The following is a 57671-nucleotide window of genomic DNA, read 5'->3' on the forward strand; positions in this document are numbered from 1 at the left end:
CGCTGGGAGCCCACGCCCTATCAGCACCGCGAGCAGGAGCCGCTGCTCGACCTCCTCCACGGTTCCTTCAGCTGGATGCTCATGCCGATCGCGTGAACCACTACGAACTTTGGGGATGATGTACTAGTATTTCTGGAGAAAGGCCCGGAGGCTCGGTTCGAGCTTCTGCCGCTGCGCCACGCAAAGCGAGATCGACTCCAGCGACTGCGCGAGGGATCGCGGCGCGCCGACGATCTCGGAGACGCGGCCCTCGAAGACGCGCGCGACGGCGGCGCGGTTCGTGTCGTCGCAGGAGCCCTGAAACACGAGGGGGAGGAAGCCCCGCGCCTCGGTCGGCATGCGCGCGACGAGGGTGCTCCAGTTCTTTTCGACGTACCCGAGGGATCGTTCGAGCATTCGCTCGTCCTGGCCGAGGAGCCACACGGCGTCGCGCGGATCGAAGCCGCCGTCGAGGACGAGCGCGAGGGATTCGTCGACGAGGGCGCGATCCCGGAAGCTCGTGAGCGCCTCGAGGAAGGCGCCGCGGCGGCGCTCGTCGCGCTCTTTCTTGGCAGCCTCGCGCAATCGATCGAAGAGCGCGCGATCGCCGCCGTGCCGCGCCGCGAGGGCAAGCGCGGGGCCGGCAATGTCGAGCGGGGCGGCAGCGGGGTCGGCGAGGAAACGCGCGGCGAGGGCGCGGAGCTCGGCAAGCAGGGCCGGATCCTCGCCACGATCGGCGACGAGCGAGACGAGGAGGGGACGGAGGAACGTGATGGATTCGTCCTCGCCGGGCTTCGGGAGGATGCCGAGGGCGCGAGCGCGCTTGCCGAAGGTGCGGGAGACGAAATGGGCGAAGCGCGGGCGGAGGTCGGCAGGGACGTGCGCGTCGCGGACGCGGGCGACAAGCGCGGCCGCGCCGCGCTCGAGGAGAGGATCCGGCTCGGCGACGACGTCGGGGACGAGGGAGAGAATGTCACCGGGGACGAGGGCGCCACTCTCGACGAGGGCCGAGGCGTCGTCGAGGAGCGAGAGGCGCTCGGGCAAACCGAGGAACTTTCCGGGCTTGCCGAGGAGCCGCGCGAAGTCCGCCTTTCCGAGATCGACGTGGTAGTAACCGACGCCTTCGTCCTTCAGGGCAAACGCCGCGGGGCACGATTTTGCCTTTTCGAGCGGGAGCTCGGCCGTCTTCGTGGTGAGGAGCGTGCAGGCGCGCGCTTCGGGGCCGGGACCATAACGGAGGCAAACCGGGATCTGCCAGGTCGATTCGGCGGCGCCGGCGGATCCGGCCGGGAGCCAGCGCGATTGCGAGAGTTTTACGCGCGGGGGTTTGCCCTTCTCACACGAGAGCTCGGCCTTGACGAGCGGGACGCCGGGCTGGTCGAGGAAGGTGGCGAACGCGGGGCCGATCTCGGGGCTGGTCTCGGCGGAGAGCGCGCTCAGGAAATCGGCGGCTTTCGCATTGCCGTGGGCGTGCTCGCCGAGGTAACGGCGGACGCCGCGCTGGAATTTCTCGGGGCCGACGTAGGCCTCGAACATGCGGAGGACGGCCGCGCCTTTCTGGTAGGTGATGCTGTCGAAGGCATTGGCGATGTCGTCCTGGGTGCGGATCTCCTGCCGGATTTTTCGCGCGCTGAGCAGGCCGTCCTCGCCCATGGCATACGAGGCCGAGGCGACGCGGCGGGTGTCCTCGCGCCAGGAGGGGGAGAAGCGATCGACGATTTTGCTGCCCATCCAGGTGGCAAAGGCCTCGTTGAGCCAGAGGTCCTCCCAGAAGTCCATGGTGACGAGGTTGCCGAACCATTGATGGGCGAGCTCGTGGGCCATGGTCGCGGTGAATCCGCGCCGGAACATGGGCGTCTCGTCGGCCGGCGCGGCGAGCGAGCCGCGGGCGCCATACGTGACGAGCCCCGGGTTTTCCATGGCGCCGAACGAGGAGAGGCGAGGAATGGTGACGACGTCGAGCTTTTCGTAGGGATAGGCCGTCCCGAGGTACTCTTCGAGCATTCCGAGCAGCGGCGGCGTGGTCTTCGCCGCGAACGAGGCCTTGCCGGCCGCGCCGCGCGGGACGGCGACACGAACCGGGACCTTGTTTTTCCCGGCCGTACCCGCGTCGACAATCTCGAAGGGCCCCACCGCGAAGGCGACGAGGTAACTCGGCAAAGGCGGCGTGGGCGCGAAGCGGACGAGCTTCATGCCGCCCGGCTCCTTGGTCTCGCCGAGGGCGGGCGTATTCGAGAGGGCGACGTCGGTTTCGCGGACGCGCAGCGAGACTTGCCAGGGGACCTTCACGCCGGGGTCGTCGATGCAAGGAAAGACGCGGCGCGCGGCGGTGGCCTCGAAATGGGAGAAGATGTACGAGGTGCCGTCGGCCTCCTCGCGGAAGGCGCCGTGATCGTCGAGGGACGATATCGCGCCGCGATACTTCACGACGAGGCGCGCCGAACCGGGCGGCGCCGGGGTGTCGAGCGCGAATCCGACGAGGTCGCCTTCCGTGGGCACGACGCGGAGCGGGAGGTGTTTGGCGGCGGCCTCGATGCGGGCCTCCTCGACGGTGAGGCGCTCGGCGTGGAGCCAGAGGACACGCGTGGGCTCGGCGAGGCTGAGGTCGATGGTGATCTCACCGCGGAGGACGTCGTCGCCGGGGACGAGGGTGAGCGTCGCGGCATAACGAAGCGGATGCACGGCGCGCGGGAGGCGCAGGCCGGCGGGAGGCGCGGGGAGGTCGGGCGCGGGCGCGGCGGCCGTGGGTTTGGCGGCGGCGGAGGGAGCCGGGGGCGGCGCGGGCGGCGGCGGCGCGGCGGAGCAAGCGACGGTCGTGGCGAGGAGCGCGAGGAGCGAGCGAGGGGATTTCATGATTCGGCTCGGAGGGCGGGAGGAAAGCGCGCGCATGGTGGCACGAGGCGCGCCCGAGATCACGATGGTTCGGCGCTCCCCGGCGGCCGCCAGCCCCCGCCATGGCGCCGTCCCCCCCCGAGCGGCATTTTCATGCACGAAAGCGGGGCTTTTTCCTGGCACGTCGTTCGCCATGGGGGCGCGGCATGCAGCCCAGGAAGCGGAAGGGCGAGGCGGGGCTCGACGACGATGTCGACCTCGTGCTCCGCCACGTATCCCGGCAATTCGCTCGCGAGGTGGCACGCGCGCTCTGCGACGCGGACCAGACGATCGTCGAGCCCCTCGGATGGGTGGAGACGCAGGTGACGGGGCGCCAGCGGAGGCTCGATCGCGCGCTCTCCGTGAAGGTCGGCGACGAGCGGCGACTTCTCCACGCGGAGTGGACGCTCACGATGACCGAGGAAATCGCGTTCCGGGTGTTCGAATATCACAACCTGACGGCGCTCGCCGCGGCAGACGAGGCGCGCGGGGGCCGAGGCAAGCCGCTGCCGATCGAGAGCGTGGTGATCGTCCTGTCCGTCGGGAAGAACCGTGGCCTGCGCACGCGGCGTACCGGACTTCCCCGGCGAAAGCTCCGTTTTGCGGGGTGCATTTCCGGATCGAGCCCGTCTATCAGCGCACCGTGGCCGAGCTCGAGGCCCGCGGGAGTGCGTTCTGGATGATCTTCACGCCGCTCGCCGCCGACGCGGACGCGCGCAATCTGGAGACGGTGCTGGAGGACCTGCGTGCCCGGACGAACGAGCGCGACTTCGCGGAACTCGGCGCGGCCATGGTCGCGCTGGCGGATGCGGATAAGAGAGAGCGAGGGCTCGCGGATGTGGTACACTCCTGTTTGTCGCGGGAGATCGTCATGCAAAACCGGATCTACAGAGAAGGGAAGGCGATGGGGATCGAGGAGGGCCGCGTGGAGGGGTTTGCCCAGGGCCAGCTCGCGGTGCTCGCACGCCAGGTCGAGCGACGGCTCCGGCGCCCGCTCCGCACGGACGAGCAGGAGCAGCTCGCCGAACACCTGCGGGTGGACGGTCCTGACGTCGTGGCCGATGCCATCTTCGATCCCGAAAGCCGCGAGCGCTGGCGCTCGCTCCTTTCGCCGCGAACGTCGACGCAATGACCGCCCCATTCTCGGGCGCGCCCGTGAAGCAGCCGGGCCGTGGTATACCCAGGCCATGCAAAAACGACGGGTGTTCTCGGGCGCAGAGTGGGAGGCACGCGTAGGGTATTGCCGGGCCGTGGCCGTCGGCCCGCACGTGTACGTGGGCGGGACGGCGCCCGTCGCGGTGGGCGGAGGGACGCACGCCAAGGGAGACGCATATGCTCAGGCGATCCGCTGCTTCGAGATCATCGAGGCGGCGCTTCGGGAGGTGGGCGGGTCCCTCGCGGATGTGGTGCGCACGCGGATGTACGTGACCGACATCGAGCGGTGGCCCGAGATCGGGCGCGCGCACAAGGAGATGGTCGGCGCCCACGCGCCCGCCGCCATGATGGTCGAGGTGCGGCGGCTCATCGCGCCGGACATGCTCGTGGAGATCGAGGTCGACGCTTACGTCGAGGGCGCGGGCTGAACCGGGCGAGCGCGCCGCGGGCTCATTGCTCGAGCACGAGGATCGATTTGTCGTAATAGGACGCGACGACGGCGCGGGAGCTGTCGCGCGTGACATCCACGGCGCAGACGCCAGGTCCCGTGGGGATCGTGGCGACGATGCGAAGCGGTTCGCCAGCGATGACGGCCACGCCGCTGCCCTTGGGGGGTCGCTCGGTGCCGCCGAGCGCGACGAAGAGCGTACGGCCATCCGGCGAGGCCGCGCCCGCGCAAGGCGAGCCGTCGAGCATGAGTGTGCTCGTGACCTTCATTGTGGCGAGGTCGACGACCGTGACCGTGCGCGCCTTGCTGTCGAGCGTGACGCCGAGGCGATCGTCGTTCAGGAGGAACCCCTGCTGCGGGCCCAAGCCAACGGCCGTCGACTTGACCTGCGTGGTCGCGGCGATGTCGAGGAGCACGGCCTTGTTCGAGACGCGGTCCGGGAAGAAGAGCGTGCTGCCGTCCCGGGAGATCGCGCCGGCGCGCGGCTCGCGGCCAACGAAGATGCTGCGGCGGGTGGCGCCGAAAGGCTCCTCGCTCGGGTCGAAGAGGTCGATCCACGCGCCCGCGGCGCGGCCGCCGTGCGAGAGCGCGCCCATCGCCGCGATGTACGGGCGGTTCTCGGCGCGGACGAGGAAGAGCTGGCCCGTCGCGTGCGGCAAGGTGATGTCCGCGAGGCGCACGCCCGTCGGCAGGTCGAACCGCGCGACACGCTTGCCGTCGATGGTCGAGGCCACGACGCTGCGGCCGTCCGGCATCGGGACGATCTCGCCCGGGCTCTTGCCGACGTCGAGCAGCACCGGATCCCGATCCCACGACGACGTGTCCATCACCGGGATGCGCGCCGCGTCCTCGTGCCGGAGGACCGCGACGTACCGGTCGAAGATCATCCGGATCTCGTCGCCCTGCGCGGGCATCGAGGCCTTGTGCACGAGCTCGCCCGTCTTGAGCTTGTACTCGCGCAGCGTGGCGTCGTCGGCGCTGACGTAGACGCTCGTGCCCTTCGGGTGGAAGACGACGTCGAGCGGGTGGGCGTCGCCGAGGCGGATCTCGCGGGTCTTCCAGCGCTTTTGCGGGTCGGCCGGCGTGGGCTCGGGCTCGGCCTCGATCTCGGGGCCGATCGAGCCGGGACGCGGCGCGCCCGCGGCGCTGCTCGAGCCGGAAGGATCGAGGTTCGTCAGCGGCGGCGCCTCGCCCACGGGGGACTCGCGGCCGCCGACGACGACGGCGAAGATCGTCCCGGCGAGCGCGATGCCGCCGAGGATCACGCGCGGCACGCGCGGCTGCGCCTCCGGGACGAGCCACGCCTTGCACGCGCGGCACTTGCGCGCCCCGAAGACGATCGGCGCTTTGCAGGCAGGGCACGGGACGCGCTGCTGGCTCATCGCACCACCCACGCGACCTTGGCCCAATCCGAGAAGACGAGCGCCATGCGGCCGTCCGGCGTCAGCCGCACACGCTTGGGCTCGCCCGAGAGCGGAAGGAGCTTCACCGCGTAGGACTCGAGATCCACGATCGCGAGCGAGCCCGCGCCGTCGCCGGTGAGCGTCACGAGGGCCTGCTCGCCGTCGGGCGTGACCACGAGGTCGGTCGCACGTCCGTTGAACGGGATGTGCCGCGCGAGCTCGCCCTTCGCGAGGTCGAAGACCTCGAGCGCGCGCCCCTCGTGGCAACGCACGAGCGCGCGGCGGCCACGACGCACGAGCTCGATTTGCTCGGGCTCGTCGCAGGTCTGGATCCGCTCGCGGCGGCGCACCGCCCCCGACGGCAGCCATTCGAGCGGCACGAGCGCGTCCTCGGCGCGCAGGACGACGTAACTCGCGCTGCCCTCGGGCGTCATGAGCACGCTGACCGGATTGCCCAGCATCGACGTGCGCACGCGATCCTGCTGCGACGCGAGCCGGCTCGGATCGAAGGCGTACACGGCGCCGCCCGCGGGATCTCGCAGGCCCGGCAGCGGGACCTGTCCCGTCGTGCCGAGCGCGCGCGTGCCCGTGTCGTCGACGCCCATCGGCCCCACGGGGTCGTCGCCGAAATGGATGCGGTCGATCTCGGCGTGGTACTCCGTCGCCAGGATCGCGACCGCGTGCGCCGACGGGAGCGACACGAGCGCGCGCCGCCCGTTCGCCCCGACCGACACCTGCCCGACCATCGCGCCGAGATCGATCGTCTTCTGCAGGCCCATCGAGGCCGCATCGACGACGTAGAGCCTCTGCGGCGAGGTCGCGTAGAGGTGCTCGCCGACGCGGTAGAGGCCCTTGATCTGCGGCGCGTCGCTGACGAGCGTGAGCAGCGCGCCCGTGCGCGCGTCGTGCACCTCGATGCCCGTGAGCAGCGCGAGCGCGAAGCGATCCGCGTCGAGCGGCAAGGCGTCGGAAACGTCCTTCGGCAGGGCGAACGGCCCCGTCACGAGCGGCTGCTCGCCGAGGTGCCCGACGTCGTTCGGCTTTTGCCAGACGCACTGGCCGACCTGGCAGGCCTCGCCGTGCCAGCAGGGCGAGGTGCAGGTCGGCGTGACGACGGTCGGCGAACGCGAAGCGGCCCGCGGCGGGAGGAAGCGGCCCGGGGCGAGGCTGCGCAGAGCGATGCCGGTCGCGAGCACGCCGGCCATCGCGAGGCCCGTGACGAGCGGACGCCAGTGGAGCGACAGCCAGCTCGGCGCCTTGGCCGTGGTCGCGCCGGCCTTGAGGCTCTTGCTGGCCGCGAGGGGCTCGTCACACTCGGGGCAAAGCTCGAGGCCCGGCGTCACGGACTCCAGGCACGTCGGGCACCGCAGCCGCTTCTTGCCGGCGTCGCGGACGGAGATCGGCGCGCTGGTCTTGGCGGGTGTCGGGGGAGGCGGTGCGGCGTCGTGCACGTTCGGCCGGTGAATACCCCGACCGCGGTCCGGCGTCGAGGGGGGCAAAGCCGATCCGCCCGCGGCGGTGTGGGGTTGGGGCGAAGGCCGCCGTGAGGCGAGCCGAAGCCCCATTGTGGACGTAAGATGCGCGGCGTGACTTTCCGAACCCTCTCCCCGCTCCTGCTCGTCTCCGCGCTCCTCGCGAGCGCGTGCGGCGGGAGCCAGCACGCGGACAGCGGCGGCGCCCTCCAGATCCAGCGGCCGCAGGAAATGGACGATCTCGTGCCGCGCGAACGCGAGACCGTCGAACGGCTGCTCGACGAGCAGATCGCCCCCTGCCCCGATCAGGCCGTGCCGATCTCCACCTGCCTCGACGAGAAGCGTTCTTGCAAGGCCTGCGAGCCAGCGGCCCGTTTCATCACGGAGCGCGTGAAAGCCGGCCTCGGCCGCGCCGACGCGGCGCGCGCTTACGAGATCCGCTTCGGGAACAAGGTCACCACGGTCGACGTCGCCGGCTCGCCGACGAAGGGCTCCGCGACCGCGCCCGTCACGATCATGGTGTGGTCGGACTTCGAGTGCCCCGCGTGCCGAAGGATCGTGCCGATCGTCGAGCGTGTCGCCGCGGCGCACGAGAACGACGTGCGCCTCGTGCACAAGTTCTACCCGCTGCCGCGGCACACCCACGCGGAGGTCGCGGCCCGCGCCGCCTACGCCGCGCAGAAGCAGGGGCGCTACTGGGAGATGGAGCACGAGCTCTTCGAGAACCAGGACAAACTCGGCGACGCGACAATCGGCGAGCTCGCCGAGGAGCTCGGGCTCGACATGGGCAAGCTGCGCGCGGACATGCAATCCGAGGCGGCGACGAAGACGATCGAGCGCGACAAGGCGGACGCGGATCGCGCGGGCCTCATGGGCACGCCGTTCATCCTGATCAACGGGCGCGAGTTCGACCTCGGCCTCTTCAAGCCCGAGCCCGACCTCGACGCGTGGGTCTCGATGGAGATCGAGCTCGCCCGCGGGCGCTAGAGCATCGACCGGTTCGATGCTCGGAAGATCGCGAAGCGATCTTCCCTCGGGGGGTGAATCGGCCGGGCTTTGCCCGGACGAGAGGGGGACGCGAGGCGTCCCCCTCGGGACAAGAGAGCTAGAACATCGAGCGGTTGCAAACCGATCGATGTTCTAGCGGTTCACGCCCGCGACGATGATCGCGGCGATCCACACGAGCAGCGCGGAGCCGGCGAGGATCAACGTCGCGAGGTCGTCGCGCCAGCGCACACGCAGGGGCACGAGCTCCTTCTCGGGCAACGTGACCGTCTTGACGAGCGCGTGGATCGGCAGCCCGCCCGGCCGCATGCCCTGGGGCATCGAGGCCGGGTAGAGGCCCATGCTCTGAAACCTCGCCACGCCCGCGCGTTGCCGATCGCCGACGCCGGGCACCGCGCTGCCGATGGCGAGCGCGCGGAACCAGGGCACACGCTCGTACGCGTTCGGCATCGCGAGCACGCCGAAGAGGATGCGCAGTCGGTCGAGTAGCTCGCGCACCTCCACGAGATGCTGATAAGCGCGGATGCGCGTGTCGACGTGTTCCTCGCCCGAGAGCTTGGCGAAGCAGAACATCTCGAAGCGCGCGGCGAGCCCGTCGATCTCCTCGCGGATCTTCGGCAGCGCGTCCTGCGGCGCCACCTCCTGGTGCAGCGTGAATCCCCACGGATCCTCGCGCTTGCGCTCGGGCGTCCACTGGAACACGTCGGCGAATCCCCAGACCGTGTCGAAGCGGGTGAGGATGACGTACGTGGGCACGTCACCGCCGAGGTGCCGACCGATCTCGACGAGCACGTCGCGGTAGTTCTTCGCGTACGCCTGCACGCCCGCCTCGTCGAGGTCGGCGAAGGCCGCGACGTTGAGCACGAGGATGAGCGCGTCGAGCGGCTCGCGCGGCCGCTTGCGCAAGAGCTCCTCGCAGAGCGCCTGCAGCAACGCCGGATCGCGGCGTGGGCCCATCACGTGACCTTCGGGCTCGATGAACGCGCACTCGTCGGCCATCCAGTACGTGCAGAACGGCGTCGACGACGCGGGCGGCAAGGGGCCGTCACCGCCGGACCACGTGAGGAACTGCGAGCGGATCGCCGTCGATCGCCCCGTCCCCGGCTCGCCGACGACGAGGTAGATCGGCACCTGGTAGGGCGGCTTCTTGCTCGGGTGCTTCTGCGCGATCGCCGCGAGTAGCGCGTCGATCTCTTGCGTGAACGGGCCGATCTCGTTCGCCATCACTTGCCCCCGACGGCAGAGACGATGACCAGGGTCAAGCCCACGACCACGAAGAAGATCCCGATCCCGCGGGCCATCCACAGCGATTTCCACCACGGCGTCTGGTGGTCGATCGGGCGCACCGTCTCCTCGCGCACGGGACGGAGCGCGCCCGCGTGCCAGTCGCGATCCGGATCGACGCCGAGGATCCGCGCCACGTCGATACGCGTCTGCGTCGCGCCGTACTGCACCTGTCCGGGCAAACCGAACCTGCCGAGGAAGCCGAGGCCGAGCACCACGTAGTACGTGGCGAGCACGCTCTTCGGTCCTTCCTTCACACGCTCGAGGCGCTGGTAGAACTCCACGCCCGCGTTCGTCGTGTACCAGCGTGTGGCCTGCAGCGAGTATTGCGACCAGAGCGGACGCAAGTCCGGAAGGCTCATCGCGATCTCGTCGATGATCGCCGCGATGGCGAACTGGCCATCGTCGGCGGAAACGACGGGCAGCTCGTCGGTCACCTTCGAGCTCTTGAGCTCGTTCATCAAGGAGTTCGCCTGCTGGAGCAGATGCTCCGCGGGCGGACGCCTCGGGGACTGGCGCACGGAGCAGATCCAGAGGAGCAACTCCTCGCCATACACGCCGATCGAACGTTCCACGCGGCCGGGGAGCATAACGCGACTCGCGCCCCGGGGAGGAAGACTTCTGTGGCGATCGGCCCCTGTTCGCCAGCGTGCCCACCACGCTATGCTGCCGGCCCTCTGCCGAAGGAGCGTTCTCATGTCCGAGATTCAGAGCGTGATGGCCCGTGAAATCCTCGATTCCCGTGGCAACCCCACGGTGGAGGTCGAGGTCAGGACGACCAACGGCTTGGGGCGCGCCGCGGTCCCGAGCGGAGCCTCCACCGGCGCCTACGAGGCCGTCGAGCTGCGCGACGGCGACAAGAAGCGGTACCTGGGCAAGGGCGTGTCGAAGGCGGTTCGCAACGTCGATACCGTCCTCGGCCCCGCCGTCGTGGGCATGGACGCCCTCGATCAGTCCGCCGTCGACAAGGTCCTCATCGAGGCCGACGGCACGCCGAACAAGGGCAAGCTCGGCGCGAACGCGATCCTCGGCGTTTCGATGGCCGTGGCGCGCGCCGCGGCCGACACCGTGGATTTACCGCTCTGGCGGTACCTCGGCGGCGCCGCCGCGCGTGTCCTGCCGACGCCGCTCATGAACATCCTGAACGGCGGCGTGCACGCCGACAACGGCCTCGAAGTGCAGGAGTTCATGATCGTGCCCTACGGCGCGGCGTCGTTCGACGAGGCGCTGCGCATGGGCGTCGAGGTCTTCCACACGCTCAAGGGAATCCTGAAGAAGGGCGGGCACGTGACGGCCGTGGGCGACGAGGGAGGCTTCGCGCCGCGGCTCGCCACGAACGAGTCGGCGCTGCAAGAGGTCGTGCGCGCGATCGAGGCCGCCGGCTACAAGCCCGGCGAGGACATCGGCCTCGCGCTCGACGCGGCGATGAGCGAGTTCTTCGACGAGAAGAAGGGCGTCTACACCTTCGACAAGGGGCCGAAGACGCCCGAGGAGCTCGTCGCGATCTACGAGGATCTCGCGAATCGATATCCGATCGTCTCGATCGAGGACGGCTGCGCGGAGAACGACGACAAGGGCTGGAAGCTCATCTCGGAGCGGCTCGGCAAGAAGGTGCAGCTCGTCGGCGACGACCTCTTCGTCACGAACCCCGAGCGCCTCGCGCGCGGCATGTCCGAGGGGATCGCGAACGCCATCCTGATCAAGCTGAACCAGATCGGCACGGTCACCGAGACGCTCGACTGCATCCGCACCGCCGGCGAAGGCGGCTATCGGTCGATCATCTCGCACCGCTCCGGCGAGACGGAAGACACGTTCATCGCCGACCTCGCGGTCGGCACGAACGCGGGGCAGATCAAGACGGGCTCGTCCTCCCGCTCGGATCGCGTGGCGAAGTACAACCAGCTGCTCCGCATCGGCTTCGAGCTCGGCGAGGGGCAGATCTTCGCCGGCCAGAAGCCGTTCAAGCGCTGAGCACGCGCACAAAACAGAAGCGCCCCGAAGCCTCGGCTCCGGGGCGCTTTCTTTCGGGCCGGCTCTCGCCGGGCCCTCACGTCTTACCAGCGATCGCCGCGATCGCCGCGACCGCCACGATCCCGGCCGCCGCCGCCGCCACGACCGCCGCGCCGGTCGCCGCCACGACCGCCGCCGCCACCGCCGCGACCGCCGCCGCCACCACCGCCGCCGCCGTAGCCGCCGCCGCCGCCGCCGCCCATGCCGCCGCCACCGCCGCGGAAGCCACCACCGCCGCCGCCGCCGCCCGGCGTGCGCTCACGCGCCTCGTTCACGGTCAGGGTGCGCCCGTCCAGGCTCTTGCCATGAAGCGCGTCGATGGCCGCCTGCGCTTCCTTGTCGCCCGCCACGTCCACGAAACCGAACCCGCGCGATTGCCCCGTCACCCGATCGGTCATGACCTGGACACCGACGACCTCCACACCGGCTTGCTGGAAAGCGCTGCGGACGCTCTCCTCAGTGGAGTGGAAGGCCAAATTGCCCACGTACAGTCGCTTGCTCATCCTCAGACCACCCGATGCACGACCTCTCCTGACCTTCCCCGGATGCGACCCGGGCCGTGCATCGGATCGCTTCGAGACCACACAGACGAGCGACCGTCAGCCGATACAGATCGAGCGACCGCGAGCAAAGCGGGCTGTCAGAGTTCGACGACGAACGGGCCTAGGGCGATCATGAGGCTAACGCCCCGCTCCCCAACGCGCAAGCAACTATCGCGACGCGGGAAACGCCGGTTTCCCTAGCCGATTCCCTGCAGTGGCCGCGTCCGTCCAGGGTAGTTCGTGTCCGCTCACGCCCGCCGAGAAACCTCGTTTCAGCTGGGAAAGCTTCGCGAGCGAGCAGACTGGGAACACCAACGATGACGCCGCGAGGCTTACCGATCCGGGATCGACGCATCAAGGAGCAATCATGCCGTTCCAGAAGATCGTCGTGCCGATCGACTTCGAAGAGACCTCGGCCTACGCGCTCGAACGTGCGATCGAGCTCGCCGCGAAGCTCGGCGCCGCGGTCACCGCCGTGCACGTCTACAGCCTGATCGTCTACACCTTCCCCGACGGCTCCTACCTCCCCCTCTCCGAGCTCGCCGAGGCTGTGCGGCAGGGCGCGCAGCGCAAGCTCGACGCTGTCCTGGAGGCGCACCGGGGCCGCGGCGTCCGGCTCGACGGCGTGCTGCGCGAGGGCCGTTCGGCCGACGAAATTTGCAAGGTCGCGGCCGAAATCTCGGCCGATCTCATCGTGATGGGCACGCACGGCCGCGGTGCGATCGGACGCGCGCTGCTCGGCAGCGTGGCGACCGCCGTGCTGCGCCGCGCGAAGATCCCCGTGATGACGCTGCGCAAGCCTGCGGCTTGAGGCGTTCAGCCGCGCGAGAGCGCGCGGATGGCTTGCATGCGCGAATCCTTCTGATCCGGCGGCAGGAAAACGGAAAGCGCCTGCTCGATCGAGCCGAGCGCCCGCGCGAGCTCCGAGGGGCTCATCGTCTCCGCCGTCACCCCCACACGCGAGCACGCGCGCTTGATGGTACCTCGGGCAAACACCTCCGAAAGACCACTGGCGGCAATCACCTTGTCGAAGAGGGTTTCCGGCGGGCTCATGTTGGGGGCGATTACGCTCGTTCCGTCAAGCCGTGGAACGTCGCGCTATGAGCGCCCGACGTCGGGTCCACGTGTCCCTCGGTCTGGGCAAGGGCGATCGGTAGATGCGATGAAATGGCGTATGGGTTCCCACTCATTCGCACCGATCACGTTCGAGGTGGTTACCAGAATCGCCGTGCCGCCGCAACCCTGGAGACCTCCCCCACGGATCGACTGCAGATCACGGCCTCATTTGCAAGCTCCCGGCAGGAACGTGGGCAGCCCGAACCGAGCGATGAACCCCCGTGCGCGTGACCACCACGGACATTGTCACAGCTTTCCGATGCAACTTTCATATCGCCGTTGCGAAGGAGCTCCGCGGCGCGCCATCCTCACGCTCGCTTGAGCACGACGGTAGAGCTGTCCGGAGCGCGGTCGACGGGCCGGTCGAGGGCGCGAAGACAGCCCCTCGGCAAGCTCGGTCTGCGCGTGGCGGCGGGGACCTACCTCCTGCTCATGGTGGCGCTGCCGGTCGCCACGCTCGCGCGGGAGGGGCTCTCGAAGGGCCTCACCGAGCTCGGGCGGGCGCTCCTCCACCCGGTCGCGCGCGGGGCCGTCCTCCTGACGCTGGAGACGGCGCTCGTGATGGCCGCCGTGAACGCGGTGATGGGCACGCTCATCGCGTACGTGCTCGTCCGCTACCAGTTCCCCGGGCGCAAGCTGCTCGACGTCCTCATCGATCTGCCCTTCGCCATCCCCACGCTCGTGACGGGGATGATGATCGTCACGCTGCTCGGGCCCCACGCCGCGCTGGGGCAGCTCTTCGAGGCGGCGGGCCTGCGCGTCGTGTACGCGCCGCCGGCGATCATCCTTTCGCTGCTCTTCGTGACGCTCCCGCTCGTGGTGCGCACCGTCCAGCCTGTGCTGATGGAGCTCGACGGGGCCGACGAGGAGGCCGCGTTCACGCTCGGCGCGAGTGAGTGGACGACGTTCCGGCGGGTGACGCTGCCCGCGATCGCGCCGGCCATCGTCTCGGGCGCGCTGCAGAGCTTCGCGCGGGCCCTCGGCGAGTTCGGGTCGGTGGTCGTGGTGGCCGGTAACATCCCGCGGCGGACGCTGACCGCGGCCGTGCACGTGTTCGGGGAGGTGGAGTCGGGCGACGTGCACGCGGCGAGCGCGATGTCGCTCGTGCTCGTGACGATCTCGTTCTGCGTGGTGCTCGTGGTCTCGGCGCGGCAGCGGGGCGCGCATGGCTGAGCGAGCGGGCGGCGGACGGAGGCGCGTGCGTGCCCTCCTGATCGGAGCGGCCGTGCTCTACGTGGGCGCGCTCGTGCTCGTGCCGGTCGCCTCGCTCCTGCGCGGCGCGCTGGGCGACGGACTCCGGCCGTTCGCCGAGGTGCTGGCGCGGCCCGACGTGCTCTCGGCGCTCGTGATGACGGCCAAGCTCACGGCTTTCGCGGTCGTGGTGAATGGCACCCTCGGCACGGCGCTCGCGTTCGTTCTCGTGCGGGATCGGTTCGTGGGAAAGCGTCTCCTGAACGCGCTCGTCGACGTGCCGTTCGCGCTCTCGCCGGTGGCGGTGGGCGTCGTCTTGCTCTCGCTCTTCGGCAAGGGCGGGCTGCTGCGGCCGATCACGGATGCGCTCGGCGTGGAGGTCGCGTTCGCCTGGCCGGCGATGGCGATGGCGACGGCGTTCGTGACGGTTCCGTTCGTGGTGCGCGAGGTCGGGCCCGTGCTCGAAGAGATGGGCACGGATCAGGAGCTCGCCGCGTACACGCTCGGGGCCTCGCCGTTCGTCACGTTCGTTCGGGTCACACTTCCGGGGATTCGGTGGGGGCTCGCGTACGGCGCGACGCTGACGATGGCGCGTGCGATCGGCGAGTTCGGCGCGGTGCTTCTCGTTTCAGGCGGCGTCGCGGGGCAGACGGAGACCGCGACGGTGTTCGTGTACCGGGCGCTCGAAGATCGGGACGATCGCGGCGCGTACGTGGTGGCGACGGTGCTCGCGCTCGCGTCGCTCGGGCTTCTCTTGCTGCTCGACGTGGTGCGAAAAAAGCGCGGCTCGCGCGCGAAGGCGGGAGGGTAGGCGCTCGTGGGTATCGTGGCGCGTGATCTCGTGAAGCGTTTCCCCGGCGGCAGCGGGCGGGCGGTCGACGCCGTGTCGTTCGAGATCGGAGCGGGCGAGCTCGTCGCGCTGCTCGGCCCGAGCGGCGGCGGCAAGACGACGGTGCTGCGGATCCTGGCGGGGCTCGAATCACCCGACGAAGGGCGCGTGCTTCTGCGCGGCGTCGACGTGACGGACGTGCGGGTGCAGGAGCGGAACATCGGCTTCGTGTTCCAGAGCTACGCGCTGTTCCGGCACATGACGGTGCGCGAGAACGTGGGGTTCGGCCTCGAGATCCGGGGCAAATCGCGGGCGGAGGTGGATCGCGTGGTGAGCGAGTTGCTCGCGCTGGTGCGGCTCGCGGAGCTCGGCGAGAGGTACCCGCACGAGCTCTCGGGCGGGCAACGGCAGCGGGTCGCGCTCGCCCGCGCGCTCGCGCCGGGGCCGAGCGTGCTCCTGCTCGACGAGCCCTTCGGCGCGCTCGACGCGAAGGTGCGGCTCGAGCTCCGCGAATGGCTGCGGCGTCTGCACGAGGAGCGCGCGATCACCACGGTGTTCGTCACGCACGACCAGGAAGAGGCGCTCAGCGTGGCCGATCGGGTGATCGTGATGAACCGCGGCAAGGTGGAGCAGATCGGCACGCCGGAGGACATCTACGATCGACCTGCGACGGCGTTCGTGGCGGGGTTCGTGGGGTCGATCAACGAGCTCGAAGGCGAGGTGCGCGGCGGGCGCGCGGCGCTCGGGAGCCTCGCGGTGCACGCGCCGCCGGGCGCCGGGGACGGGACGAGTGTGCGCGCGTTCGTCCGGCCGCACGACGTGGAGCTCGTGGGTGTGACGAGCCGCGTGGAACAGCGCAGCAGCGTGGAGGTGGCGACGGCGCGCGTGGAGCGTCTCGTGCGGGTCGGCTGGATGGTGCGGATCGAGCTCAAGCTCGACGACGATCAGCCGCTCACGGTGGAGCTCACGAAGGATCGCGTGGCCGAGCTCGGGCTCGCGGAGGGGGAAGAGGTGTTCGTGAACCTGCGCGACGCGAAGCTCTTCGTGCAGGATTATTCGATCTAGCTAGCGAGCGGGCCGGGCGAGCGCCCCGAGCACGCGCTCGGCCTCCTTGATGCGCGCGTCGCGCTCGGCGAGCTTCTGGCGCAGCCGCGACGCCTCCTCGTCGGCCGCGGCGATCGCGGCCTGCTGGGCGCGGAGCTGGGCCTCGGCGTCGGGCTTGATCTTGCCGAAGTAGAAGCCGAAGGCCGCGGCGAAGAGAACCATCGAGCCGAGGGCGCCGAGGCGCACAGCGCGGCCGAGGCGCTGGTTCTGTTTGTCCTCCTTCAGCGCGGCGAGGGCGCGCTCGTGCGCCTCCACGATCCGCATCACCTCGAGGCGCGCGTTCGCCTCGGCCTCGGCGCGCGCGCGCTCGACGGCGGCGATGCGGATCGCCTCGATGCGCGCCTCTTCGGCGCGGCGCTCGGCGTCCATGCGCGCGCGGCGCTCGGCCTCGATCCGAGCGTGCATCGAGGACGACTCGCGCGCGTGACGCGCCGCCTCTTCGGGTCCGAGCCTTCCTGCGGCCTCGTTCTCCGGACGAACGCGCGCCTCTTCCAGGCGCGCGAGGTACTTCAACGAAAAGAGGAGGGCGCCCTCCTGCATCGTGGCCATGCGCGACGACTCCTTCGGTCTGAATGCCCCAGGCCGCGGCGCCCCAGGCGCTGCCCGGCCGAGGGTGTTCCCTTGGACGCGCGGTTTCGTGCGCCCTTGGGTGCGCGCCCCGCGGAGCGGGATCCAGGCCGCGGGCGTGCTACCTTTTCAGAATGAATGGCTTCATCGAATCAGGCGCGGGGCACAGGGTGGGCAGCGAGGGGCGCGGGGCGCGGTGGGCTTTGCTCGTCGGAGCTGCGATGGCCATGGGCACGTTCGGGTGTTCGTCCGTCGTAAGCGAGTACGACGTGGACGCGAATTTCACCGTGACTCCCAAGGTCGACGGGTCGTTCTTCTGGTGGAACGAGGTCACCTTGGAGAGTGACGTCAACTCGTACGGCGCGGCCCGGCTCGGGTTCGTGCGTATCTCCGTGGCGCCGCCCGCGGAGGACATCACGTTCGTCGACGAGATCCTCGGCGAGGCGGTGACGTCGACGGGGCGCACGCCGCTCGTCTCGAAGTCGGAGTTCCCCGCGAAGGAGCCCGACGTGATCCTCGACGTGCTGCACGACGGCGACATTCGTCCCTTCTTCGAGGACGGCAAGAAGGTCCGCGTCGAGTGGACCGGCCGTACGAACCCGAACTTTTTGGCGTGGCCGACGGACGGGATCGATGTCTCCGTGAAGGTCAGGCTCGTCCTCGATTGAGCGGGCGCGCCGCGGGGCGCTTCCGCCCGCGCGGCGTATGGAGCTATCCTCGCGGGCAAGGAAAGGCCGATGCGGTCGAAGACGGGCAAGTTTCGCTGGATCGCGCTCGGCGTGGGGGTCGTCACGATCGGCGTGGCGGCGGCCGTCGCGTTCACGCGCGTCCCTCCCGAGCCCACGGCCATCGCGGCGCCGCTCACGCTGAACATCAAGATCGACCCGCCCAAGCTCAGCCCGCCGAAGTTCGCCGAGACCCTCGACGTCACCACGTTCCAGCGCGGCAACCTCCACACGCACAGCCAGTGGAGCGACGGCGATCGTTCTCCGAAGGACGTCTACACCTGGTATCGCAGCCACGGCTACGCGTTCCTCGCGCTCACCGATCACGACAACCGCGTCAGCCCCGAGACGTTCGCCGCGCTCGAGCGCAAGGGCTTCGTGATCATCGCGGGCGAAGAGGTGACGATGTGGGCCGAGGGCAAACCCGTCCACATCAACGGCCTCTGCACGAAAAAGACGATCGGCGGAGGCCGGTTCAACGCGAAGCGCGATGCGCTCTTGCACGGGCTCAATCGCGTGCACGAGCAGGGCGGCGTCGCGCTCGTGAACCACCCGAACTTCGACTGGGCGCTCACGCTGGACGACGTGCGCGTGACGCGCGGCGCGGAGCTCCTCGAGATCTGGAGCGGCCACCCGTACGTGAACACGGAGGGCAACGCGGAGCGGCCGTCCCACGAGGCCGTGTGGAACACGCTGCTCGACGAGGGTTGGTCGATCGGGGGCGTGGCGGTCGACGACGCGCATCACCTCGGCCTGACGAAGCCGGACGTGAAGCCGGCCCGGCCGGGGAAAGGTTGGGTCCAGGTGTTCGCGGAGAAGCCCGATCGAGCGCTCATCTGCGAGGGGCTCGCGAAGGGGCGGCTCTACTCGTCGTCCGGCGTGACGCTCACGCGAATCCGCGTGACGGAGACGAAACTGAGCGTGTGGCCGAAAGAAGAAGGCGCGGTCGTGGTGTTCATCGGCGCCGGCGGGAAAGAGCTCGCGAAGATGGGACGAGGTCCCGAGGGCGACGCGACGTACGAGCTCCGCGGCGATGAGACGTGGGTGCGCGCGCGTGTCGCGCTTCCGGACGGGAAGATGGCCTGGACGCAGGCGTACCGCGTCGTTCGGTAGAGCGGTTTTTCAGGAGCGCGGCTGGCCTTTGCGGCGCGCGAGGAGGATCTCGGCGGCCGTGAGCGCGCGGGGCTGCGGCGGGCCGGCGGGCGGCGCCGCACCTGCGGGCGGTTGCGGGGCTGCGCTCGGAGACGGCGCTTGTGGCCTCGCGGCGGCCGGTGGAGGCGCGTGCGGCGTCGGCGCGGAGGGCTGCGCGAGCGTGGCGGCCGACGCCGCGGGGAGTGGGGCCTCGCGGGCGGCGCGCTCGCGAGCGGCGCGCTCTTTCGCTTGCAGGAGCGCGCCGACGACGGCGTCGGGCGAACGCGGATCGGGGCCCGCGTGGGCCTCGACGGGCTTCGGTTGCAGCGCGGCGCGCGCGCGCGCGGCCCACGCGAGGACGGGCTCCGGCAACGCGAAGCGGCGCGCCGCGACCGCGAGGAGGAGCGCGAAGCCGGCCATCGCGATCAGGAGGGGTGTGATGTCCTGGTAGGAGAAACGCCGCGCCGCGCGGTCGCCGAAGATGCCCGCGAGTGTGTCGCGGCGCTTGCCGCCCGTGAGGTCCGCGATGCGACCGAGCAGCGCCGCGTCGGAGCCCGTGGGCCGCAGCTCCTCGCCGGCCGTGAGCGCTGCGCCCGCCGTGCCGACGACGTCGCCCGACTGCTCGTCCTTTGCGATCGCGATGTACGTGCCGGGACGCGAGAGCGGGATCGAGGCGGCATATGCGCCGGCGCCCGTCGCTTCGAGCGCGGTCTCGCGGACGAACCCGTCGGGCCCGGCGACGCGCACCATCAAGCGGCGGAACGACTGCGCGCGACCGTCGTCGCCGACGACCGTGGCGCGCACGTGAAGCTCGCCGCCCGAGGCGTCGGCCTCGACGCGCACGCGGCCGTCCTCGCCCTTGCGCGTGAGGTCACGCGCGAGCTGGCCGACGAGCCGCGCCGCGCCGGGCCACGTGGTCCAGCGTCGGCCCCAGCGATCCTTGAGGTCGCTCGTGAACGCGCCGGATCGACCGACGCCCGCCGACCACACGGCAAGGATCGGATCCCCCTCGGGCCCGGTCATGAGCACGCTCGCGCGGCCCTTCGGGATACCCACGACGTACCCGTCGAGCGAGGGGGCCTCGTCGAGGGGCACGCCCGAGAGGATCGGCGAAGGCGCGCTGCGGGCGACGCGGAACTCTTTCTCGACGATCGATGAGCGCGCCGCGAGGATCGTCTCCTGCGTGAAGACCGCGGGCAGGCGATTCGCGTCCTCGATGAGGTAGAAGCGGCCGCTGCCGAGGCGCGAAAGCGTCTCGAGCTCGGGCACGTCGCCGCCGTTGCCGAGGGCGACCACGCTCGTCGTGATGCCGGCGCGCAGCGCGTTCGAGACCATCGTGCGGCACGGGCCCATCTGCTCGGCGTCGGAGCCGTCGGCGAAGAGCAGCACGTGCTTGAGGTTGACCTTCTCCTTCGCGAGCGCGGCGTACGCAGCTTCGAGCGTGATGTCGACGAGGATGCCGCCGCCGCCGGGACCGACGCCGCGGATCGCTTTGTCGATCGCGCCCTTGTCGCTCACCGGGCCGAGCGGGACGCTCCAGTTGACCTCGGTGTCCACGTGCAGCACGCCGAGCCGGTCGCCGGTGCCGAGCAACGCGGCGCTGCGGGCGGCCGCCTCGTTCGCGAGCTCGAGCTTGGTATGCGCGCCGGCATTGGCTGCCATCGAGCCGGAGATGTCGATGCCGATCACCTCGGCGAGACTCGCGCGGCGACGCTCTTGTTTGAGGTCAAACGAAACCGGGGAGACCTCTTCGAGCGGCGTGCGCGCATACCCGCCCGGTCCCATGCTGCGATCGCCGCCCATGAGCAGCAGGCCGCCGCCGAGGTCGCGCACGTAACTCGCGAGCGCGTCGATCTGGCCGGGCGAGAGATCCGAGGCGCGCACGTCGCCCATCACGACGAGGTCGTAGCCGACGAGCCCCGCGAGATCCGCGGGCACGCTGCTCGTCGAGCCCTCGTCCACCTTGAACGCCGCGGCCTCGAGTGCGCGCGCGACGAACGTCGTCTTGCCCGCGTCCCCGTCGAGCACGAGCGCCGAGGCCTGACCTCGCACGCGCATGAAAGCGCTGCCCGCGTTGTCCTCGGGCGATTGATCGAGCGTCGGATCGGCCGCGGTGATCTCCACGTCGTAGCGGTGGAACCCGGGGCCGGGCGCCTTCTCGCGGATGCGCAGGACGTCCTCGCCCGCGGCGATCTTCGCGCCCGACTCCGCGATGAGCTCGCCGTCGCGCCGGAGCCGGATCTGGATCGCGGCCGGGCTCGGCGACGAGGTCACGAGGCGCAGATCGATGGGCTCGCCCTCGTCCGCGCGCGTCGGCGCTCGCAACGCGACCACGCGGATGTCCGGGATCGAGCGTTGTTCGAGCGGAACCACGTCGACCGGGATCTCCGCCGCCACGGCCGCCGCGGCCGCGGCCATGGTGTCGCCGCGCGTCGCCACGCCGTCCGAGAGCACCACGATGCGCGCGGCGCTGTCGGCGGGCACTTCGGCCAGCGCGCGCCGGATCGCCGCGCCGAGGTCGGTCCCGTCGCGCCCGATGGAGACACGTTGCGGCGCCGGCAGGTCCGACTTCGGCCGCGGCGGATCCTCCGTCGCCGCGTCCGCGCCGAAGATGATCGTGCCGATCCGATCTTCCTCGCGCATGCCGAGCTCGGCCACCGCGAGCTCTTGCTTGATGCGCTGCTCGGCGCTCGGGACGAGGTCGATCGAGCGGCTGCGGTCGATCGCGACGAGCACGGTGAGCCGATCGAGCGGACGGCCGAGCTCGGGCCCGGCGGCGGCCATGGCCGCGATGAACGTCGCGAGCTGGGCGAGGAGATCGCCGAGCCGCGTGCGCAGCGGGCCCTGGTTCGTCCAGCCCGTCGCCATGCGGTACGCGACGAACATGGTCGACGCGAGCGCGAGCAGGGCGATCTGCGGCCGCGCGAGGCGCAGGTAACCGCCGGGGACGAGGCCCGTCCAGACGAGGCCCACGTAGAGCGCCGGCAGCGCGCCGACGATCATCCCCGTGAGCAGGATCTTGCGTTTCGTCAGGCCCGCCTCGCGGATCACCCACCGGGCGATCAGGACGAACACGAGCAGGCCGAGGCCGACGACCACGAAGGGCACGTACGGGCGCAAGTGACTCGGAATCACGCCGCGGCCCTCCTCTCCGGCGTCGGCGGCCGCTTCGGTGCAGCGGGCGCGGCGGCGGGCGCGAGGCGCGGCTTGCGCGTGAGGTACCAGATGTCGAAGACCACGAAGCCGAGCGCCACGAGCGCGAGCACCCAGCTCCACTCGTTGTGCGCGTCGGGCTCCGTGCCCGCGGCCGTCACCTTGATCTCGTCCTTGCCCGCTCCGGCCGGGGCCATGACGCTGCCGAGATCACTCTCGGCCGCGCTCGTGAGGTTCGCCGGGGCCACGAGCGCGCCGCCCTCGGGGCCTTGCCACGAGAGTTGATAGAGGCCGACCTTCGAGATCTCCGGCACGACGGCGAGCCCGTTCCGCAGCGACACGTCGAGCCGATCGCCCGTCGGGCCTTTCACCTCGACGTCCTTCGCCGACGCGGGCAGGCGTACGCGCAAGGGCTCGCCGGCGCGCGCGGGCCCCGTGATGCCGTGCGCGCGATGGATGCGCGCTTGCTCGAGGAGGTTCCGCATGAAGAGCACGAAGCTCGCCTTGAGCGGCCAGTCGCTGTCGCCAACGTCGAAGCCGAGTAGCGTGCCCGTGCGCGTCGGCGTGGAGATGTCGGTCGCGATCGTGCCGTCCTGCGTACGGATGAGCTCCTGCGTGGGGCCCTCGGGCTTGAGCGCGGCCGCGCGCGAGATCGAGACACCGTCGAGCGAGAGAAACCGCATGCGCGCGTCGCCGCTCTCCCACGACGTGATCGACGGCGCTTCGAGCGTCCTTCCGACCACGGTGCCGAAGCATCGACCCGCGGGCGGCGCGACGATCAGGAGATCCCCGCCCGGCACGAAGTCCGGACACGCGCCCTCCACCACGACGAACGCGTCCATCTCGACCGCGGCCGGCTGCGCGAGCTCCGTCACCGAAAGCGTCTTCAGCGTCGTCGCCGGATCGCTGAGGATCGCCCGCTCGATCCACGGCGACATCTTCTGCGTATCGGGCGCCGCGTACGCCACGGGGAGTTTGTCCCCGGCCGGCACGCGCGCGAAGGCCGCGTCGTCGACCTCCATCGCGTCGTGCGGCGCGATGTCGAAAATGAGCCCACGCCGGTAGTCGCCGGGCGCCGGCAGGAAGTCGAGCACCACGGCCTGGCGTTCGCCCGGCGCGACCAGGATCTTCCGCGACGCGAGTACGTCCGACGCGTTGTCCTCGCGCATCGTCACGTAGAGCTCGCGCGGCGCCTTGCCGAAGTTCGCGATCACGAGGAACGCCTGCACCTGCTCGCGCTTCAGCGTCGGCTCGATCCCCGACCGCACGTCGACGCGCACGATGGCCGCGTTCTCCACCGGCGTGCCCACGGTGATCACCTCGATCGGCAAGGACGCTCCCGCGAGCGCCGCCGGCGCGGCGAGATTGCCGTCCGTGATCACCACGATCCGCCGCGATCCGCCGAGCTGCCGCAGCCGATCCACCGCGAGCGCCACGGCCGCGCCGAGGTCGCCCTCCACGTCGTGCACGCGCAGCGTTTTCAGCGCGGCCTTCAGCCGGACCGCGTCGCGATCGAGCGGCGCCACCACGCGCGCATCACGCCCCGCTTCGAGCAGGAGCGCGTCGCTGCCCGGACCGAGCGACGACAGGATGTCCTCCGCGACCTTGCGCGCGAGCTCCATCCGCGTCTTCGTCTCCGCGCCGGCCGCGCTCTGCGCCGACATCGACGCGCTCGCGTCCACGATGATCGCGAGGTGATCCCCCGTGATCGCCCTTCCGCGTGTCGCCGGCCGCGCGAGCGCGAACGCGAGCAGCAGCAATGCCAGCGCCTGCAGGATGAGCGGCACCTGCGCGATGAGCTTCTGGAACGGCGAACGCGCGATGAGGTCCCGCTTCGCCGAGGCCCACAGCCACGTCGACGCGACGCGCTTCCTCTTCCGCCGCACCTTCAGGATGTAGAGCAGCACGAGCGGGCCGAGCAGCCCCAGGAGCGCGAGCCCTTTCGGCGCGAGCAGATCGAGCGGCGAGGACATTCAGTCGATGCTCCTGGCGACGATCCGCCGGATCGCGCTCTCCAGGGGTTCGTCCGTCCGAACCCGCACGTACGTCGCGCGCAGCCGCTTCGCCAATTGCCTGAGCTCCTCGCAGAGACCCGCGAAACGCAACACGTACGCTTCGATCGCCGCGGCATCCATGGTCACCTCGACGACCGCGCCGGTCTCGGCGTCCTCGAGGGCCCAGTCGCCTTCGTAGGAAGGCTCGATTTCCTCGGGCGCGACGACCTGCACGAGCACGAGATCGTGCCCGGCCGCGGCCGCGCGGGTGAGCGCGGGGCCGAGCGGCCCGCCGTCGAGGAAATCGGAGACGACGAGGAGCATCCCTGCACGCTTGTTCTTTTGTATCAGCCGATCGATGGCCCGCGCGAGGTCCGTCCCACCCCGCGGCGTGATCCCGGAGAGGGCGCGGAGCAACGCCGGAAGACCACTCCGGCCCCGCACCGGCGTCTCCTCGCGTTGAATCCCCTCCCCGGCCGAGATCACCTGCGCACGCTCCGAGGCCGCGAGCGCCATGTACCCGAACGCCGCGGCGATGCGGCAGGCCGCCTCGAACTTCGGCGGCTCGCCGAAATCGAGGCTCGCGGACGTGTCCACGAGCAGCCGCACGATCACGTCTTCCTCGGCGCGGAAGAGCTTCAGCACGGGCTCGTCGGTGCGCGCGTAGGCGGCCCAGTCGATGCGGCGCAGGTCGTCGCCGGGGCTGTAGGGCCTGTGCTCCTGGAACTCCGCCGAACCGCCGCGCCGTCGCGCCACGTGCTCGCCCGAGGCGCCCGATCGCGCGCGGATCTCGAGCCTGCGCCTGAGCACCTCGAGCTCGCGAACGAAGGCGGGATCGAGGAGCCGGGAGGGGATCCCCGGACGAGTCTCCTGCATCCGAGCCCTTCTGGCCCAGCGCCGCCGCGGCGTCGAGAGCGTCGCGCCCAGCACGTACGCCCCCGGCCCGAACCCGCGCGCCAGGTGTTCCTGATCACCAAACATGTAGTTTTAGCAACAACCGTGGACGGATGGAGTGGTAACAACATTTACCATCCTCCGACGTTGAAGTTTTTCGCTTACGCTGTGGCGTTCAGACGGCTTCTTGCATGGAGAGGGCGATGCTGGAGCGGCGAAGATTACGACGTCATTGGTTCGCGTGGGTGGCGGTCGCCGCGATCGGCTGTGGCGACGGTGCGACCACCCCAACCACGGGGAGCACGACCGGCTCCGGCGGGAGCGGCGGCATCGGCGGCATGATGGCCGGCTCCGGCGGGAACGGCGGTAACGGCGGCGCTGGCGGCAACGGTGGCAGCGGCGGCATCGGCGGCGCTGGCGGCGTGATGGCCGGCAGCGGCGGCAACGGTGGCAGCGGCGGCATCGGTGGTTCCGGTGGCATCGGTGGTTCCGGCGGCAGCGGTGGCATCGGCGGCGCTGGCGGCATCGGCGGCGCAGGCGGCATCGGCGGCGCAGGTGGCGTGATGGCCGGCAGCGGCGGCATGGGTGGCATGCCCGCCAGCGGCGGCATGGGTGGCATGCCCGCCAGCGGCGGCATGGGTGGCATGCCCGCCAGCGGTGGCATGGGTGGCATGCCCGCCAGCGGCGGCATGGGTGGCATGCCCGGCACCGGCGGTTCGGGCGGCCAGCCCGCGTGCGTGACGAACGCCGACTGCGACGACGCCATCGGGTGTACCGCGGACGCGTGCGTGTCCGGCGCATGCATCCGCGTGCCGACCGACACGATGTGCGACAACGGGCTGTTCTGCGACGGCGACGAGATCTGCGATCCCGAAAACGGCGCGCCCGGCACCGGGTGCACGCCGAGCTCCGGCCCACCCTGCGACGACGGCATCTCGTGCACCGTCGACACCTGCAACGAGCAGTTCGACGGCTGCACGAACACGCCGAACAACGCGCTCTGCGACAACAACATCGCCTGCGACGGCGTCGAGACGTGCGGCGTGCTCGGGTGCAAGGCAGGGACGCCGCTCAACTGCGACGACGGCGTCGCCTGCACCGACGACTTCTGCGATCAGGCCAGCGGCGGCTGCAAGCACGTCGAGAACGACGGCAACTGCTCGGACGGCGCGTTCTGCAACGGCGCCGAGACCTGCGACAAGGTCGCCGGCTGCAAGCCCGGCACGCCGGTCGACTGTAGCGACGGCATCGCCTGCACCTCCGATAGCTGTAGCGAGGCCAACGACACCTGCGCGCACGCGCCGAACGACGCGGCCTGCGACGACAACGACTTCTGCACCGGCGAAGAGACGTGTGAGGTCGGCCTCGGCTGCCAGGCCGGCGCCCCGGTCGTCTGCAACGACAACCTCTCCTGCACGGCCGATAGCTGCTCGAGCGCGCTGCAGAAGTGCGTGTTCTCCCCGAACGACGCGGCCTGCAGCGACGGCCTCGCTTGCAACGGCGTCGAGGCCTGCGACCCGGCCGGCGGCGCCGCCGTGACCGGCTGCAAGGCGGGCTCGCCCGTGGTTTGCCCGTCCGACGGCATCGCCTGCACGAACGAGGCTTGTCAGGAGCCGTCGGGCACCTGCAGCTCCTCGGCCGACAGCACCAAGTGTCCCGCGGGCGAGCTCTGCGTCCCGCTCGTCGGCGGCTGCACCACGGCCCAGCCCTGCACGACGAACGCCCAGTGCGACGACGGCAACGCTTGCAACGGCACCGAGTACTGCGACGTCGTCTGCAAGGCGGGCGCGCCGGTCACCTGCAACGACGGCATTACCTGCACCGTCGACACCTGCGACCCGCAGACGGGCGCGTGCTCGAACACGCCGAACAACAACTACTGCAACAACGGCCTCGCCTGCGACGGCGTCGAGACGTGCAACCCGCTCTTCGGCTGCATGAACAGCCCGCCCGTCAACTGCAACGACGGCGTCGCCTGCACGTACGACGAGTGCAACGAGCCCTCGGGCACCTGCGCGCATTACCTGCAGGACTACATGTGCGACGACGGCGTCTTCTGCAATGGTGCCGAAACCTGCTCGGCCACAGGCTGCAACCCGGCCTCGGCGCCGCCCGTCTGCAACGACGGCGTCAACTGCACGGACGACGTCTGCGACCCGATCCTCGACGCCTGCAAGGGCGTGCCGAACAACAACCTCTGCGGCTGCGGCGAGACGTGCAATCCCGCGCAGGGCGGCTGCGGCAACTTCTGCCAGGTCGCGACCTGCCAGGGCAAGACGTACGCCTGCGGCGACTGCATCGACAACGACGGCGACTGCAAGACCGACTCGGCCGACGACCAGTGCCTCGGCCCCTGCGACAACACCGAGGACAGCTTCTACGGCGGCATCCCCGGCCAGAACAACTCGCCCTGCAAGTCCGATTGTTATTTCGATCAGGATACTGGCCAGGGCAACGACGATTGCTACTGGAGCCACAAGTGCGATCCGCTCGAGGTCGCGCCGAACTACCCGCCGGAGGGCAGCCAGTGCGCGTACAACCCGAACGCGAGCATCCCGGGCTACAGCGGGTCGTGCTCCCAGGCCAACCAGTCGCAATCGCAGGTCTGCCACGATTACTGCGGCCCGCTCACGCCGAACGGCTGCGACTGCTTCGGCTGCTGCGCCCTGCCCGGCCTGAATTACAAGGTCTGGCTCGGCTCGGAGAACCCGGCCGGCACGGGAAGCTGCAACGCGAACACGCTGAACGACCCGTCGAAGTGCAAGCCCTGCACGCAGGTCGCAGCGTGCCTCAACACGTGCGAGGTCTGCGAGGTCTGCATCGGCAAGCCGAACCTTCCGCCCGGCTGCGTCGAGCAATTCTGCCCGGCCGGCGTGGAGAAGTGCGGTCAGCCCGGCCAGGACCCCTGCCCGGCCGGCGAGACCTGCATCACCGGGTGCTGCTACCCCGTTCCGCAGTGAAACCCTGAGACGAAACGAGGGGGCGAGGCGCCGAAATCGCGGCGCTCGCCCCCTCGGGCGTTTGTCACGGCCCCGTGATCGAGAGCTGCACGAGGTCGTTCACGACGTCCGGCGCGATGCCGTTCAGCATGCCCTCGTAGCCCGGCCAGATGAGGTTCCCGCTCGCGTCGACCTGAATGCCGTCCGGCCCGGCGAGCGGCGGAAGGCCGTAGTTCGTCAGGAGAACGATCACGAGGTCACGCGAAGGATCCGGGTCCACCGTGAGGAACGTGCCCGCGGCGCCGATCTTCGAAGCGGCGTACGGGGACGAGTAGAGACCCGTCACGACGTGCGCCCCCGGCACGGTGTCCGCGAGCTCCCAGCCGTGGCCCTTGTTCGCGAAGAGCAGATCGTCGAGCCAGCTCGACGTCACGCCGTAGATGCCGAGCGGCGCGCCGTAGGCGTCCGTCGACTGGACCAACATCGTGCCCTCGACGAGCGTCGGCGACGCGAGCAAGTCGATGCCGCAGGTCCACATCCACGGCGTGCAGTAGCCGTAACTCGTATTGCCCACGACGCGCGCGCCGCGGTTCAGAAACATCTGCCCGAGGAGCGCGAGGTCCCACGCCGTGGAAAAGGCGCCGTCACAGCCGGTCACGCCGTGCCCGTCCGCCTCGATCCAGTAGTCCTGCTCGTCGGCCACCTCGCCGCGCATGTACCGGGGCGCGCCGTTTGGCTCGCGCAGCGTCGAGTAGCCCGTGCCGACGAAGCGGCTCGACTTCGACGGCATGTTCACGAGCGGCTGCCACGCCGTGTCCTTCATCCCGAGTGGGCTCGTGATCCGGTTCTTCACGAGCACGTCGAGCGGCGCGCCGCCGGCCGCCTCGGCGACGCGACCGAGCAGGCGATACGCGATGTCGCTGTAGAGCACCGCCGTGCTCGGTGTGTACGCGAGGCTCTCGGCGAGCATCGTGCTCCAGGGATCGGCATCACCCAAAAGCGACGCGGCGGCGTCGATCGAATGGCCCGAGGTGAACCGCACGAGGTCGGCCACGAGCACGCCTGATTTCTCGGGCGTGGCGAACTCCGGCAGGTAATTCGCTACGGGATCGGAGAGATCGAGGCTGCCGTCATCGTACAGATCGATCGCGACAAACGCTGTGAAGATCTTGGTGATCGACTGCAGATCGAAGATGCCGTCCTTGGGCATCGACGGGTTTTGCGCGACAGGGCCGGCGAAGTTTCCGTCGCGTTTGCCGAACGCCTTGTGGAGCACGACCTTGCCGTGACGCGCGACGAGCAGCACGGCCCCATCGATCGTTCCGGCGTTCACCGCGCTCTGCACGTGCGCGGAGGCCTGCGAGAGGTAGGTCGCGTCCATGCAGACCTGGGACGGCGACGTGGCGTATTGCAAGCTGTAGGGGCGTGTGGCGCTGGAAGGGTTCGCGGAAGCGAGGGCCGGTGCCACGACGATCGAAGTCAAAAGCGCCGCGAAAGCGAGACGTCTCATGGGTTCCTCCATCGATGGAGAAAGGACTTGGTGAGCCCCGGTGATTTTTCGGATCGTGGCGGCGCTGGGCGTTTCGTGGGTTCAGGGCCGACGCCGCGCCGGGCGCGCTCGTCGTGTCCAAAAGGCTCGGCGTGGGTACACCGCTCGTTACGGGCACTCGTCGACAATCCGGGGGCCTTACAAGAATAGTTGCCTTTCTGGATGCTTGTGAATCCTGGCACGCTCCGATACGCCACGATTTGCCTCCGTACGAGACAAAACGACATCAACGTCGACACACCTCCTCGCGTGTCGCATCGCACCCGGGATGACCGATCCGCTCCCGCAAAACGAGCGCCTCTTCGAGATACCGCTTGCCAATCTCCGCTACGCCCACGCTCGAAAGACAGAGCCCAGCCCAATGCAAAACGTCCGCGCGCCCCCAGGCGTCCTCGACAAGCACCCGGTCGGGCGCGTCCTTGGCCCGCACCGTCATCCCGTCGTCACCCCGCGCGAGCGCGATTTCGAGCCCGAGCGCGAGGAGCCGCGCCCGGAACAAACCGAGCCCACATGCCTCCGCGAGTTGCTCCCCCGCGAGCGCCTCCCGCGCCGCCTCGAACAACGCCCCTCGCGCGAGCGCGAGCCGCGCCGTCAGCTCGTGCACGCGCGCTGCCATTTCCACTTCCCCGGAGACGGCGACCCACGCCCGCGCCGCCGCGAGCCGACGCGACGCCTCCGCCGGATCCTCGTCCACCACGGCGAGCCCGAGCAGCACGTGCCCCTGCGCCGCGTGCCCGGCCCAGCCGAGGCGCTCGCAGGCGGCGACGTTCGCCTCGGTCATCTGCACGGCCTCCGCCCGCTGCCCGAGCGCGAAGAGGTGCTCCGCCTCCCAGAGCCCTCGCCGCGCCACACGCGCATCCCCCATCGCCGCGAGCCGCGAAAAACCCGCGCGCGCGGCTTCGATGTCCCCGAGGTCGTGCGCGATCGACGCGTAAAGCGCGATTCCTCGGGCCATGTGCGCGCCGAGGCCGGCCGACTCCGCGATAACGAGCGACCGCGACGCATGCGCCCGCGCCGCCGAAAGCGTTCCGGCGAGCCGCTCCGTGTATGCCAACGTGCGCATACCTGTAACGAGGTGTGATAGCTCGGACGCCCCTTCGATCAGCGTGTTGTGCTCCTCGTAGGAACGCCTGGCGAACGCGAGATCCCCGAGCGCTCCCGCATACAGCCCGCGCTCGTAGAGCAACGCGAGACGATAGCTCCATGCAAGCGAGGCGGCGGGTGATCCCGGATTGGTTGTCTCGCCAAACATTCGTAAAATTCGTGCACCACGACTCATTTCTCCGAGCACAAGTCCGAGGTGCGAGAAACCGCCTAGCGTTTGCGAATACACCCTGTATGCCTCGGTCGGCTGGCCCGCAGCAAGGAGGGTCCGGAGAACGTCTTCGATGGCGTCGAGGCGGCCGCGGTCCCGGGGTTTTTGCCGGGGCGCGAAGATCAAGGTGCCCTCGGAAGGCGGGCTCATCGCCGCCTGCACGGCCGAGGGCGAGACCGGGAGCAATCCGCGGAAATGGTCCCGGACGAACGGGTGCGACGACCAACGCGGCGGCTCACCGCCGGCGCGGAACACGAGCCCGAGCCGTTCGAGACGGGCGAGCGCGCGGCGAAGGCTCTCGGCGGAGGCTCCTGCGAGCGCGCCCGCGACACGGGGGGAAGCGGAGGCGAGCGCGAGGAGCGCGTCCTCGTCGGCGCCGGCCGACAGCACGGAGAGGCGCGCGAGGAGATCCCGCTCGGCATCGGGCAACGCGGCCGCATACGCCGAGAGGACCCGGGCGAGGCGCCGCGCCAGCGGATCGTCGCGCGCGGCCTCGGCGAGATCGAGCGGATCGAGCGGGCGCAAATCGCCGCCGAGAAACGCCCCCGCATACGAGCCCGCCACCGCGAGCGAGAGCGCATGCCCGCCCGAGGCACGAACGACCCGCGCGAGCGCCTCGCCATCCGCGTCCGCGCCCCACGACCGGAGCAAACGCGCGGCGTCGGTCGGCGGGAGCGGCCCGAGCTGCACGGTGCGCGCGCCCGCGTCTGCCCAGGGCGCGAGGTCCCCCAGCAAAAACCGCGATGTGACGAGCGCCCGCGCCGCCCCGAGCCCTCGAGCGAGCGCGACGAGCAGGCGCCGCACCAGCGGATCTTCGAGCTCGCCGTGCGCGCGCGAGGCCCCGCCCGAGGCTTGCACCGTCTCCAGCCCATCGAGCACGAGCAAATGCGGCGGCCCGCTCCCGAGCGCGAGGAGCAGCTTCTCCAGCCGCTCCCCGGCCTGCGCCTCCGCCCCCGCGAAATACCGCACGGCGTGGGCCAGAAATGCCTCCGTGCGCTCGTCATCGTAAAAACTCCATACGAAGAGCCCGCCGTGCCGCGGCGCATCACCGATCCGCGTCACGAGCCGCTCGGCGATGGCCGTCTTCCCCGCGCCGCCCACGCCCACGAGCGCGACCACGCCCGGCGTCTGGCCTTTCTCGGGCGCCGAAGCCCATGCCCACAGCTCGTCGAGGATCTCCTCGCGCCCCACGAAATGCGGCGCGCGCTGGAGCGTGTGCACGTGCTCGGGCGGAAAAAGCTTCGGCGCGGGCGCGGGAGGCTCGGGCGCGGCGTCGATCACCAGGTCCGCGGCGGCGATCCCGAGCTCGGCGGAGAGCCGTTCGATGAGCTTTCGCCGGGCGGGTTGCCGGATGGAAAAGCCGCCCTCGTTGACCTCGCCGGATTCGTACCGGCGGTACGTGCGCACGTCCACGCCGACCGAGGCAGCGAGCTCCTCCTGGGTGAGCTCGAGCTCGAGGCGTGCCCGCAGCAAGGCCTCGTGGTTGAACCGCTGCGCCATTCGATTCGCCTGCGCATCATCCTTCCGGCGGGCCGTCCTGTCCACCGCCGGCCCCGCCCGGTTCCTGCCCGGTTCTGCCCTGTTCAGCCGCCCGGCGCGGCCGCATGGTGTCCGGCATGAACGCCATCGAGAAACGCCGGCTCGCGACCGGCAAGGAGCTCTTCACGCTCTCGAACGTCCTCGCCCCCGCCGAGTGCGACGACCTCATCCGGCGCGCCGAGGCCCACGGCTTCACGGACGCGCCGATCACGGTGGGCCCGAACAAGTTCGTGATGGCGAAGGACGTCCGCAACAACCGGCGCGTGATGCAGGACGACCCGGCCCTCGCGGCCGAGCTCTGGCCGCGGGTCGCGGCGCACGTGCCGGCAGAGCTCGGCGCGTATCGCCCCGTGGGGCTCAACGAGCGATTCCGGTATTACCGCTACACGCCGGGCCAGCAATTCGACTGGCACCGGGACGGCGCGTTCCTCCGCACGCCGGAGGAGCAGAGCCTCTTGACGTTGATATTTTACCTCAATGAAGACTGCGTCGGCGGGACGACCGATTTCATGTACGTGACCGACGACGAGATCCGCGTGGAGCCGCGGCGCGGAATGGCGCTCGTGTTCTCGCACTCGCTGTACCACCGAGGAGCGCCGGTGATCGAGGGGACGAAATACGTGCTCCGGACGGATGTGATGTATCGGCGGGGGTGAGGGTCAAGGGGTGGGCGGACGAGGCGTCCAGAGCAGGGAAAGATCGATTTCAATCGCTTCGAACGGCTCGGCGCGGACGCGCACATCCCCGTCAAATGTCGCCGCGACAACCCATAACTTGCCTTCGAGCCGGTAGACCTCGAGCGTCTGCAACTCTGGGTCGATGATCCAATAATGGCGGACGCCGTGGTGAGCGTAAAGCCTGAGCTTTGCTGTCCGATCGGAGCGAGCCGTGCTCGGCGAGAGAATCTCGCAAACCCAGTCCGGGGCCACGAGGAACGGGCCCTCGTGCGGCTCCTCGAAGCGCTCGATCCGCCAGCCTGCCAGATCGGGTACGCGGATCTCTTCCCCGAACCGGATACGGGGCTCCGGGCGAATCTCCCACCCGCCTGGCCCCCCTTCGCCCAGGTCGAAGGCGCCGCCAATCTTCGCATGCAGCTTCGCCTGCGCCCGCCCGTGCGGCGGGCTCGGGCGAGGCAGGAGGACGATCTCCCCCCCAACGATCTCCCCGACAACCCCCTCGGGCAAATCCGCCAGGTCTTCCCAGGTCTTCGGACGTTTCGACGCGCGAGCCGGATCCGACATGCCCGCATTCTACCACGTCTCACCGATCCGGAAAGGCCGTCCACCCCTCGAAATCCGGGCACACCTCGCCGCAGGCGCCCACGAAGAGCGCGGTCGGATCGAAAAACCCGTCGTCCGGCGGCGCAATCGCTCCCGAAAGCCCCTTCGCCCCGCTCACGAGCGACAGATACACCGGGCCGTTCGTGAACAGCGGCAAACCACTCTCGTCCGGCGTCAGAGCGCGATTGTTCCGCACCGGCTCCGTGGCCCAGTCCGACTCCGCGAACTCAGCCTCGCCGTCCTCGAAATTGTCGTCGTTCGCGAAGATCGAATGGCGAATGTCGAGCAGCCCCGCGTTCGCATTCTCGTGCGTCGGCGTCTCGTCGATGGCCAGGCCCGTGTCCCCCGCGTTCGCCACGAGCATGTCGAACATCCGCCCGCGCGTCCCGCCCCGCAGCTTCACGTTCGGCCCGAACTGGTCGGCCATTCCCACGAGCGTCACGTTGTACAGCAAAGGATCCGAAGGCGCCGATCCCGCGCCGTCGACCTCGGAATCGCTCGTGCCCTGACCGGCCTGGATGCCCGTGTCGCCCTGCATGTCGCCCATCACGACGCCGATGAATTGACCCTTGCCACGCCAGCCGAGCGCCCAGTCGAAGCCGTCGTCCTCGTACCCCGTGACGAGGATGTGCTTCACCGACACCGTCCCGCCCCGCAGATCGATGGCGTCGTCTTCGGTGCGGTGCACCTGCACGTGCTCGACGACCGTGCCGCTCCCGACGCCCTCCAGGCGGAACCCGCCCGGCGAGCCAGAAAGGCCGTCGTTCCGGCCCGCAAACTCGATCCGCACGAACTGGAGCTCGCCGCTGCTATCGTCCTCCGCCGTCCCGCCGCAGGTGGCATTGATGCCGGGAGGAAGGACATCGAGCTTTCGGCCGCTGGGCGCGCCATTGATCGGGGCGCGCCCACAGAGGATGACGCCGCGCCAATCCCCGTCGGAGCGCTCGGTCGCCGCGCTCGTGAACACGATCGGCGCCTCCTTCGTGCCGCGCGCGACGATCCGCGCGCCTGGCCTCACGAGGATCCCGCCCTCCGTGTGGGCGAGGATCCGCGTGCCCGGCTCGATCGTGAGCGTCGTGCCCGACTCGACCACCACGTATCCCGTCAGGATCGTGGTCTGATCCGCATACCACGTCGTATCCTTGCGAATCGAGCCGGAGACCTCGATGCTCGGGCGCAACACGCCCTCCTCGATGCCAAAAACCGAGGCGCAACCCGTCGCGCCCGCGAGCGCCCCGAGGACGAGAACAAGGTTGGCAGGACGAACGCGCATCAAAAGCTCCCTCGCGCGAAGATCCCCCCGGGTCCGAGCGTCAAGGTCACGCTCGCCTTGGGCGCCGCATCCGACGGCCCCCGCGTCGCGAGCGAGACGACGAAAAGCGCGGCGCCCGCGGCCGTGAGGACCGCGCCAGGCACGAAGATCGCCGTCCCGACGCCCGCGAGATCCTTGGCGTCCTTCCGAATGGCAACGCCTTCCCGATCACAATACGTGGCGTCGCAGAAAGGCGCCGCCTCGTCGAACCGCGCGCGCGCCGCGAGCCCCACGCCGAGGGACGCGCCCATCGTGAGCAGGCCCGCCCCACCCGCCGCAATGCCCACGATCCCGAGCGGCCCGATCCCTTTGGGCTTCGGCCGAGGCGGCGGGGGCGGCGGAGGCGGCGGCAATTTCACGGGCTCGAGCAAGGGCTTCGCCGGCGGCGGCTCGACCTTCGCGTCTTCGAGCGGCGGCAACATCACGGTCGTCGTCGCGGATCCACGCTCGATCACCACGGATGTCGAATACGGCACTTTCCCCGGCGCGGTCGCCTCGATCTTGTACGTGCCCGGATCGATGGGCACGCCGGTGTTCCACAGGACGGACCCTACCTCCAGCCCATCACGACGCACGACGAACCCATCACGCAAAATCGAATCCGGCACCTCGATGACGAGGCGCGAGAGCTTCGCTTCGAGCGCGTCGGCCCGCGTCCGCCCGATCTTCTCCCGGTCCGGTTGGCCCGCCCGGCGCGCCGCGTCGGCCGCCTCGCGGAACGTAGCCCACGCGGTCGCGAACTTACCTAGTTTTTCTTGACAATCACCCAGATAAAGCAACGTGCCGATGCCCGAATCGAGCTTGTGGCTCTCGGCCAGCCGTGGACACGCGTGCTCGTAATCGCCCTTCTCCATGAGGGCGAGCGCCTCCTTGAAGAGGTGTTCGGCCGCGGCCACGTCGCCCTGCTGGGCAACCCCGGGGCGCGCCCCGCCGAAGAGCGCCACGGCGAGGAAAAACCCGGCGGCGCGTTTCACTTCCGGCCTCCGAAATCGGGGACCAGTCCGGTCGTGGGGGCCGCGCTCGGCGTCTCGGTCGCCGCAGGCTTCGTCGTGCCGGTCTTCACGGGCGCCGCGACCTTGGGCGCCGCCGCCACGCTCGCGGAAGGCGCCGCGGACGTGCTCGGGGGCGCGGCGGCCGTCTCCGCGGTCTGCGGGGGCGCGACGGTCGCGCTGGGCGCAGGCGCCAGGGTCACGGCCGGCGCAGGCGTCTCGATGGCCGGCGGCCGCGGCGGCTCCGCGGTCATGGTTTTCTCCTCGCGGCCCCCGAGCAGCCGCGTCCCCACGATTCCCAGGAGCAAAGCAACCGCGCCTGTCAGGACGAACCATTTTCCCGACCGATGAGGCGCGCCCATCTGGGTCTGCGACCACGTCGAGGCCGTCTTCCCCATCGCCTGCGTCGACAGCCGCTCGCCTCCCCCGCTCGGCCGCGCCCCTTCGCCCGTCGTTCCTCCGGACGAACGTTCCTTTTTCCCGAGCGACGCACCCGTCGTTTGTCCGGGCGATGGATGACCCGTTTTCCCGGCCGGCGCCTCGGGCGGCAAGCTCTGCGGCGCGCGCGGCCCGGCGAGGTGCGCGTGAATGCGATCGAGCAGCGCCCTCGACCGCTCGGGCACGAACGGGGCGAGGGCATCCGCGAGCTCGGCCACGCTCTGGAAGCGATCGGCCGGGTCTTTTTGCAAGCAACGCAGCACGACCTCGCCAAGCTCGGCCGGCAGGTCCTCCCGGCGTTGCCCCGGCGGCTCGGGATCCTCGGTCATCAGCACCATGATGAGCGCGCCGAGCGAATCGGCGACAAACGGCATCGTCCCGGTGAGCGCCTTGTACAGCACCACGCCAATCGACCAGATGTCGCTGCGCGCGTCGACCTCACGCGCCGCCCGGAACTGCTCGAGCGACATGTACATCGGCGAGCCGAGTAGCGCGTTGCTACGCGTGAGCGCCGTGCCGTCGAGCGCCGCGGGATCCTGGTGCTTCGCGATTCCGAAATCGAGCACCTTCACCGCGGGGCTTCCATCCGCGCGCCGGGTCACGAACAGGTTCGCCGGCTTGATGTCTCGATGCACGATGCCGCGCCCGTGCGCCTCGGCGAGCGCCTCGCACGTCTGCAGCACGACCTCGCACGCCTCCTCGATCGGCAGCTTGCCGGCGGCGCGGATCATCTCGTCGAGGTCCTTGCCTTCGAGCAGCTCCATCACGAGGTACGGCACGCCGTCGTCGAGCGTGCCGAAGTCGAGCATCCGCGTGACGTGCTCGCTCCGGAGCTTCGTCGCGGCCTGCGCCTCACGCAAAAAGCGCTTCTTGCCGACCTCGTTCTTGGCCGCGGCCTCGAGCATGAACTTGATGGCCACCCGCTGCTCGAGATCCGTGTGCTCGGCGGCGACGACGGCGCCCATGCCGCCCACGCCGAGCACCCGATCGACACGGTATTTCCCGGCGATCACGTCGCCCGCCCTGACCGGAAGCTCCATCTCGCTGTCGCTACTCATCGGCCGCGCACGTCGTCTCGGGGGCCGAGCCTATCGAGGAGGCGCCGCGCCGGCAAGCCCTTCGCGCGCCTCCATGAGCGCAAATCCCAGCAAATTCAGCCCTCGCCACGCCCGAGGGTCCGTCGCTCGCGGATTCGACGCGCCGAGCCCGATCCCCCAGATCGTGTCCCGCGGGCTCGCCTCGACGAGGATCTTCGATCCGGTGCGAAGCAACCATTCGCCGAGGGCCGGATTCTGGCCGAACTTCGCGAGGCTCGCCTCCACCACGATCCCGAACCGGTGCTCGCGCCACCGCGCCTCGTCGAAATCACGCACCTCGCGCCCGAGCGCCTTCGCCTTGCCCGGATCCTCCGTCGCCAGGATCTTCGCGCGCGTCACTTCGTCCCCGAACAGCCGCGCCTTCTCGGCCATCATGAAATGCTCGGCGGCCGCGTACCTCTGCCCGCGCACGACGAACGGCGCGGGATACCATTGGCTCAAAATGAAAGGTCCAAGCGTCCCTTCCTCGCTCGGCGTATGGCCCCAGAAGAACAGGAATTCGAGCGACTCGCCGCGTTCTTGCCGCGCGATCAGGGTGGCGACGTCCATGGCGGGATTCTAGCCCAACCCATCGCCGGCAGGGAAGCCTCGACACCATCTCCCCCTTTTCCGCGGCCCGCCGTGGCGGTAGCGTATCCCGCAGACCGGCGAACGACATCGTCGGAGGAGGCTTCTTCATGCGCACCCGCTTCTTCCTTTTTGCAGCCGCCGCGATGCTTTTTGCGGCCCCCGCGTCCGCGGACGTCCTCTCGGATCCGCCGTCCGACTGCCCCGAGGGCAGCGTGGGCGAGTTCTGCCACGGACCCCCGCAGTGCGCGCCCCTGTTCTGCGAGACCAACGTCGATTGCAAGGACGGCGCGACGTGCGTCGAAACCGAGCTCTGTATCGAGGAGATCGGCTGCTCGGGCGGGTGGATCGGCGACGGCGCGCCCCCGCTCGAGATCAACGTGCTCGGCGCCTGCGACGCGGCCAGCGCCTGCCCGCTCGGCGGCACATGTTCACCCCTCAAGGTCTGCGTCGGCGGCTCGGGCGCGGGCTCGGGCAGCGGCGCAGGCGCGGGCAGCGGCGCCGGGAGCGGCGCGGGCGCAGGGAATGGCGATAGCGGCGACGACGACATCGCGGTGACGGGATGCGCGTGCAGCGCGGTCGGCGACCGCGCCGCGCCGTGGCTCGGGCTCGCCATGGTCGCCGTGGGCACGGGGATCGCCGCGGCGCGAAGGCGGCGGGCGCGTTAACGCGCGGGCGGCGGCGGCGTCGCGGCGGTTTTTTCCTTCAAGCACTTTTCCATCGCAGGCCCGAGCGACGCCGCGCCCGCCGGGAGAATGGGCGGCCCGTCCACGGGCGTCGCGCTCCGGCCGGAAAAACCGCCGAGCATGATCATCGCCACGCGCCCGACGACCGTGGAGATCGGCATGCCGCGTCCGATTCCACCTTTCCAGCTCCGCGAGTCGTGGCTGTTCATTCGGTTGTCGCCGATGACGAACGCCTCGCCCGCGGGCACGACCCAGGGCCCCTGCACGGTCCCGCAAATCCCGCCCCGGCACGATTGCATCGCGCTGCAATCACTGTCCTTCTCGCACGTCTCCCCGAAGACGGGCCCGTCGAGCAGAACGCCGTAAGCGTGTTCGTCGAGCCATTCGATGAAAAGCTCGTACGTCCGCCCCTCCCAATCGTAGCGGCCCACGCGGCATTGCGGGACACGAAAGCCGTTGATGATGGGCCGCCCGTCCACGAACTCGATCCTGTCCCCCGGCATCCCGATCACCCGCTTCATGAAGAGCTGATCCGGGTTCTCGGGGAACGGGAAGACGATCACGTCGCCGCGATGCACCTCGCCGCCCCGCAGCGCGGAGACGTAGTCGCCGGGCACGAGCGTGGGTACCATCGCCCCGGACGGGACCTTGTACACCTTGACCATCACGCGGAGCACGACGAAGGTCGCGACGAGGAGGCCCAGGATCACATAAGCCAAGAGCGCCGAGCGCTTCTTGCGGGCCGCCTCGTGGCGGGCCGGGGAGGAGTCGGACATGTTGGGCCCCTACCCCGATCCGCACCCGGCGAGAAGCCGCCCGAGACGCCGCGCCGCCCCCGTACTTTTTTCTCTAAGAAACCTCCCGCCCCCTCGTTCTTCGAGAGAACGACTTCCGATCGCGCCCATGCCGAGCGAACCGACGAGCCACTGGGTCCTTCTCGCGCTCTCGCGCTACGAGGCCCCTTTGCTCCGTTACGCCTCGGCGATCGTGGGATCCGCCCAGGCGGCCGACGTGGTGCAGGACACGTTCCTGCGCTTGTGCAACCAGGACCGAGCGGCCGTGGAGCCGCACCTTCGGGCCTGGCTCTTCACGGTCTGCCGGAACCGGGCCCTCGATGTTCGGCGCGACAAACGACAGGTCGAGCCCGTGGCGGAGGTGGACGAGGTCATGGCGGACAATCAACCCGGGCCCTCGGAGGCCCTCGAGCGCCGGGAGGCGATGCGCCGCGTGCTCGGCGCGCTCGATACCCTGCCGGAACGACAACGCGAGGCGGTCCTGCTCAAATTCAGCGGCGACCTGAGCTACCAGGAGATCGCGGAGGTGCTCGGGACGAGCGTGTCGAACGTGGGATTCCTCTTGCATACGGCGCTGCGCGCGCTGCGCGAGCAGGTGGAGAAGAAGGACCGCGAAGCCGCGAGGAGGACCCGATGACGCTCTCGAAGGACGATCCGCGCCTGCTTTCGTACGTGCTCGGCGAGCTCGACGAGGCCGAATCGCGCGAAATCGAGGCGGCGATCGACGGTGATCCGGACATCCGCGCGGAGATCGACGCCCTGCGGATGACGGCGGAGATGCTGCGCGAAGGGCTCGCGGAGCGCGCGCCGAAGGCGCTTCCGGCAAAGCAACGAAAGGTGCTGGAGGAGGCCACGCGCGAGACGGAAACCCCCAAGGTGATGCCGCTCCGAAGGCGTTTTCTCCAGCCGATGTTGCTCGCGGCCGCCGCGGTCGCGCTCGTCGCGATTCCGCTCGGCGTGATGGTTCAACGCCGAAAAACCCTGCTCGCGGCGGAGCAAGCGATGAAAGACTTGGCGGCGTTCGAGGCTCCGCAGAAGGAGAAGGAAAAGACGACGGCGCCGCCCCCGAAAGACGACACGAAGATCGACGAGGCGACGCGGCGAGAGATCCTGAGAATGCTCCAGGAGGACCGGGCACGTCAGGGTGGCGAGGTTGCGGAGAGGATCCCGAAGCCCCGCAGGCTGACCGCGCGATCGAAGCCGAGGGCCGACGAGAACCCGTTCATCTACACGACGAGCATCGCACGTTCGACGTTCCCACTCGACATGGACACGGCCTCGTATTCGCTCGTCGAGCGGTACATCCGCGAGGCCGCGCGCAGGCCGACGCCGGGCCTGGTGCGCGTCGACGAGCTCGTCAATGCGTTCCCCTACGAAGACCCGCCCCCGATCGGAGACGCGCCGCTCGCCGTCCGGGCCGAGGTCGACGCGGCGCCGTGGAACCGTTCGCACAGGCTCGTGCGCCTCGCGCTGAAAACAGCGCCGTTCGATCCGTCGATCCGCCCCCAGACAAACCTGGTCTTCGTGATCGACAAATCGCCCGGCTTCGCCAAGGATCCGGACAAACTGCCGCTGCTCCAGGCCGCCCTGCGCAGGCTGGTCTCGCGGCTCGACGAGCGGGATCGGCTGACGCTCCTCGCGTACGGAGACCCCTCCGAGGAGCCTCATCTGCCGCCGACGCCGGGCGACGACAAACCTCGGCTCCTCACCGCCATCGACAAGTTCGAGCCGAGCGTGACGGCCCCTTCCGGCGATTCCCTCGCGCGAGCCTTCAAGGAGGCGCAGGCGCATTTCGTCGCGGGCGGCGTGAACCGGGTCTTTCTGGCGACGGACGCCCATTTCGTGGCGAATTCCGAGGAGGGCCGGCTCACGGCGCTCGTCCGCGAGAAGGCGGCTACGGGCATTTCGCTGTCGGCGCTCGGGTTCGGTCCGATGGATGGTCCGGCCGGACAAACCTTGAAGCGCCTGGCCGAGGAGGGCAAGGGGAGCTTCGCGGAGATCACGAGCCCGGACGACGCGCGCAAGGAGCTGGTCGACGAGGCCATGGGGACGCGCACGCCGATCGCGAGGGACGTGCGGGTCGAGGTCGATTTCGATCCGCTGTACGTGCGGTCGTTCCGGCTGATCGGGAACGAGGATCGGACGGGACCGGAGCGCGAGTTTTTGGATGCCTGGAAAGGCCCGGTCGATCTGTACGCCGGGCAAGGGGTGACCGCGCTCTACGAGCTCGAACCCAGGCCCGATACCTCGGGGGGCTCGGAGGCGCCGCGCGTGCCGTACCTGCTCACGCTGCGGGTCCATTACAAGGACATGTCGGGACAAACGAGCCAGGAGATCGAAGTGCCGCTCCGGGACGAATGGCATCGGGGGGGGAGCACGGATTTCTACTTCGCCGCGTCGGTGGCGGCGTTTGGCCTGCTGCTACGAGATTCGCCATTCAAGGGGAACCTGACGGTCGCGGACATCGCGGCGATGGCCAAGAAAAACCTCGGCACGGATCCCGGCGGGCACAGGGCCCGCTTCGTGAACCTGCTCGAGCTCGCGGAGTTCACCCCCGGCCTGGCGCCCCGCCCGCAGGGCTCCGCGCCGCCGCGAAAGGGATGCGCCCCCGGGGATCCCCTCTGCAGTGAGCTTTGATCCGTCCGGCGCCCTGGCTCAGCCCGCAACCGCGGGCTCGGGCTCGGCCGGGGGCACGGCGGCCGCCGGTTGCGCTGCCGCCGCGGCCGCAGCGTCCTCCATCACGCGCACCGCCGCGGCGTCCTCCTCGGCGAGGATCCGATCGCTCTCGCCGAGCGCGGCCTCGTGCGCGGCGATGACGCGCATCACGCGGCTCCGCGCGAGCGTGAGGAACATGATCCCGAGCAGGCCCCACACCGCCGACGCGACCACCGAGGCCACGACGAGCATTTCCTCACCGCTCGTCTCCATCGCGCCGAGCGCGACGAAAACGTAGAGCGGCGACGGCGCGGCCACGATGAGCGCGCTGCGACCCGAGGGCGACGCGAAGATGCCCGCGATCGCCGCGACGATCCACGGCCCCACGGCGACGAGGAAATGCACCGCGAGGAGCAAGACACGCGAGAGCAGCGCGGTGCTCGACCGCGCCCGCAAAAACGCGCCGAACCCCACGGAGAACAGGTAAAACGAGCCCGCGTAGAGCACGACGATGAGGATCTGCAGGATCTTCAGCTTGGGGCTCGCGTTGTTCATCAGCGCGACGATCCCGGCCGCGACCGGCATCAAAAACGCAACCGCGGCCCCGCCGAGCTGCATCACCGATGTGCCGAGGATGCCCGGCCCGAGCAGCCTCCGCAGCCGGCCCGCGCCCTGCCGATCCCAGTGCAATCGCACGCGCCGCGAGGGCCCGAGCGAGTCGCCGAGGAAGAGGTAGACCGAGATCATCAGGAAGACGAGCAGCACGCAGATGCCCGCGACCGCGGCCTCGAGCTCGTCGTACGCGTCGACCGCGGCGACCGGCGCAGCCGTGCAGAGCGCGAAGACCGGCGCGGACACGAGGAACCAACGCTTGAGGCCCGTCGAGCGATCGTCCGTGATGCTCGTGAGGTTCGCAATCGTGACCTCGTAGAGGAACCACGCAGGCAGCGCCGTCGCCACGATCGGAAGGAGGATCAAGCAGAGGACGTACGTGAGATCAAAGGGCGCACGCGCGTACGCCGTCGGCAGCCAGATCGGCGGGCCGTCCGGCACGCCCGACCAGGCGTGATGCGCGGGGATCGAAAGCCCCACACCGAGCCAGCCGTAGACGTTGAGCGAGACGATCACCGCGCAGATCAACGTGACCACGAGCGCGGCGCGCAGGCTGTTCATCTTCGAGCTCACCGCGAGCCCGAAGGCGACCGCGAGGCCCGCGATGAGGAACAAGAAGCCGAACGCGACGATCGTCTCCGTCGCGGTGACGCCGCCGAACAGGAACGGCAGCGCGCCGACGGGCGCGAGCATCACCACGTACATGCTGATCGACGTGTACGCGGCGAGGAACTTTCCGCGCGCGATCACCTCGGGGCGCAGGCCCGTGAGGATCACGGCTTCCCAGGTGCGCCCCTCGCGCTCCGAGGCGATCGCGTTCGCCGCGACCGCGGGCCCGACGAACGTGACCACGAAGTACGCGAGCGAGAAGAAGACCTGGAAGAGGACGTACCCCGTGGTCGCTGGGCTCTCGTTGATCGAGACGAGGCCGCCGATCGAGGCGATCGCCAGCGTGGCCAGGATCGACAGCACGCAGAGGATGATCGGTGTGCGGACGAGCCGCGCGGACTGGCGGAGCTCGCGGATCCAGATGGGGTTCGGATCGTCGAGCAGGCGGCGCAGGCGCGAGGTGCCCGCGGCCGTTGCGGTTCCGGTCTGCGCGCTCATTGGACGTCTCCGCGCGTGACCTCGAGGAAGATGCGCTCGAGCTCGTTCCTCTCCGGCTCCACGCCCACGATGCCGATGTTGCGGTGCACGAGGTGGGTCACCATCTCCGCGATCTTCGTCTCCGTGCCCTGGTAGCCCACGTGCACGACGCCCCCGATGACGCTGACCTCGACGATCCCGGGCCCGCCGCGCAGGAAGTACGCGGCCGCCTCGGGATTGCCGAGGACACGCAGTTTCACCCGACGAACGTTTGGCGTGGGCGGGATCGGCGCCGGCACGTGCGGCTGCGGCGGGGCCACGGGTGCGCTCGGATCCATCGCGGGCACGGGGGCGCTGATCGCGGGTGCGTGCTGCGGCGCGCCTGCCATCACGGGCGAAGCGGGCGCGCCTTGCGCGGGCACGAGCGCGCGCACGCCCGGCGGCACGTACCGCGGCGGCGGCGCGTGACCGTGCGCCTCGGCCGCGCGGATCGCTTCGAGCCGCGCCGAGATCTCGTGGATGGGACCTGCGACGACGAGACGGCCGCGCTCGAGGATGCCGATCGAGGTGCAGACGTCGCTGAGCTCCGTGAGGATGTGCGACGAGAGGAAGATCGTCTTGCCGAGGCCACGCAGCTCCAGCAAGAGATCACGGATCTCGATGCGGGCGCGCGGATCGAGATCACTCGCCGGTTCGTCGAGGATGAGCACCTTCGGGTCGTGCAGGAGGATGCGCGCGAGCTGAAGCCGTTGCTTCATGCCCTTCGACATCTCGGCGACGAGCCGATCCTGCAGCTTGCCGAGGTCCGTCAGCTCGAGGACCGCGTCGACCACGCTGATCGAGGGCACGCGGAACGAGTCCGCGAAGAACTCGAGGTACTCGCGCACCGTGATGCGATCGTAGACGCCCGCGTGATCCGGCATGTAGCCGATCACCTTGCGCACGGCGTCGGGGTCGAGCGTGACGTCGATCCCGTCGATCTCCACGCGCCCGGCCATCGGCTCGAGCAGCGTGGCCATCACGCGGATCGTCGTGGTTTTTCCGGCGCCGTTCGGCCCGATGAAGCCGAAGATCTCGCCCGCGCCGACGTCGAAGGTCACGTCGCGCAGGACGTCGCGGTTCGCGAAGCGGTGCCAGAGGTGGCGCACGCGGATCGTCGGCGGCGCGGGCGTGACGAGCGCAGGCGGCTCGACCGCGGTCGCGGGTGATCGCTCCCAGGTCTCGGGCGTTGCGACGGGCTCGCTCACGGCCGACCTCCGTATCCGACGACCCGCACGAGAAGCCGATCCCGCTCGAGCTTGAGGCCCGCGTCCGAGGTCTTGCCCTCACCGCCGTCGAGCTGACCGAGAAGCACCGGCACGTCCTCGGGGAACCAGTCCACGAGCCCGCCCGAGCTGCCCTCGACGGCGAGCCACGCCTCGCCGAGCCCGGGCGCGTCGGCGTTGATCAAGGTGCCCAGGTAGTGCCCGGCGAGCGGATGAAGATCCAACGATCCCGCGCGCCGCGTGCCGCCGATCTGCCGGACCCAGGTCGTCCCTTGGGGCGACGCCTTCACGTCCTTGCCCGCGCTCGCGAGCACCCGCTCGCCGTCCTTGATCATCGGGAAATACCGCGGCTCTAGGCCCGGCAAGACGAGCACCGCGGCCCGCAGATCGTGGCCGCTCCGGTTCGTCACGGCCGTGTCCTTCTCGCCCTCGCGCACGATCGAGATCCCCTCGCCGACATCGGCGAACCCGTCCTCGCGGACGACCACGGTTTGCCAGGGCAAGAGCGCGAGATCGACGAGGCGCGCGCCGTCGCGATCGACGAGCATGTGATCGTCGATCGTCGCGGGCGCGGCCACGACCGCGGTGGTGACCACGCTCGACCCGTCACTCGTGCGAACGGTGAGATCCTTCGACCGTGGCGTGAAGAAGCCACGCCACCGCCGCGCCGTGCCCTTCGTCATGCCCGCGCCAGCCTCGACGAGCGTGAGGTGGCGCGACCGGCCCGAGAGGCCCTTCGCGGCGAGGCCGATGAGCACGACCGCGAAGAACGCGATCGCCGAGAGGATCGGCAGCCACACGAGCGCGCGCAGGGGTTTGCCCTTGCTCCCGTGCATCGTGAAGTTCACCGGTCCCGCGAGGACCGCGTAGACGATGAGCAGGAGCGCGGCGACCGCGATCCCCCAGCGCGAGCTCTCGTTCGGATCGAGCTCCTGCCGCACGCGATCGAGATCCACGGTGCCGGGCGAGCCGCCCTGGCGGTAGACGATCGAACTCTTCCGATCGAAGGCCCTGCGCGTGAGATCGAGCACGCGCGCCTGTGCCCAAGGGTCGTCGACCGCGGGCTTGCGCGTGGGATCAAAGGCGAGCAGGTGAAACTCGCCGAGTCCGTACGTCGCCGAGGCCCCGTAGCGGCTCCCGTGCAGGTTGCCGCCGGAGAAGCCGGCGAGCGTCTTTGCGACCTCCTCGTTCGCCGCTTCGGCGAAGGGGATCGACTTCGTGGCGTTCGAGGGCGCCGAAGGCAGGACGAGCTCCCGCAGCGTCTCGGAGTGCACCGATGTCTGCGCGATCTCGCCGCCCGCGAACGCGGCGAGGAGGGGGCTCCGGAGGTCCTCGGGGCGCGCGAGCGCGACCGCGAGCGTGCCACCGGCGAGGACGTATCCGCTCAGCGCTTCGAGCTCGGCCGCGCCGATCTTCACGAGCGTGTCCGAGCGCAGGAGCACGGCGGACGCGGGCGCGTAGAGCGCGGCGCGATCGGGCAGGATCGGATCTCCCGTCACCGGATCGAAGCGCGGCGCGCCCACCTTGAGCTGCGGCCCCGTGCCGTACGCGCCGTAGCCGCCCCACGGCGAGAACAGCGGCGAGATCGAGGCGTCATGGAGCGCGCCTTTGAGCCGCGACGTCTCGCTCACGTCGAGCAGGAAGACCTCCTGCATGTTCGTCACGGCCGCCGTGTGGCTGCCGAGCACCACGCCCGCGTCGTCCCGTGCGACGACGTTGGTCTCGCCGTACACGGCTCCATGCGTCGGCAGCCGGACGACCACGCTCGTCCCCGCGCCGACGACGAACGGCGCCGTCGCGCGAAAGCGCATCTGGTCCGAGTGCAGCCGGCTCAGAACCTCGACCTCGCCGCGCAGCGGCTTCGCCTCGTTGTTCTGCACCCGCACGAGGAACCCGCTCCAGCCCGCGGGCGTCGGCGAGGTCGAGCCGAGCAGCGGCGCGACCTCGAAGGACACGTTCGCACGCCCCGGCGGGGGCACCTCCGCGATGGACGTCGCGGCGCTCGTCTGCGCGGGCTCGGCGTGCGTCGCGACCGGCGCGAGCGCGAGGATCGGGACCAGAGAGAGCGCGCGGAGCCTCATCGACGGATCGCCTGCTCCACGTTCTCCGGCCGGGCGGGCACGCTCTCGACAAGCGCGTCGACCACCTGATCGGTCGTGACCCCATCGGCCTCGCCCTCGAAGGATCGGATCAGGCGGTGGCGCAGGACGGGCTTGGCAACGCGCTGCACATCGCCGAACGACACGTGCGCGCGCCCTTCGAGCACGCTCACGGCCTTGGCCGCGAGCACGAGCGACTGCGCGCCGCGCACGCCCGCGCCGTAGCGGATCGCGCGCCGCACGAGATCGGGCGCGCCTTGTGTCGTGGGATCACTCGCGCGGACGAGGCGCGAGGCGAAGCGCATGATCGGCTCGGCCACGGCGACGTCGCGGCACGCCGAGCGGATCGCGAGCACCTCGTCGCGATCGAGCACGCGCGGCGGCGCGTCCTTCGGCTGGCCCGTCGTGCGCGCGAGGATCTCGGTCATCTCGTCCTCGGTCGGGCTCGGCACCATCACTTTGAGCAGAAATCGATCGAGCTGCGCTTCCGGCAGCGGGTACGTCCCTTCCATCTCGATCGGGTTCTCCGTGGCGAGCACGAAGAACGGCTCTTCCATCGCGTGCCGCACGCCGCCGATCGTGCACGCGTGCTCCTGCATCGCTTCGAGCAGCGAGCTCTGCGTCTTTGGCGTCGCGCGGTTGATCTCGTCCGCGAGCACGACCTGGCCGAAGATCGGCCCCTTGTGCAGGGCGAAGTGCCTCGATCCGTCGGCCGACGTCACGAGGATGTTCGTGCCCGTCACGTCGCTCGGCATGAGGTCGGGCGTGAACTGGATGCGCGAGAACTTCAGGTCGAGACAGCTCGCGATCGTGCGCACGAGCAGCGTCTTGCCGAGCCCGGGCGCGCCTTCGAGCAGCACGTGTCCGCCGGCCACGAGGCCCCAGAGCGCCTGCTCCACGACCTCGCCCTGGCCCACGATCACCTGCCCGATCGCGTCCTTGAGGCGCGCGCTCGCCTCGCGGGCCCGCTCGAGCCTTTTTTGAAAGTCGCCCGTCGTCGTCATGCCAGCGCGCAGCGTACTCGCGCTCTGCCGTCACTTGGGCTGGAAATAGCGCCCGACCTGCTCGCGGTACTCCTCGGGCACATCGCTCCGCTCGATCGCCCCGAGCTCCCCCGCCGCGGCCTGCCCGAGCGCGCCTGTCCCCTGGATGTTCGCCGATTCACCCGCTCGCCCCGAAGTCCGTCCCATGACGAGCCCCGGCATGGGCTTGCCCTTGTTGATCGGGCCGGTTGCGCGGGCCTTCATGCCGGGACCGTCGACCACGCCGGTCTGGCCCTTGTGATCGCCCGGCCCGCCGCCCTCGCTGTGACCGGCGAACGGCTGCCCCTCGTCCTTGCCGCCGGATCCGGGGCTCCCATTGCTGCCGCCGGGCTTCTCGCCGGCCTTGTTCCCGGGCTTGTTCCCCGGACCTTGCCCCGGCACGGGCACCGGCATCGGCGCGCCGAGTTGCCCCTCGGCTTCGCCCAGGCCCTTCTGCGCGTCGTCCAGCCGCTTCTGCCGCTCGCCCTCTTCGCTGCCCTCGGGCTCGGGCTCGGCCATCTTCTTGAGCTCCTCGGCGAGCCGCTTCTGGCCCTCCTCGGATTCGAGCTCCTCGGCGAGCTCTTGCAGTTGCTCCTTGCTCGGCCCCTCGCCCGGCGCCTCTTCGCCGTTCATCTCGGCGGCGCGCTTCTTCATGTTCTCGGCGAGCCGCTTACGCTCCTCGGGCGTGAGCTTGCCCAGCGCCTCTTCGAGCTTCTCCGCGAGCTTCTGCTGCTCCTTGCCGCCGGCCTTGCCGCTGTCGAGATCCTTCAGCGCTTCCTTCGCGTCCTCGGACAAGCCCTCGCCGAGGGCCTTGCCGAGCTCCTTCAGCTTCTCGTTCTTCTTGGCCATCTCTTCGAGGCGCTTCTTCTGCTCCTCGAGCGCCTTCGCCACGTCCGGCGCGTTTTGCTTGCGCGCGGCCTCGGCGGCCTCTTCGAGTGTCTTCTTCGCGCGATCGCGGTCCTCTTTTTCGAGCTTGTTCGCGAGGTTCTCCATCGCGTCGTCGAACGAGACGAGATCACGATCGCCGAGCGCCTTCGCCGCGTCCTTGAGGTCGGGGTTCTCCGCGAGCTTGCCGAGCGCGCTCTCCAAGCCCTGACGCTGCTCGCCGTCGCCGAGCGAGAGCCGCTCGGCCGTGATCGCGTCCTTGAGCTTTCCGATCTCGGCCTGCGCCTCGCGCTTCTCCATGCCCTCCCGGAGTTTTTCGCGCAGCTTCTTCGCGTCCTCGGCGATCTTGTCGAGGCGCTTCCTCTGGGCGTCGTCGCGCGCGTTCGCGTTCGCGAGGTCGATGATCTTGTCGAGCCCCTTGATGTCCGCGAGCTTGACCTGCTCGGCGCCCGGCGGCGGCGCGGGCGGCGGCGGGAGCGCGGGCAGCGGGAGCAGCGACATGTAGCCGATCGCCGCGAGCCCGAGCGGAATCGCGAGGTGATACGCCCGAACGAACCGCGGGCGCGCATCCTTCGGGTTTGCCTTTTCGAGCACCGTCGTCGCTTGCGAGAGCACGACCGCGCGCGCCGGATCGTCACGCTCGTCCTCGCGGTCGAGCTCGATCGCCGTGGAGATCGACTCCTTGCCGCCGAGGCGCCCGTCCAGGTACAGCGCGACGTCTTCATCCCGCCAGCGCCTCCGGCGGGCCACGATCGCGCCGGCCGCCGCGCCGAGCGCGCCGCCCGCGGCCATCCACGGCCGGAACGCCCCGTGCCGCGTCTGCCAAGCCGCCGCGGCCGCGCCTGCGCCGAGCACGAGGCCGATCGCCGCGCCCGAAAGCATCCGTTCGAGCGCGAGCCGCCGCCGCACGCGACCGGAAAAACGCCGGAACGCGTCGCGGAAGGAGCGATCCGTGGGGGAAGGCGGGCGCTTGCTCATGGCAGCTTACTTTTACCTTTTGCCAGGCCGCGGCGCCACGGCAGCGAGGCTCATGCCACGGTGTTCGGGCGCTCAGCCCGTTCCGCCTTGTCCCTTCGGGGGCTCTTCTCCGCCAGTCTTCCTTTTGGCGCGCCGCGCGGAGAGCTCGTCGAAGAGCCCGAACACCCGGCTTTCGAGGTCGCGCGGCAGGCTCGCGTGGAGCTCGATTTCGTCGCGCGCGGCTTCGCGGAACCGATGGAGGAGCTTGATCGTCGATTTGCGGAGCTGGTTGTTCTTCCCGTCGTTCTGGGCGTCCGCCTCCGCGGAAGCGCGCGCGGAGAGGAGCTTTCCGATCGTATCGCCCGCGCCGACGAACCCTGTGGCCCAGTCATGGAGCGTCTTGCCATCCGGCAGCGGGAGCGATTGCAGATCGGGCTCGAGGTCGGCGAGCTTGGGTCGGTTCTTTTTCGCGGCGGCGGCTTCTTCGGCATAAGAATCGGCGAGGAGGCTGCGTCTCGGCAGCAATGCCTCGCGGATGCGCCTGGCGGCGGCGCGGGTCGCCTCGGAGACGTCGGGCGCGTGGAGGAGGGCCTCGGTATAATCCCAGAGGGCGCCGCCGAAGCCGTCGTGAAGGGAATCGGCCTCGGCGAGCTCGTCGGCGAGCGCGCGGCCCGCGAGGGCCGGCGCGAGGGCCTCGATGGCGGCATATTGGATCAGGATCTGAGGGAGGTAGACCTGGCTGCAAACGAGCAGCGTGAGGTTCGGCTTGCGGTCGGTGAGGAGATCGCGCAGGCCGATATCGAGGTCGCCGAGGGTCAGGTTTCGCATGAGGAGCGCAGGATCGGGTCGGGAGGTCGGAGCCGTCAAGGGATATGAGCGGGAGCACATCGGAAGGGTGCCTGTCGGTGATGGGCGAGGACGCGCTCGGGGGGTTGGGGCCGCGTGGGGTTCATCGGGGAGGAGGGGGACGGCGGGGGAAGAGGCCACGCGGGTCATCCGGCATGAGGGGCGCGAGGGGTTCGGGGGGCATGCGGGTCATCCGGCATGAGGGGCGCGAGGGGTTTGGGGGGCCTTGGGGTCATGGGTGAGGACGAGGGCGAGGGGTGGACGGGCCTTTCGTGCTCTGCTGTGTGATTCTTCCAACCGATCCTGCGGCTCTGTTCCTCTACCTCCGGATCCCCAGCAGATTCAGCGCATCTGCCCAGAGTTGCCAGAGCGTGCGGTAAGGGTGGGTCGCGAGGAGGACGCCCCCATTCGGCAGCCTGCGGACGTGATAAGGCGCATGGTGCTTGAGGAACTGCACGTGCGTCCCGTCGGGCCAATAAATCTCGCTCGTAGCCCCGCCTTTTTCTTTGGCTTCGGTCATCGCGCGCGCAATGGCTTCCGCGTCGCGCCAGTCCTGATCGGGGACCGCTGAAGCCTCCAGCGCTTCCAGGAGCACGACCGGCGGCAGCTGGAGCGCCGCGAGGACCTCTTCGCGGCTCAGCTCAACGTCCGTCGGCAGCCTCTTCCGCGCCCCGCGACGAACTGCCCCCGGATGCAGGGGCCAACCGAGCTTCGTGTTCGTCGCTTCCATGTCTAGGACGATATGCTCGCCCCGATGCTTGGCGTTGGTCGCGATGCCGATGCGCGTCCCCTTAGGCGTCGCCTCGATGCGCGCCGCGAGCGCATCCATGGGGAGCCCCGCGATGTACTCGATTCGTTCACCTTCATGGATGTACATCCACGAAAGCACGAGATCACGGGCAACGTTACCATCGAGGTGGTACGTCCCAGCGATCTCCAGGGGGGCATACCAGCGTCCGGAGGAGATGCACCCGGTTGTCACGCGTTTGCTCTCGTCCGGCGAGCACACGCAGAGGAGGGCGTGTTCGCACATCCGTTGATGGTACATGGCGACGTACGCGGCCTCGGCAGCCGGCGAACGCTCCCCGTCTGGGAGGACGAACTCGAAGCAACGCATCTCTTCGGGGGATGGGAAATCTTGCCAGTCTCCACCCAGGAGCACCTCGGGTTTCCACCTCCCGACGTTGTAGTCAACCCCGTGACACTGCATGCGCAGCCAAAACTGCTCGCCCGACGCGCCGCGCCCCGTACCCCACAGCAACGCTGCCGATTTTCGAGTGAACTTCTCCCGAAGGATCTCCACGACCTCCGCTACAGGGACATCATCCCAGCCGGTCCAGCGGGGACGACCTGGCGTCGGTGGCTCCGGGCGGCAATACGCATCCGCCCCCATGAGCGCAAGGACTGCCGCAATGAAGGCGTCCACCTTGGCAGACTCCTCGCACCATGCGTGAAACGCCACCTCGCTCATATCTCCACCACTCGAACGAAGAGGTTCGGCCTGCCGGGCATGGTGACGGTCTGCCCGTCACCATTCCGCAAGTAGCCATCCTTCACACTGAAGTTATCCTTGAGCTTCGCGCCTGATGGCTTGATGATCTGGACCCGTTCCACGTCGTGAGCCAAGTTGTACTCCGACACCTTCTTCATGGCGTTCTCCAACTGATCAACGGCGTGTTTCGCGTCCACCGCACCGTCCACGGATACGACCCCTTTAGCCTCGCTCAACACCAGCCTTTTTTCTTTGGTCACCGACACGAAGTCTGGGGCCAGCCCGTCTTTGCTATAAGGCTTGGAGTTCTTCGGGATCTTCAGTACGTCTCGCACCCCATCGTCCCCCACGCCTAGCATCTGGTGTCCCTTGTCCTTCATCAAGTAGAGACCGGCCTTCTTCTCAAAGTCGTTGATCAGACCGGTCGACACGGAACCCCGCGTCGCGAGGTTCTTGTACTCGTTGATCTTACTCGCCCGGAGCGCCTGGGCAAACTCCTCCCCGAGGTTCAGCACGCCAGCCGCGACAATCTTCGCCCCCGGCTTGACCCCGGCCGCCTTGATCCCCGCCCAAGCCTTCGTGATCTGCCCGAACCCGAACCCCACCCCCGAGAAGATCCGCTCCTCCGTGGACAGATCCTTCCCCCCGGGCAAACAGAACAACTTGCCCGTCACCGCCTCGCAGAGGTCGAGCGCCGGCCCCGCATACGGCACGAACCCAATCGCAATCCGCGACGATGCATGCACCAGCGTCTGCATCACCTCCGCATACGCCGCCGCCCCTTCCTCGACGAACGACATCGCCCCCGCGAATGCCCGCACCGTCTCGATGAAGGAACCCTGCTCCGGCCCGAGCACGATCGCCTCCCACACATTGAGGCTCTCCTTCATCTGCTCCGCCATGTCGGCGAAAGCATTCTTCAAGACGCCATCCACCTGCGCCCGGACATCCGCGGGGATCGGCGAATCCAGAAACCAATCCGACGCATCCATGTACTGCCGCACGAAATCCGTGACGCGGATCTGCGCCTGCAAGAACGCGCTCGTCTCCGCCTGGGAAACACTCACCCGCGCGGCCAACGCCTTCTCGATCGCCGCCGTATTCGACCGCCACGCCCGCACGTTCGTCACGAAGTCCCCGCGCAGGATCACCTTGCCGCCCTGCACATCCTGCGACAGCGCCTCGATCACCGCATCCGCATACGCCGCATAAGGATCCTTCCCCGGCTCGAACGCCCCCGCCGAGCCCGAGACGTCGGGCACCTCGACCCACGGCACCTCCGACGACGTCAGCGAATACTCGAACGGATCGTCCGGCGAAAACCCGGCCGCCCGCGCCTCCCCCGTCACCAGATCCGCCACCGCGTCCGCCTGCGCGCCGAAATGTTCGAGCAGGCTCGCGAGCTCGTCTTTCAAATCCTGAACGCTCTTCTTCAGATCGGCGAGAAGCTGCTCCAGCGCGGCCCGCGTAGCCTCGTCGACAACGTCTCCATACCGCTCCAGAATCGCGTCGAGATCCACCTCGCTGATCTCGTCGAGCGGCCGGGACACGAGGTCGTGCAGCTCCGTATCGAGCTGCTGGAGTAGGTCGAGCCGCTCCGCGAGGTTCGCGGCCTCGGATGCGTGCTCGATGAGCCATTTCCGCTCGGCCGCGATCTCGACCTCCAGGTTCGCGATGTCTCGCGCGAGGGGCGGATTGATCTCCGAAAGCGAGAGACCGACCTGCGTACTGCCGCTGAAGGCCGTCCCGTCACGCCGGATGTTGAACAGCGGCTTTTGGATCCCGAGCGGGATTGAGACGAGGGTCACGAAGTTCTGCTGGTGAACGCAGGTATCGTTGCCCATGGCGTTCTGGGTGCCGAAGGTGAATTCGTTCGTGCCCATGCGGAGGAGCACGGAGTCGAACGGGGCCTCCGCCACGTTGCTCTTCGGGCCGTTCGGAATCGAAACGTAGGCCCCCGGAACCTCGAAGGTCGCGAGCGGCATCCGGTTCGCGTGGAAATAGGCACCGCCGGGGACGTTGAGCCGAGCATCCTCGCAAGAGTTGCTCTCCTGGAGCATCTCCCAGTGAACGCTGTACGGCGTCTCCGCCCGCGCATGCGCAGGCACGAGCAGCACGAACACCACGATCCAGAAAATAAGCAAACGGTTCATGTCCCCTCCGCGCTGCGCAAAGCGGCATCATGCAAAACGGCAGCACGCTTCACATCGCCCGCGGCAAGCTTCGCCGCCGCCGCATCGAGGAGCGCGCCGCCCACCCCTTGCGCCTTCATCGTCGAAAGCCCCGTCTGGATGAGCCCCGGCAACGTCGTCGCGCGGTACGTCGCCGCCGCCTTGAAATGCGGACGCATCTCCGCGCAGCCGGACTCACGCCACGACGACGAGGGCAACTCGCAGAGCGGGCGCATCTGCAAGAAGGCCGTGACCTCGTCGTATCGTTTCGCGAGGTAAGGGAGCGATAGCTTCACGCCTTGGGGCGGCGCCTGCTCGAACGCGAGCACCTGCGCCTCCGCGCTCTCCTGGAAGGTCGCCTCCGCCTTCGCGATCTTCGCCTCCGCCACCGTGTCCCGCACGGATTGGATTTCGTCGAGCAATTGCAGCGCTTGCCTGCGCATGGCGATCCCGAAGAGGAGCGACATCGCCGCCCGGTCGCTCCTGGCAATACGTCGATCGACATACCCGAGCATCGCGTGGATCGAGCGCTGCGCCCCGGAGGTCATGTCCGGGCTCTGCGCGCCATGCGTGACCATGAAATCCGCGTGCGGCGCGAGCGCCTCCTGCGACGTGACCTCGAATTGGGTGATTTCCGCAGAGAGCTTCATCGCCCGGAGGGCCATTTCCTGCGGCCCCGCGCTCGCGTCATGCGCCGCTTCGAGGATCGCCGTCTCGATCGCATCGAGCTCGGTCACGGTCGCCGTCGACGCCTTCGCCGCGAGCTTCGTGTACGTAGTAAGCTCCCCGGACTCCGTCTTCCGATATGCCGCGAAGTCCGCTGCGAGATCCGCATAGGCCGCCGACAGCGGCCCGACATCGAGCGACACTTGATCGAGCACGCCCTGCACGGCGCCCATCGAAAGCTTATCCGCGGCGATCTCCGCGACGAGCGGGTCCTTTTCGGCGGCGCCCTTCGACGCGAGCGCCTCCTTGAACCTCCCCACGGCATCGATCGGCTCTTCCGAAAGGATTTCATTTTGCCGGATGCGCGCCGACCCGAGCGCGTTCCTCAGCGGACCCGGCGCCATGCTCGCTTTGTAGGACTCTGCGCACCGCTCCTCGTCGCGCACATACCCGAGGGCCTGCTCGATATCCCCGAGCCACCGATCCATATCGCGCGGGCTTGTCACCAGCGTGTCGAGGGTCATCCCCTCCGGCCGCTCGGCCCACATCTGGATGGGCCGAGATCCATGCGCCGCCGCTTGGTTCCACGCGCTCGCGGGCCCCTCGCTCGACGAGACGCAATACTCGCCGCCTGCCACAGGCGATGCGCAAATACGGCCGTGCCCTTCGTCCTCCCCGAACGACCCCAAACACCCAGGCAACACGACGCCCGGCGCCGCGACGACGAGCGCCGCGACGAGGTAATCCCCTCGCCTCATCTGGAAACCCCTCCTGCGATGAGCTGTGGCCCATCTATCAGGAGGACGAACGGGTCGGGCAAGACAAAAGACAAAGAGCGCGGATGTTGTCTGTCCGGCTCACGGCCCAGCGGGGAACGGTCGCGGGGGTGAGGCACCCCCTCTCCCCCCGAGAGTTTTGTCTCGGGAGCTGAATCGCCTCCAAACCCTCGCCGGGCGAGGCGCCCCCCGTGGTAGGCTTTGCGCGCTCGCCCCGCGGCGCGCTCGATACTCCATGGAGACGACCCTCGGCTTCCCCACTCCTCCGGACGCCCACATCGAGCACGGTGTGGCGCTCTTCGGCCCGAGCGAGTTCGAAGGCGGCGCGCTCGCCGCAGGCCGCCCCTTCCAGGAAGCGCTGCCCTTCGGCGGGCGCGCCGAAATCCTCGCGGCCCTCGTCGACTTCGCAAGCGCACGCGGCACGGCGCGCGTCGCCGTGCTCCCCGGGCGCTCCGGCTCCGGCAAGACAAGCCTGCTCTCCGCGCTCGCCGACGCCCTCGCCGCGCAGCGGGTCGGCACCATGCTGCGCTTCGCGACCGACATCACCAGCGCGCCGACCCCGACACGCCTGCCGCCCGGCCCGTGCCTGATCGTGATCGACGACGCGGGCCGCAAAGCCGCGCCCGCGATGCTCCTGCCCATGGCGATCGATCGCCGCGACGTGCGCTTCGTGCTGACGACGCGCCCCGCGGGCCTGCCGCGCCTCTCGGCGCTCCTCGCGCAGGTCGGGCTCTCGTCGGACCTGGTGCGCATCCTGCCCGAGCTCGGCGCGCTCTCGCCGAGCGAGGCGGAAGCGGCCGCGCAGCATGTGCTCGGCGATGCGCCCGGCGAGTTCGCTGCCGCCCTCGCCAAGCACGCCGAGGGGCATCCCTTCGTGATCGCGCTGGCCGGCCGGCTCGTGCGGGAAGAGGCCATTCATCCCGTCTTGCTCGGCAAGGGCGAGCTCGCGGCGTGCGCACTCGATCGGGGCCACGAGCTGCTCCTGCTCCGCTCCTCCGCCGCGGGGGATCCAAAACTCCTCGCCGGCGTGCTCGCGCTCGTCGCGCTCCTCGCGCCGGTGCGCACCTCGGACGAGCGCTTCCTTCAGGGCGCGGGGGATCTGCTCGGGTGTCGCCGTCGTGATCTCGTGTCGGCGCTCCGCGCGCTCGAAGCCGCGGGCGTCGTCGATCGGGGCCCACACGGCGCGCGTGTCGTCCCCGGCGCGCTCTCGGATCACGCGCTCTACCGCGCGCTCGTCGGACCCTTGACCGCGGGCAGCCTCGCGGGCTCGCTCGACGATCGCGTGCGCGCGCTGGAAGAGCGCTTCGGCGCCCACGCCATCGTCCCGCTCATCCGCAACGCCGGCGAGCTCGACGGCCCCTCCCTCCCGAGCGGCGCTTCCGACGAGATCACGACCGCCCTCTTCCGCCACGTCCGCGCGGGCATCGACGCGGCCTCGGCGGCGGATCGATGCCGCCTCCTCGCCGGCCTGCGTGAGCTCTCCTCGGATCATCCCGCCGCGATGCTCGACCTCGCCGCAGCGGTCCTCCGTTCTCCTGCGCAGACCGAGGCCGCGCGGGGCCCCAGCGCCCTCTTCTCCGCCGTGTCCGTCCTCTACGAGCTCCCCGCGATCCTGCGCCGCGTGGGCCTGCACCTCGCGCACTTGCCCCGCGCCGCCGACCTCCTCTGGGAGCTCGGCCGCGACGATCTCCGTCTCCAGAGCCCGCACCCCGATCACCCCATGCGTGTCCTCCGCGAGCTCGCCTCGCGCTCGTCGGCGCG

45 protein-coding genes (1 of these 45 running past the window's edge) are annotated in these 57671 nt (G+C 69.7%); 17 read left to right on the forward strand and 28 right to left on the reverse strand.

What is annotated here, in order from left to right:
• Nucleotides 1–123 precede the first annotated feature (123 nt).
• The gene (locus tag KEG57_RS42320) at nucleotides 124–2832 is read right to left on the reverse strand and encodes a M1 family metallopeptidase (RefSeq protein WP_272422022.1); all 2709 of its coding nucleotides are present in this window, start codon (nucleotides 2830–2832) and stop codon (nucleotides 124–126) included.
• A 185-nt stretch (nucleotides 2833–3017) separates the two neighbouring features.
• Here KEG57_RS42320 and KEG57_RS42325 point away from each other — a divergent pair, with 185 nt between their 5' ends.
• Genes KEG57_RS42325 through KEG57_RS42335 form a run of 3 tightly spaced genes read left to right on the forward strand, consistent with a single transcriptional unit; the run spans nucleotide 3018 to nucleotide 4433 of the window.
• The gene (locus tag KEG57_RS42325) at nucleotides 3018–3533 is read left to right on the forward strand and encodes a hypothetical protein (RefSeq protein ID WP_272422020.1); all 516 of its coding nucleotides are present in this window, start codon (nucleotides 3018–3020) and stop codon (nucleotides 3531–3533) included.
• The gene (locus KEG57_RS42330) at nucleotides 3458–3982 is read left to right on the forward strand and encodes a hypothetical protein (protein WP_272459559.1); all 525 of its coding nucleotides are present in this window, start codon (nucleotides 3458–3460) and stop codon (nucleotides 3980–3982) included. The genes KEG57_RS42325 and KEG57_RS42330 overlap by 76 nt, the downstream gene beginning before the upstream one ends.
• Before the next feature lie 55 nt (nucleotides 3983–4037).
• Nucleotides 4038–4433 (forward strand): RidA family protein, encoded by a 396-nt coding sequence (locus tag KEG57_RS42335; RefSeq protein ID WP_272422016.1) that lies wholly within the window; start codon nucleotides 4038–4040, stop codon nucleotides 4431–4433.
• A gap of 22 nt (nucleotides 4434–4455) precedes the next feature.
• On the opposite strand, the gene KEG57_RS42340 is transcribed toward KEG57_RS42335, so the two are convergent.
• Nucleotides 4456–5835 (reverse strand): beta-propeller fold lactonase family protein, encoded by a 1380-nt coding sequence (locus KEG57_RS42340; RefSeq protein WP_272422014.1) that lies wholly within the window; start codon nucleotides 5833–5835, stop codon nucleotides 4456–4458.
• The gene (locus tag KEG57_RS42345; RefSeq protein WP_272422012.1) at nucleotides 5832–7307 is read right to left on the reverse strand and encodes a YncE family protein; all 1476 of its coding nucleotides are present in this window, start codon (nucleotides 7305–7307) and stop codon (nucleotides 5832–5834) included. The genes KEG57_RS42340 and KEG57_RS42345 overlap by 4 nt, the downstream gene beginning before the upstream one ends.
• Nucleotides 7308–7442: 135 nt before the next feature.
• On the opposite strand from KEG57_RS42345, the gene KEG57_RS42350 reads away from it, so the two are divergent.
• Entirely contained in the window at nucleotides 7443–8315 is an 873-nt protein-coding gene (locus KEG57_RS42350; RefSeq protein WP_272422010.1) for a DsbA family protein, read from the forward strand.
• Between the two features lie 153 nt (nucleotides 8316–8468).
• Here the strand turns inward: KEG57_RS42350 and KEG57_RS42355 are convergent, their stop codons facing one another.
• Nucleotides 8469–9557 carry a type VI secretion system protein gene (locus KEG57_RS42355; protein ID WP_272422008.1) on the reverse strand — a complete coding sequence of 363 codons (1089 nt, stop codon included), beginning with the start codon at nucleotides 9555–9557 and terminating at the stop codon, nucleotides 8469–8471.
• Nucleotides 9557–10192, reverse strand: coding sequence for a DotU family type IV/VI secretion system protein (locus KEG57_RS42360; protein ID WP_272422006.1), 636 nt, complete (start codon nucleotides 10190–10192; stop codon nucleotides 9557–9559). Before KEG57_RS42360 ends, KEG57_RS42355 begins: the two co-directional genes overlap by 1 nt.
• A gap of 121 nt (nucleotides 10193–10313) precedes the next feature.
• Between KEG57_RS42360 and eno the strand changes: the two genes are divergently transcribed.
• A complete protein-coding gene (gene eno, locus KEG57_RS42365) occupies nucleotides 10314–11588 on the forward strand; it encodes a phosphopyruvate hydratase (RefSeq protein WP_272459560.1) in 1275 nt (424 codons plus the stop codon).
• A gap of 83 nt (nucleotides 11589–11671) precedes the next feature.
• Here eno and KEG57_RS42370 read toward each other — a convergent pair whose 3' ends face one another.
• Nucleotides 11672–12130: an RNA recognition motif domain-containing protein gene (locus KEG57_RS42370; RefSeq protein ID WP_272422002.1), complete on the reverse strand. Its 459-nt coding sequence runs from the start codon at nucleotides 12128–12130 to the stop codon at nucleotides 11672–11674.
• 406 nt (nucleotides 12131–12536) lie between these two features.
• Between KEG57_RS42370 and KEG57_RS42375 the strand changes: the two genes are divergently transcribed.
• The gene (locus KEG57_RS42375) at nucleotides 12537–12980 is read left to right on the forward strand and encodes a universal stress protein (protein WP_272422001.1); all 444 of its coding nucleotides are present in this window, start codon (nucleotides 12537–12539) and stop codon (nucleotides 12978–12980) included.
• A gap of 5 nt (nucleotides 12981–12985) precedes the next feature.
• On the opposite strand, the gene KEG57_RS42380 is transcribed toward KEG57_RS42375, so the two are convergent.
• Entirely contained in the window at nucleotides 12986–13222 is a 237-nt protein-coding gene (locus tag KEG57_RS42380; RefSeq protein ID WP_136927744.1) for a hypothetical protein, read from the reverse strand.
• Nucleotides 13223–13603: 381 nt separating this feature from the next.
• Between KEG57_RS42380 and cysT the strand changes: the two genes are divergently transcribed.
• From cysT to KEG57_RS42395, 3 genes are read left to right on the forward strand one after another with little or no spacing between them, the layout of a single operon-like run.
• Entirely contained in the window at nucleotides 13604–14458 is an 855-nt protein-coding gene (cysT, locus tag KEG57_RS42385; RefSeq protein ID WP_272421999.1) for a sulfate ABC transporter permease subunit CysT, read from the forward strand.
• Entirely contained in the window at nucleotides 14451–15287 is an 837-nt protein-coding gene (locus tag KEG57_RS42390) for a sulfate ABC transporter permease subunit (RefSeq protein WP_272459561.1), read from the forward strand. Before cysT ends, KEG57_RS42390 begins: the two co-directional genes overlap by 8 nt.
• 6 nt (nucleotides 15288–15293) lie before the next feature.
• Nucleotides 15294–16370, forward strand: a complete 1077-nt coding sequence (locus KEG57_RS42395) for a sulfate/molybdate ABC transporter ATP-binding protein (protein ID WP_272421997.1) — start codon at nucleotides 15294–15296, stop codon at nucleotides 16368–16370.
• On the opposite strand, the gene KEG57_RS42400 is transcribed toward KEG57_RS42395, so the two are convergent.
• Complete coding sequence (locus tag KEG57_RS42400) at nucleotides 16371–16958, reverse strand: hypothetical protein (RefSeq protein ID WP_272421996.1); 588 nt, start codon at nucleotides 16956–16958, stop codon at nucleotides 16371–16373.
• A gap of 152 nt (nucleotides 16959–17110) precedes the next feature.
• On the opposite strand from KEG57_RS42400, the gene KEG57_RS42405 reads away from it, so the two are divergent.
• Both KEG57_RS42405 and KEG57_RS42410 read left to right on the forward strand, forming a co-directional pair.
• On the forward strand, nucleotides 17111–17644 hold the full coding sequence (locus KEG57_RS42405) for a hypothetical protein (RefSeq protein WP_272421995.1): 534 nt from the start codon (nucleotides 17111–17113) through the stop codon (nucleotides 17642–17644).
• 69 nt (nucleotides 17645–17713) lie between these two features.
• Complete coding sequence (locus tag KEG57_RS42410) at nucleotides 17714–18814, forward strand: PHP domain-containing protein (RefSeq protein WP_272459562.1); 1101 nt, start codon at nucleotides 17714–17716, stop codon at nucleotides 18812–18814.
• Between the two features lie 9 nt (nucleotides 18815–18823).
• Here KEG57_RS42410 and KEG57_RS42415 read toward each other — a convergent pair whose 3' ends face one another.
• Genes KEG57_RS42415 through KEG57_RS42425 form a run of 3 tightly spaced genes read right to left on the reverse strand, consistent with a single transcriptional unit; the run spans nucleotide 18824 to nucleotide 24855 of the window.
• Nucleotides 18824–21967 carry a VWA domain-containing protein gene (locus tag KEG57_RS42415; RefSeq protein ID WP_272459563.1) on the reverse strand — a complete coding sequence of 1048 codons (3144 nt, stop codon included), beginning with the start codon at nucleotides 21965–21967 and terminating at the stop codon, nucleotides 18824–18826.
• Nucleotides 21964–23958 carry a VWA domain-containing protein gene (locus tag KEG57_RS42420; RefSeq protein WP_272421991.1) on the reverse strand — a complete coding sequence of 665 codons (1995 nt, stop codon included), beginning with the start codon at nucleotides 23956–23958 and terminating at the stop codon, nucleotides 21964–21966. The genes KEG57_RS42415 and KEG57_RS42420 overlap by 4 nt, the downstream gene beginning before the upstream one ends.
• Complete coding sequence (locus tag KEG57_RS42425) at nucleotides 23959–24855, reverse strand: DUF58 domain-containing protein (RefSeq protein WP_272421990.1); 897 nt, start codon at nucleotides 24853–24855, stop codon at nucleotides 23959–23961.
• A 221-nt stretch (nucleotides 24856–25076) separates the two neighbouring features.
• On the opposite strand from KEG57_RS42425, the gene KEG57_RS42430 reads away from it, so the two are divergent.
• Nucleotides 25077–27833 carry a hypothetical protein gene (locus KEG57_RS42430; RefSeq protein ID WP_272421989.1) on the forward strand — a complete coding sequence of 919 codons (2757 nt, stop codon included), beginning with the start codon at nucleotides 25077–25079 and terminating at the stop codon, nucleotides 27831–27833.
• Nucleotides 27834–27897: 64 nt separating this feature from the next.
• Here the strand turns inward: KEG57_RS42430 and KEG57_RS42435 are convergent, their stop codons facing one another.
• Entirely contained in the window at nucleotides 27898–29322 is a 1425-nt protein-coding gene (locus KEG57_RS42435) for a serine hydrolase domain-containing protein (RefSeq protein WP_272421988.1), read from the reverse strand.
• A 265-nt stretch (nucleotides 29323–29587) separates the two neighbouring features.
• On the reverse strand, nucleotides 29588–32176 hold the full coding sequence (locus KEG57_RS42440) for an AAA family ATPase (protein WP_272421987.1): 2589 nt from the start codon (nucleotides 32174–32176) through the stop codon (nucleotides 29588–29590).
• A 116-nt stretch (nucleotides 32177–32292) separates the two neighbouring features.
• On the opposite strand from KEG57_RS42440, the gene KEG57_RS42445 reads away from it, so the two are divergent.
• Nucleotides 32293–32871: a 2OG-Fe(II) oxygenase gene (locus KEG57_RS42445; protein ID WP_272421985.1), complete on the forward strand. Its 579-nt coding sequence runs from the start codon at nucleotides 32293–32295 to the stop codon at nucleotides 32869–32871.
• 3 nt (nucleotides 32872–32874) lie between these two features.
• Here KEG57_RS42445 and KEG57_RS42450 read toward each other — a convergent pair whose 3' ends face one another.
• From KEG57_RS42450 to ybiA, 5 genes are read right to left on the reverse strand one after another with little or no spacing between them, the layout of a single operon-like run.
• A complete protein-coding gene (locus KEG57_RS42450) occupies nucleotides 32875–33456 on the reverse strand; it encodes a Uma2 family endonuclease (RefSeq protein ID WP_272421984.1) in 582 nt (193 codons plus the stop codon).
• Between the two features lie 19 nt (nucleotides 33457–33475).
• On the reverse strand, nucleotides 33476–34768 hold the full coding sequence (locus tag KEG57_RS42455) for a beta-helix domain-containing protein (RefSeq protein ID WP_272421982.1): 1293 nt from the start codon (nucleotides 34766–34768) through the stop codon (nucleotides 33476–33478).
• The gene (locus tag KEG57_RS42460; RefSeq protein ID WP_272421981.1) at nucleotides 34768–35781 is read right to left on the reverse strand and encodes a peptidase associated/transthyretin-like domain-containing protein; all 1014 of its coding nucleotides are present in this window, start codon (nucleotides 35779–35781) and stop codon (nucleotides 34768–34770) included. The genes KEG57_RS42455 and KEG57_RS42460 overlap by 1 nt, the downstream gene beginning before the upstream one ends.
• Nucleotides 35778–37292 (reverse strand): serine/threonine-protein kinase, encoded by a 1515-nt coding sequence (locus tag KEG57_RS42465; RefSeq protein WP_272459564.1) that lies wholly within the window; start codon nucleotides 37290–37292, stop codon nucleotides 35778–35780. Before KEG57_RS42465 ends, KEG57_RS42460 begins: the two co-directional genes overlap by 4 nt.
• Nucleotides 37293–37322: 30 nt before the next feature.
• Nucleotides 37323–37880, reverse strand: coding sequence for a riboflavin biosynthesis intermediates N-glycosidase (ybiA, locus tag KEG57_RS42470; RefSeq protein ID WP_272421979.1), 558 nt, complete (start codon nucleotides 37878–37880; stop codon nucleotides 37323–37325).
• A 128-nt stretch (nucleotides 37881–38008) separates the two neighbouring features.
• Here ybiA and KEG57_RS42475 point away from each other — a divergent pair, with 128 nt between their 5' ends.
• A complete protein-coding gene (locus KEG57_RS42475; protein ID WP_272421977.1) occupies nucleotides 38009–38566 on the forward strand; it encodes a hypothetical protein in 558 nt (185 codons plus the stop codon).
• On the opposite strand, the gene lepB is transcribed toward KEG57_RS42475, so the two are convergent.
• Nucleotides 38563–39360, reverse strand: a complete 798-nt coding sequence (gene lepB / locus KEG57_RS42480; protein WP_272421976.1) for a signal peptidase I — start codon at nucleotides 39358–39360, stop codon at nucleotides 38563–38565. The genes KEG57_RS42475 and lepB overlap by 4 nt on opposite strands.
• 127 nt (nucleotides 39361–39487) lie before the next feature.
• Between lepB and KEG57_RS42485 the strand changes: the two genes are divergently transcribed.
• Nucleotides 39488–40015, forward strand: coding sequence for an RNA polymerase sigma factor (locus KEG57_RS42485; protein ID WP_272421975.1), 528 nt, complete (start codon nucleotides 39488–39490; stop codon nucleotides 40013–40015).
• On the forward strand, nucleotides 40012–42015 hold the full coding sequence (locus KEG57_RS42490; protein WP_272421973.1) for a YfbK domain-containing protein: 2004 nt from the start codon (nucleotides 40012–40014) through the stop codon (nucleotides 42013–42015). Before KEG57_RS42485 ends, KEG57_RS42490 begins: the two co-directional genes overlap by 4 nt.
• 18 nt (nucleotides 42016–42033) lie before the next feature.
• On the opposite strand, the gene KEG57_RS42495 is transcribed toward KEG57_RS42490, so the two are convergent.
• From KEG57_RS42495 to KEG57_RS42535, 9 genes are all read right to left on the reverse strand, one after another.
• Entirely contained in the window at nucleotides 42034–43752 is a 1719-nt protein-coding gene (locus KEG57_RS42495) for an ABC transporter permease (protein WP_272421972.1), read from the reverse strand.
• Nucleotides 43749–44978, reverse strand: a complete 1230-nt coding sequence (locus KEG57_RS42500; RefSeq protein WP_272421971.1) for an ATP-binding cassette domain-containing protein — start codon at nucleotides 44976–44978, stop codon at nucleotides 43749–43751. The genes KEG57_RS42495 and KEG57_RS42500 overlap by 4 nt, the downstream gene beginning before the upstream one ends.
• The gene (locus tag KEG57_RS42505; protein ID WP_272459565.1) at nucleotides 44975–47077 is read right to left on the reverse strand and encodes a hypothetical protein; all 2103 of its coding nucleotides are present in this window, start codon (nucleotides 47075–47077) and stop codon (nucleotides 44975–44977) included. The genes KEG57_RS42500 and KEG57_RS42505 overlap by 4 nt, the downstream gene beginning before the upstream one ends.
• On the reverse strand, nucleotides 47074–48099 hold the full coding sequence (locus KEG57_RS42510) for an AAA family ATPase (RefSeq protein WP_272459566.1): 1026 nt from the start codon (nucleotides 48097–48099) through the stop codon (nucleotides 47074–47076). The genes KEG57_RS42505 and KEG57_RS42510 overlap by 4 nt, the downstream gene beginning before the upstream one ends.
• Nucleotides 48100–48129: 30 nt before the next feature.
• Nucleotides 48130–49980: a hypothetical protein gene (locus tag KEG57_RS42515; RefSeq protein WP_272459567.1), complete on the reverse strand. Its 1851-nt coding sequence runs from the start codon at nucleotides 49978–49980 to the stop codon at nucleotides 48130–48132.
• 72 nt (nucleotides 49981–50052) lie between these two features.
• Nucleotides 50053–50787, reverse strand: a complete 735-nt coding sequence (locus KEG57_RS42520) for a hypothetical protein (protein ID WP_272421967.1) — start codon at nucleotides 50785–50787, stop codon at nucleotides 50053–50055.
• A 337-nt stretch (nucleotides 50788–51124) separates the two neighbouring features.
• Nucleotides 51125–52276 (reverse strand): hypothetical protein, encoded by a 1152-nt coding sequence (locus KEG57_RS42525; RefSeq protein ID WP_272459568.1) that lies wholly within the window; start codon nucleotides 52274–52276, stop codon nucleotides 51125–51127.
• A complete protein-coding gene (locus tag KEG57_RS42530; RefSeq protein WP_272459569.1) occupies nucleotides 52273–54450 on the reverse strand; it encodes a hypothetical protein in 2178 nt (725 codons plus the stop codon). The genes KEG57_RS42525 and KEG57_RS42530 overlap by 4 nt, the downstream gene beginning before the upstream one ends.
• Complete coding sequence (locus KEG57_RS42535) at nucleotides 54447–55892, reverse strand: hypothetical protein (protein WP_272459570.1); 1446 nt, start codon at nucleotides 55890–55892, stop codon at nucleotides 54447–54449. The genes KEG57_RS42530 and KEG57_RS42535 overlap by 4 nt, the downstream gene beginning before the upstream one ends.
• Nucleotides 55893–56145: 253 nt before the next feature.
• On the opposite strand from KEG57_RS42535, the gene KEG57_RS42540 reads away from it, so the two are divergent.
• On the forward strand, nucleotides 56146–57671 hold the start of the coding sequence (locus KEG57_RS42540) for a hypothetical protein (RefSeq protein WP_272459571.1). The gene runs 1921 nt beyond the window's last position; the window shows 1526 of its 3447 coding nt (coding positions 1–1526); its start codon is at nucleotides 56146–56148; its stop codon lies off the right edge, out of view.

Source organism: Polyangium jinanense (genome assembly GCF_028435365.1).

What these genes read in the sequence shown, in the direction of transcription:
- KEG57_RS42320 (WP_272422022.1), bottom strand. Translation starts at nt 2,832, where the DNA reads ATGAAATCCCCTCGCTCGCTCCTCGCGCTCCTCGCCACGACCGTCGCT.
- KEG57_RS42325 (WP_272422020.1), top strand. Translation starts at nt 3,018, where the DNA reads ATGCAGCCCAGGAAGCGGAAGGGCGAGGCGGGGCTCGACGACGATGTC.
- KEG57_RS42335 (WP_272422016.1), top strand. Translation starts at nt 4,038, where the DNA reads ATGCAAAAACGACGGGTGTTCTCGGGCGCAGAGTGGGAGGCACGCGTA.
- KEG57_RS42340 (WP_272422014.1), bottom strand. Translation starts at nt 5,835, where the DNA reads ATGAGCCAGCAGCGCGTCCCGTGCCCTGCCTGCAAAGCGCCGATCGTC.
- KEG57_RS42355 (WP_272422008.1), bottom strand. Translation starts at nt 9,557, where the DNA reads ATGGCGAACGAGATCGGCCCGTTCACGCAAGAGATCGACGCGCTACTC.
- eno (WP_272459560.1), top strand. Translation starts at nt 10,314, where the DNA reads ATGTCCGAGATTCAGAGCGTGATGGCCCGTGAAATCCTCGATTCCCGT.
- KEG57_RS42370 (WP_272422002.1), bottom strand. Translation starts at nt 12,130, where the DNA reads ATGAGCAAGCGACTGTACGTGGGCAATTTGGCCTTCCACTCCACTGAG.
- KEG57_RS42375 (WP_272422001.1), top strand. Translation starts at nt 12,537, where the DNA reads ATGCCGTTCCAGAAGATCGTCGTGCCGATCGACTTCGAAGAGACCTCG.
- KEG57_RS42380 (WP_136927744.1), bottom strand. Translation starts at nt 13,222, where the DNA reads ATGAGCCCGCCGGAAACCCTCTTCGACAAGGTGATTGCCGCCAGTGGT.
- KEG57_RS42390 (WP_272459561.1), top strand. Translation starts at nt 14,451, where the DNA reads ATGGCTGAGCGAGCGGGCGGCGGACGGAGGCGCGTGCGTGCCCTCCTG.
- KEG57_RS42400 (WP_272421996.1), bottom strand. Translation starts at nt 16,958, where the DNA reads ATGGCCACGATGCAGGAGGGCGCCCTCCTCTTTTCGTTGAAGTACCTC.
- KEG57_RS42405 (WP_272421995.1), top strand. Translation starts at nt 17,111, where the DNA reads ATGAATGGCTTCATCGAATCAGGCGCGGGGCACAGGGTGGGCAGCGAG.
- KEG57_RS42410 (WP_272459562.1), top strand. Translation starts at nt 17,714, where the DNA reads ATGCGGTCGAAGACGGGCAAGTTTCGCTGGATCGCGCTCGGCGTGGGG.
- KEG57_RS42420 (WP_272421991.1), bottom strand. Translation starts at nt 23,958, where the DNA reads ATGTCCTCGCCGCTCGATCTGCTCGCGCCGAAAGGGCTCGCGCTCCTG.
- KEG57_RS42425 (WP_272421990.1), bottom strand. Translation starts at nt 24,855, where the DNA reads ATGCAGGAGACTCGTCCGGGGATCCCCTCCCGGCTCCTCGATCCCGCC.
- KEG57_RS42430 (WP_272421989.1), top strand. Translation starts at nt 25,077, where the DNA reads ATGCTGGAGCGGCGAAGATTACGACGTCATTGGTTCGCGTGGGTGGCG.
- KEG57_RS42435 (WP_272421988.1), bottom strand. Translation starts at nt 29,322, where the DNA reads ATGAGACGTCTCGCTTTCGCGGCGCTTTTGACTTCGATCGTCGTGGCA.
- KEG57_RS42440 (WP_272421987.1), bottom strand. Translation starts at nt 32,176, where the DNA reads ATGGCGCAGCGGTTCAACCACGAGGCCTTGCTGCGGGCACGCCTCGAG.
- KEG57_RS42445 (WP_272421985.1), top strand. Translation starts at nt 32,293, where the DNA reads ATGAACGCCATCGAGAAACGCCGGCTCGCGACCGGCAAGGAGCTCTTC.
- KEG57_RS42450 (WP_272421984.1), bottom strand. Translation starts at nt 33,456, where the DNA reads ATGTCGGATCCGGCTCGCGCGTCGAAACGTCCGAAGACCTGGGAAGAC.
- KEG57_RS42455 (WP_272421982.1), bottom strand. Translation starts at nt 34,768, where the DNA reads ATGCGCGTTCGTCCTGCCAACCTTGTTCTCGTCCTCGGGGCGCTCGCG.
- KEG57_RS42465 (WP_272459564.1), bottom strand. Translation starts at nt 37,292, where the DNA reads ATGAGTAGCGACAGCGAGATGGAGCTTCCGGTCAGGGCGGGCGACGTG.
- ybiA (WP_272421979.1), bottom strand. Translation starts at nt 37,880, where the DNA reads ATGGACGTCGCCACCCTGATCGCGCGGCAAGAACGCGGCGAGTCGCTC.
- KEG57_RS42475 (WP_272421977.1), top strand. Translation starts at nt 38,009, where the DNA reads ATGCGCACCCGCTTCTTCCTTTTTGCAGCCGCCGCGATGCTTTTTGCG.
- lepB (WP_272421976.1), bottom strand. Translation starts at nt 39,360, where the DNA reads ATGTCCGACTCCTCCCCGGCCCGCCACGAGGCGGCCCGCAAGAAGCGC.
- KEG57_RS42485 (WP_272421975.1), top strand. Translation starts at nt 39,488, where the DNA reads ATGCCGAGCGAACCGACGAGCCACTGGGTCCTTCTCGCGCTCTCGCGC.
- KEG57_RS42490 (WP_272421973.1), top strand. Translation starts at nt 40,012, where the DNA reads ATGACGCTCTCGAAGGACGATCCGCGCCTGCTTTCGTACGTGCTCGGC.
- KEG57_RS42495 (WP_272421972.1), bottom strand. Translation starts at nt 43,752, where the DNA reads ATGAGCGCGCAGACCGGAACCGCAACGGCCGCGGGCACCTCGCGCCTG.
- KEG57_RS42505 (WP_272459565.1), bottom strand. Translation starts at nt 47,077, where the DNA reads ATGAGGCTCCGCGCGCTCTCTCTGGTCCCGATCCTCGCGCTCGCGCCG.
- KEG57_RS42510 (WP_272459566.1), bottom strand. Translation starts at nt 48,099, where the DNA reads ATGACGACGACGGGCGACTTTCAAAAAAGGCTCGAGCGGGCCCGCGAG.
- KEG57_RS42515 (WP_272459567.1), bottom strand. Translation starts at nt 49,980, where the DNA reads ATGAGCAAGCGCCCGCCTTCCCCCACGGATCGCTCCTTCCGCGACGCG.
- KEG57_RS42520 (WP_272421967.1), bottom strand. Translation starts at nt 50,787, where the DNA reads ATGCGAAACCTGACCCTCGGCGACCTCGATATCGGCCTGCGCGATCTC.
- KEG57_RS42525 (WP_272459568.1), bottom strand. Translation starts at nt 52,276, where the DNA reads ATGAGCGAGGTGGCGTTTCACGCATGGTGCGAGGAGTCTGCCAAGGTG.
- KEG57_RS42530 (WP_272459569.1), bottom strand. Translation starts at nt 54,450, where the DNA reads ATGAACCGTTTGCTTATTTTCTGGATCGTGGTGTTCGTGCTGCTCGTG.
- KEG57_RS42535 (WP_272459570.1), bottom strand. Translation starts at nt 55,892, where the DNA reads ATGAGGCGAGGGGATTACCTCGTCGCGGCGCTCGTCGTCGCGGCGCCG.